General features: G+C 45.5%; 63 protein-coding genes and 3 tRNA genes (1 of these 66 running past the window's edge). 57 read left to right on the top strand and 9 right to left on the bottom strand.

What is annotated here, in order from left to right:
- Together ABD734_RS01350 and ABD734_RS01345 are read left to right on the top strand one after the other, a co-directional pair.
- Positions 1-1,020: the 3' portion of an Nramp family divalent metal transporter gene (locus tag ABD734_RS01350; RefSeq protein ID WP_344700820.1), read on the top strand. Its footprint begins 201 nt before the window's first position; the window shows 1,020 of its 1,221 coding nt (coding positions 202-1,221); its start codon lies off the left edge, out of view; its stop codon occupies positions 1,018-1,020.
- Positions 1,021-1,087: 67 nt separating this feature from the next.
- Positions 1,088-1,504, top strand: coding sequence for an OsmC family protein (locus tag ABD734_RS01345; RefSeq protein WP_344700819.1), 417 nt, complete (start codon positions 1,088-1,090; stop codon positions 1,502-1,504).
- Between the two features lie 29 nt (positions 1,505-1,533).
- Here ABD734_RS01345 and ABD734_RS01340 read toward each other — a convergent pair whose 3' ends face one another.
- Together ABD734_RS01340 and ABD734_RS01335 are read right to left on the bottom strand one after the other, a co-directional pair.
- The gene (locus tag ABD734_RS01340) at positions 1,534-2,154 is read right to left on the bottom strand and encodes a hypothetical protein (protein WP_344700818.1); all 621 of its coding nucleotides are present in this window, start codon (positions 2,152-2,154) and stop codon (positions 1,534-1,536) included.
- Positions 2,155-3,672, bottom strand: coding sequence for a potassium/proton antiporter (locus ABD734_RS01335; protein ID WP_344700817.1), 1,518 nt, complete (start codon positions 3,670-3,672; stop codon positions 2,155-2,157).
- A 79-nt stretch (positions 3,673-3,751) separates the two neighbouring features.
- Here ABD734_RS01335 and ABD734_RS01330 point away from each other — a divergent pair, with 79 nt between their 5' ends.
- Positions 3,752-4,468, top strand: a complete 717-nt coding sequence (locus ABD734_RS01330; RefSeq protein WP_344700816.1) for an ATP-binding cassette domain-containing protein — start codon at positions 3,752-3,754, stop codon at positions 4,466-4,468.
- Here the strand turns inward: ABD734_RS01330 and coaW are convergent.
- Together coaW and ABD734_RS01320 are read right to left on the bottom strand one after the other, a co-directional pair.
- A complete protein-coding gene (coaW, locus tag ABD734_RS01325) occupies positions 4,463-5,260 on the bottom strand; it encodes a type II pantothenate kinase (RefSeq protein WP_344700815.1) in 798 nt (265 codons plus the stop codon). The two genes, ABD734_RS01330 and coaW, sit on opposite strands and share 6 nt — an antisense overlap.
- A gap of 70 nt (positions 5,261-5,330) precedes the next feature.
- Entirely contained in the window at positions 5,331-6,962 is a 1,632-nt protein-coding gene (locus ABD734_RS01320; RefSeq protein WP_344700814.1) for a BCCT family transporter, read from the bottom strand.
- 165 nt (positions 6,963-7,127) lie between these two features.
- On the opposite strand from ABD734_RS01320, the gene ABD734_RS01315 reads away from it, so the two are divergent.
- The 4 genes from ABD734_RS01315 (at position 7,128) to ABD734_RS01300 (ending at position 12,326) form a co-directional block, all read left to right on the top strand.
- Positions 7,128-7,967: a GNAT family N-acetyltransferase gene (locus ABD734_RS01315; RefSeq protein WP_344700813.1), complete on the top strand. Its 840-nt coding sequence runs from the start codon at positions 7,128-7,130 to the stop codon at positions 7,965-7,967.
- 73 nt (positions 7,968-8,040) lie between these two features.
- Complete coding sequence (gene rpoE, locus ABD734_RS01310) at positions 8,041-8,544, top strand: DNA-directed RNA polymerase subunit delta (RefSeq protein WP_344700812.1); 504 nt, start codon at positions 8,041-8,043, stop codon at positions 8,542-8,544.
- 139 nt (positions 8,545-8,683) lie between these two features.
- Positions 8,684-10,279, top strand: coding sequence for a CTP synthase (gene pyrG / locus ABD734_RS01305; protein ID WP_344700811.1), 1,596 nt, complete (start codon positions 8,684-8,686; stop codon positions 10,277-10,279).
- Between the two features lie 172 nt (positions 10,280-10,451).
- Entirely contained in the window at positions 10,452-12,326 is a 1,875-nt protein-coding gene (locus ABD734_RS01300) for a heavy metal translocating P-type ATPase (protein WP_344700810.1), read from the top strand.
- Here ABD734_RS01300 and ABD734_RS01295 read toward each other — a convergent pair.
- Complete coding sequence (locus tag ABD734_RS01295) at positions 12,289-12,801, bottom strand: DUF2529 family protein (protein ID WP_344700809.1); 513 nt, start codon at positions 12,799-12,801, stop codon at positions 12,289-12,291. The genes ABD734_RS01300 and ABD734_RS01295 overlap by 38 nt on opposite strands.
- 121 nt (positions 12,802-12,922) lie before the next feature.
- Between ABD734_RS01295 and ABD734_RS01290 the strand changes: the two genes are divergently transcribed.
- The 27 genes from ABD734_RS01290 (at position 12,923) to fabZ (ending at position 34,577) form a co-directional block, all read left to right on the top strand.
- The gene (locus ABD734_RS01290; protein ID WP_344700808.1) at positions 12,923-13,780 is read left to right on the top strand and encodes a class II fructose-bisphosphate aldolase; all 858 of its coding nucleotides are present in this window, start codon (positions 12,923-12,925) and stop codon (positions 13,778-13,780) included.
- A gap of 150 nt (positions 13,781-13,930) precedes the next feature.
- A complete protein-coding gene (fsa, locus tag ABD734_RS01285) occupies positions 13,931-14,581 on the top strand; it encodes a fructose-6-phosphate aldolase (protein ID WP_344700807.1) in 651 nt (216 codons plus the stop codon).
- Between the two features lie 25 nt (positions 14,582-14,606).
- Positions 14,607-15,875 carry a UDP-N-acetylglucosamine 1-carboxyvinyltransferase gene (locus ABD734_RS01280; RefSeq protein WP_344700806.1) on the top strand — a complete coding sequence of 423 codons (1,269 nt, stop codon included), beginning with the start codon at positions 14,607-14,609 and terminating at the stop codon, positions 15,873-15,875.
- Positions 15,876-16,060: 185 nt separating this feature from the next.
- The gene (gene rho / locus ABD734_RS01275; RefSeq protein WP_344700805.1) at positions 16,061-17,377 is read left to right on the top strand and encodes a transcription termination factor Rho; all 1,317 of its coding nucleotides are present in this window, start codon (positions 16,061-16,063) and stop codon (positions 17,375-17,377) included.
- Between the two features lie 117 nt (positions 17,378-17,494).
- The gene (gene rpmE, locus ABD734_RS01270; protein WP_344700804.1) at positions 17,495-17,710 is read left to right on the top strand and encodes a 50S ribosomal protein L31; all 216 of its coding nucleotides are present in this window, start codon (positions 17,495-17,497) and stop codon (positions 17,708-17,710) included.
- Between the two features lie 98 nt (positions 17,711-17,808).
- A complete protein-coding gene (prfA, locus tag ABD734_RS01265) occupies positions 17,809-18,888 on the top strand; it encodes a peptide chain release factor 1 (RefSeq protein ID WP_344700803.1) in 1,080 nt (359 codons plus the stop codon).
- On the top strand, positions 18,875-19,726 hold the full coding sequence (gene prmC, locus ABD734_RS01260; protein ID WP_344700802.1) for a peptide chain release factor N(5)-glutamine methyltransferase: 852 nt from the start codon (positions 18,875-18,877) through the stop codon (positions 19,724-19,726). The genes prfA and prmC overlap by 14 nt, the downstream gene beginning before the upstream one ends.
- 1 nt (position 19,727) lies before the next feature.
- The gene (locus ABD734_RS01255; protein WP_344700801.1) at positions 19,728-20,774 is read left to right on the top strand and encodes an L-threonylcarbamoyladenylate synthase; all 1,047 of its coding nucleotides are present in this window, start codon (positions 19,728-19,730) and stop codon (positions 20,772-20,774) included.
- A complete protein-coding gene (locus ABD734_RS01250; RefSeq protein ID WP_344700800.1) occupies positions 20,771-21,184 on the top strand; it encodes an arsenate reductase/protein-tyrosine-phosphatase family protein in 414 nt (137 codons plus the stop codon). Before ABD734_RS01255 ends, ABD734_RS01250 begins: the two co-directional genes overlap by 4 nt.
- Positions 21,185-21,247: 63 nt before the next feature.
- Positions 21,248-21,676, top strand: coding sequence for a ribose 5-phosphate isomerase B (gene rpiB, locus ABD734_RS01245; protein WP_344700799.1), 429 nt, complete (start codon positions 21,248-21,250; stop codon positions 21,674-21,676).
- Positions 21,645-22,190, top strand: a complete 546-nt coding sequence (locus tag ABD734_RS01240; RefSeq protein WP_344700798.1) for a TIGR01440 family protein — start codon at positions 21,645-21,647, stop codon at positions 22,188-22,190. The genes rpiB and ABD734_RS01240 overlap by 32 nt, the downstream gene beginning before the upstream one ends.
- Before the next feature lie 23 nt (positions 22,191-22,213).
- Entirely contained in the window at positions 22,214-23,449 is a 1,236-nt protein-coding gene (glyA, locus tag ABD734_RS01235) for a serine hydroxymethyltransferase (RefSeq protein WP_344700797.1), read from the top strand.
- A 59-nt stretch (positions 23,450-23,508) separates the two neighbouring features.
- Positions 23,509-24,138, top strand: a complete 630-nt coding sequence (gene upp, locus ABD734_RS01230) for a uracil phosphoribosyltransferase (protein ID WP_344700796.1) — start codon at positions 23,509-23,511, stop codon at positions 24,136-24,138.
- Positions 24,139-24,165: 27 nt separating this feature from the next.
- Entirely contained in the window at positions 24,166-25,299 is a 1,134-nt protein-coding gene (gene wecB / locus ABD734_RS01225; RefSeq protein ID WP_344700795.1) for a non-hydrolyzing UDP-N-acetylglucosamine 2-epimerase, read from the top strand.
- 150 nt (positions 25,300-25,449) lie between these two features.
- Positions 25,450-25,803, top strand: a complete 354-nt coding sequence (locus tag ABD734_RS01220) for an ATP synthase subunit I (protein WP_344700794.1) — start codon at positions 25,450-25,452, stop codon at positions 25,801-25,803.
- A gap of 13 nt (positions 25,804-25,816) precedes the next feature.
- The gene (gene atpB / locus ABD734_RS01215) at positions 25,817-26,551 is read left to right on the top strand and encodes a F0F1 ATP synthase subunit A (RefSeq protein WP_344700793.1); all 735 of its coding nucleotides are present in this window, start codon (positions 25,817-25,819) and stop codon (positions 26,549-26,551) included.
- 53 nt (positions 26,552-26,604) lie between these two features.
- A complete protein-coding gene (atpE, locus tag ABD734_RS01210) occupies positions 26,605-26,820 on the top strand; it encodes a F0F1 ATP synthase subunit C (RefSeq protein ID WP_031545243.1) in 216 nt (71 codons plus the stop codon).
- A gap of 98 nt (positions 26,821-26,918) precedes the next feature.
- Entirely contained in the window at positions 26,919-27,434 is a 516-nt protein-coding gene (locus ABD734_RS01205) for a F0F1 ATP synthase subunit B (protein ID WP_344700792.1), read from the top strand.
- Positions 27,434-27,976: an ATP synthase F1 subunit delta gene (gene atpH / locus ABD734_RS01200; RefSeq protein WP_344700791.1), complete on the top strand. Its 543-nt coding sequence runs from the start codon at positions 27,434-27,436 to the stop codon at positions 27,974-27,976. Before ABD734_RS01205 ends, atpH begins: the two co-directional genes overlap by 1 nt.
- Positions 27,977-27,993: 17 nt before the next feature.
- Positions 27,994-29,502 carry a F0F1 ATP synthase subunit alpha gene (atpA, locus tag ABD734_RS01195; RefSeq protein WP_344700790.1) on the top strand — a complete coding sequence of 503 codons (1,509 nt, stop codon included), beginning with the start codon at positions 27,994-27,996 and terminating at the stop codon, positions 29,500-29,502.
- Between the two features lie 32 nt (positions 29,503-29,534).
- Complete coding sequence (gene atpG / locus ABD734_RS01190; protein ID WP_344700789.1) at positions 29,535-30,413, top strand: ATP synthase F1 subunit gamma; 879 nt, start codon at positions 29,535-29,537, stop codon at positions 30,411-30,413.
- 22 nt (positions 30,414-30,435) lie between these two features.
- Positions 30,436-31,848, top strand: a complete 1,413-nt coding sequence (gene atpD, locus ABD734_RS01185) for a F0F1 ATP synthase subunit beta (RefSeq protein WP_344700788.1) — start codon at positions 30,436-30,438, stop codon at positions 31,846-31,848.
- Positions 31,849-31,866: 18 nt separating this feature from the next.
- Positions 31,867-32,274 (top strand): F0F1 ATP synthase subunit epsilon, encoded by a 408-nt coding sequence (locus ABD734_RS01180; protein WP_344700787.1) that lies wholly within the window; start codon positions 31,867-31,869, stop codon positions 32,272-32,274.
- 47 nt (positions 32,275-32,321) lie between these two features.
- Positions 32,322-32,549 carry a DUF1146 family protein gene (locus ABD734_RS01175; protein WP_344700786.1) on the top strand — a complete coding sequence of 76 codons (228 nt, stop codon included), beginning with the start codon at positions 32,322-32,324 and terminating at the stop codon, positions 32,547-32,549.
- Between the two features lie 89 nt (positions 32,550-32,638).
- On the top strand, positions 32,639-33,928 hold the full coding sequence (murA, locus tag ABD734_RS01170) for a UDP-N-acetylglucosamine 1-carboxyvinyltransferase (protein ID WP_344700785.1): 1,290 nt from the start codon (positions 32,639-32,641) through the stop codon (positions 33,926-33,928).
- A gap of 12 nt (positions 33,929-33,940) precedes the next feature.
- Entirely contained in the window at positions 33,941-34,129 is a 189-nt protein-coding gene (locus ABD734_RS01165) for a DNA-directed RNA polymerase subunit beta (RefSeq protein ID WP_344700784.1), read from the top strand.
- A gap of 4 nt (positions 34,130-34,133) precedes the next feature.
- Positions 34,134-34,577 (top strand): 3-hydroxyacyl-ACP dehydratase FabZ, encoded by a 444-nt coding sequence (gene fabZ / locus ABD734_RS01160; protein ID WP_344700783.1) that lies wholly within the window; start codon positions 34,134-34,136, stop codon positions 34,575-34,577.
- On the opposite strand, the gene ABD734_RS01155 is transcribed toward fabZ, so the two are convergent.
- On the bottom strand, positions 34,574-34,999 hold the full coding sequence (locus ABD734_RS01155; RefSeq protein WP_344700782.1) for a YwpF family protein: 426 nt from the start codon (positions 34,997-34,999) through the stop codon (positions 34,574-34,576). The two genes, fabZ and ABD734_RS01155, sit on opposite strands and share 4 nt — an antisense overlap.
- Positions 35,000-35,189: 190 nt before the next feature.
- Here ABD734_RS01155 and ABD734_RS01150 point away from each other — a divergent pair, with 190 nt between their 5' ends.
- The 3 genes from ABD734_RS01150 to yidC all read left to right on the top strand — a co-directional run bounded on the left by ABD734_RS01150 (position 35,190) and on the right by yidC (position 38,121).
- Complete coding sequence (locus ABD734_RS01150) at positions 35,190-35,762, top strand: single-stranded DNA-binding protein (RefSeq protein WP_344700781.1); 573 nt, start codon at positions 35,190-35,192, stop codon at positions 35,760-35,762.
- A gap of 434 nt (positions 35,763-36,196) precedes the next feature.
- Positions 36,197-37,069 carry a LysM peptidoglycan-binding domain-containing protein gene (locus tag ABD734_RS01145; RefSeq protein WP_344700780.1) on the top strand — a complete coding sequence of 291 codons (873 nt, stop codon included), beginning with the start codon at positions 36,197-36,199 and terminating at the stop codon, positions 37,067-37,069.
- Between the two features lie 182 nt (positions 37,070-37,251).
- Positions 37,252-38,121: a membrane protein insertase YidC gene (gene yidC, locus ABD734_RS01140; protein WP_344700779.1), complete on the top strand. Its 870-nt coding sequence runs from the start codon at positions 37,252-37,254 to the stop codon at positions 38,119-38,121.
- A gap of 53 nt (positions 38,122-38,174) precedes the next feature.
- Here yidC and cls read toward each other — a convergent pair whose 3' ends face one another.
- Positions 38,175-39,659 (bottom strand): cardiolipin synthase, encoded by a 1,485-nt coding sequence (gene cls / locus ABD734_RS01135; protein ID WP_344700778.1) that lies wholly within the window; start codon positions 39,657-39,659, stop codon positions 38,175-38,177.
- 134 nt (positions 39,660-39,793) lie between these two features.
- Between cls and ABD734_RS01130 the strand changes: the two genes are divergently transcribed.
- Positions 39,794-39,943 carry an Lmo0850 family protein gene (locus tag ABD734_RS01130; protein ID WP_344700777.1) on the top strand — a complete coding sequence of 50 codons (150 nt, stop codon included), beginning with the start codon at positions 39,794-39,796 and terminating at the stop codon, positions 39,941-39,943.
- Between the two features lie 30 nt (positions 39,944-39,973).
- Here ABD734_RS01130 and ABD734_RS01125 read toward each other — a convergent pair whose 3' ends face one another.
- Positions 39,974-41,104, bottom strand: coding sequence for an FtsW/RodA/SpoVE family cell cycle protein (locus ABD734_RS01125; protein WP_425568269.1), 1,131 nt, complete (start codon positions 41,102-41,104; stop codon positions 39,974-39,976).
- Between the two features lie 181 nt (positions 41,105-41,285).
- Between ABD734_RS01125 and ABD734_RS01120 the strand changes: the two genes are divergently transcribed.
- The 15 genes from ABD734_RS01120 (at position 41,286) to ABD734_RS01050 (ending at position 54,476) form a co-directional block, all read left to right on the top strand.
- Positions 41,286-42,650 (top strand): UDP-N-acetylmuramoyl-tripeptide--D-alanyl-D-alanine ligase, encoded by a 1,365-nt coding sequence (locus tag ABD734_RS01120; protein WP_344700775.1) that lies wholly within the window; start codon positions 41,286-41,288, stop codon positions 42,648-42,650.
- On the top strand, positions 42,643-43,344 hold the full coding sequence (locus tag ABD734_RS01115) for an alpha/beta hydrolase (RefSeq protein ID WP_344700893.1): 702 nt from the start codon (positions 42,643-42,645) through the stop codon (positions 43,342-43,344). The genes ABD734_RS01120 and ABD734_RS01115 overlap by 8 nt, the downstream gene beginning before the upstream one ends.
- A gap of 75 nt (positions 43,345-43,419) precedes the next feature.
- Positions 43,420-44,907: a DEAD/DEAH box helicase gene (locus ABD734_RS01110; RefSeq protein WP_344700774.1), complete on the top strand. Its 1,488-nt coding sequence runs from the start codon at positions 43,420-43,422 to the stop codon at positions 44,905-44,907.
- Between the two features lie 114 nt (positions 44,908-45,021).
- Complete coding sequence (locus ABD734_RS01105; RefSeq protein WP_344700773.1) at positions 45,022-45,486, top strand: PH domain-containing protein; 465 nt, start codon at positions 45,022-45,024, stop codon at positions 45,484-45,486.
- Complete coding sequence (locus ABD734_RS01100; protein ID WP_344700772.1) at positions 45,479-47,008, top strand: PH domain-containing protein; 1,530 nt, start codon at positions 45,479-45,481, stop codon at positions 47,006-47,008. Before ABD734_RS01105 ends, ABD734_RS01100 begins: the two co-directional genes overlap by 8 nt.
- Positions 46,962-47,435 carry a PH domain-containing protein gene (locus tag ABD734_RS01095; protein ID WP_344700771.1) on the top strand — a complete coding sequence of 158 codons (474 nt, stop codon included), beginning with the start codon at positions 46,962-46,964 and terminating at the stop codon, positions 47,433-47,435. Before ABD734_RS01100 ends, ABD734_RS01095 begins: the two co-directional genes overlap by 47 nt.
- Positions 47,432-47,794: a holo-ACP synthase gene (gene acpS, locus ABD734_RS01090; RefSeq protein WP_344700770.1), complete on the top strand. Its 363-nt coding sequence runs from the start codon at positions 47,432-47,434 to the stop codon at positions 47,792-47,794. Before ABD734_RS01095 ends, acpS begins: the two co-directional genes overlap by 4 nt.
- A gap of 3 nt (positions 47,795-47,797) precedes the next feature.
- Positions 47,798-48,949, top strand: coding sequence for an alanine racemase (gene alr / locus ABD734_RS01085; RefSeq protein WP_344700769.1), 1,152 nt, complete (start codon positions 47,798-47,800; stop codon positions 48,947-48,949).
- Between the two features lie 69 nt (positions 48,950-49,018).
- A complete protein-coding gene (locus ABD734_RS01080; protein ID WP_344700768.1) occupies positions 49,019-49,183 on the top strand; it encodes a hypothetical protein in 165 nt (54 codons plus the stop codon).
- Positions 49,184-49,558, top strand: a complete 375-nt coding sequence (locus tag ABD734_RS01075; protein WP_344700767.1) for a type II toxin-antitoxin system PemK/MazF family toxin — start codon at positions 49,184-49,186, stop codon at positions 49,556-49,558.
- A gap of 46 nt (positions 49,559-49,604) precedes the next feature.
- Complete coding sequence (locus ABD734_RS01070; protein WP_344700766.1) at positions 49,605-50,621, top strand: PP2C family protein-serine/threonine phosphatase; 1,017 nt, start codon at positions 49,605-49,607, stop codon at positions 50,619-50,621.
- A gap of 79 nt (positions 50,622-50,700) precedes the next feature.
- Positions 50,701-51,027, top strand: a complete 327-nt coding sequence (locus tag ABD734_RS01065; protein WP_344700765.1) for an anti-sigma factor antagonist — start codon at positions 50,701-50,703, stop codon at positions 51,025-51,027.
- Position 51,028: 1 nt separating this feature from the next.
- Entirely contained in the window at positions 51,029-51,505 is a 477-nt protein-coding gene (gene rsbW / locus ABD734_RS01060) for an anti-sigma B factor RsbW (protein WP_344700764.1), read from the top strand.
- Positions 51,480-52,256 carry an RNA polymerase sigma factor SigB gene (sigB, locus tag ABD734_RS01055; protein ID WP_344700763.1) on the top strand — a complete coding sequence of 259 codons (777 nt, stop codon included), beginning with the start codon at positions 51,480-51,482 and terminating at the stop codon, positions 52,254-52,256. Before rsbW ends, sigB begins: the two co-directional genes overlap by 26 nt.
- An 84-nt stretch (positions 52,257-52,340) precedes the next feature.
- On the top strand, positions 52,341-54,476 hold the full coding sequence (locus ABD734_RS01050) for a Tex family protein (RefSeq protein WP_344700762.1): 2,136 nt from the start codon (positions 52,341-52,343) through the stop codon (positions 54,474-54,476).
- A gap of 44 nt (positions 54,477-54,520) precedes the next feature.
- Here ABD734_RS01050 and ABD734_RS01045 read toward each other — a convergent pair whose 3' ends face one another.
- Positions 54,521-56,077 (bottom strand): catalase, encoded by a 1,557-nt coding sequence (locus ABD734_RS01045; RefSeq protein WP_344700761.1) that lies wholly within the window; start codon positions 56,075-56,077, stop codon positions 54,521-54,523.
- A gap of 301 nt (positions 56,078-56,378) precedes the next feature.
- On the opposite strand from ABD734_RS01045, the gene ABD734_RS01040 reads away from it, so the two are divergent.
- The 4 genes from ABD734_RS01040 (at position 56,379) to ABD734_RS01025 (ending at position 57,522) form a co-directional block, all read left to right on the top strand.
- Entirely contained in the window at positions 56,379-56,846 is a 468-nt protein-coding gene (locus tag ABD734_RS01040) for a hypothetical protein (protein ID WP_344700760.1), read from the top strand.
- A 320-nt stretch (positions 56,847-57,166) separates the two neighbouring features.
- Positions 57,167-57,238: transfer RNA gene (locus ABD734_RS01035), tRNA-Glu, on the top strand.
- A 92-nt stretch (positions 57,239-57,330) separates the two neighbouring features.
- Positions 57,331-57,418, top strand: a tRNA-Leu gene (locus tag ABD734_RS01030).
- Positions 57,419-57,448: 30 nt separating this feature from the next.
- Positions 57,449-57,522, top strand: a tRNA-Gly gene (locus ABD734_RS01025).
- The last annotated feature ends 149 nt before the right edge of the window (positions 57,523-57,671 follow it).

Genomic DNA, 57,671 nt, shown 5'->3' with positions numbered 1-57,671 from the left:
ACAGGTGAAGGGCTGGGGGAAAATATACGCGGGTTATTCGATAATGTCATATTGAAATTCGCTGCAGTCTGGCTGGTCATGATTGCAGTGTGCGTAGGATGTGCTGCATACATCAGCGGCGACCTGCTCGGCACTTCCCTCGGTGTCTCCTATTTATTTGGAATACCGGAGAACTACGTGGCGCCGATCATTGGAATCATCATACTCACTCTTGGGCTGAGCGGAAGCTACAAAATCATCGAAAAGGTGATGATTGGGCTAATCGTCCTGATGAGCATTACATTCATAACGACGATGATAGTATCAGCACCTGATGTCGGCGCGATATTCAAAGGGGCTTTCGTTCCCGGCATCCCTGATGGTTCGATTCTGATGATCATTGCGCTGATCGGCACTACGGTGGTACCGTATAATTTTTTCATACATGCCTCGACGGTCAGCGAAAAGTGGGACAGTGCAGATGGCTTGAATGAGTCCAGAATCGATACAATCCTCACCATCACCGTAGGTGGGTTCATCACTGCAGCAATACTTATTACTGCAGGTGCGCTGATTGAAGGTCAAGAAGTGACCAATGTCGTCGAATTGGCAGCGCCACTCGAGCCCTTGATGGGTGACCTTGCACCATTTTTCATAAGTGTCGGGCTATTTTCGGCAGGGTTATCCTCAGCAATCGCCTCACCGATGGGGGCAGCGGTGACGGTGAGCAGCTTCATGCACTGGAAGGGTGGTTTTGACAATAGGAAGTATAAGATTGTCTTTGCTTCTGTGATCAGTCTCGGCATCGTGACTTCAGCCATTGGTTTCGAACCTCTGGAAGTATTACTTTTCGCACAGGCATTGAACGGGCTTATACTTCCAATCATTGCCGTGCTGATTATGATCATCATCAATAAAAAAGCAGTGATGAAAAAGCATGTCAACGCCTTATGGCTGAATGTCGTTGGCTGGGCGGTAACGGCAGTGGTTTCTTTTCTTGGGCTCTACAGTCTGATTGATGCGGTTACTTCTTTGATGTAAGCGCATGGCTGTCACTGGAAGATGAAATTGCTTATAATGATGGTTAACACATTGAAAGGGTGAGAATATGAAAGTTAATGCGAAATGGACAGGCGGAATGGCCTACAATTCTAAAGGTGACAGTTCGGGCTATGATGTGACGATGGACGCCAGCAGCAGTGTCGGCGGTAATGACAGTGGTCCAAGGCCGATGGAAATGGTGCTGCATGGTGTAGCCGGCTGCATGGGCATCGATCTTAATGTCATCATGAGGCATAGCATGGATAAAGTGGAAAGCATTGATATAGATATCGAAGCTGAACGTGCAGACACTGAACCGAAGCGCTTCACCGATGTCGTAATCGTCGTCAGGATCAAAGGGGACGTCACTGAGAAGGTGGCGCAGCGTGCAGTAAAATTATCAGCGGATAAATACTGTTCCGCAATCAACTCATTGAATGCCACAATTTCTACCAAGCTTGAACTGAATGGAGAAATGAAATAAAAAGGAGGAGCGTCCAGACGCTCCTCCTTTTAACTTCCGTAAAACCCAGTATCTTCAAGGTTTTTGTGCTGGAGGATGATTTCTGTAATCTTGTCCTCCTGATCATATTTCAGCATGACATACTGCTCGTTTGAATCATCGGCATCATAGATCATCCAGAAGTCGGAAACCTCGTCACGCGTCGGCCAGCCGAATGTTTCAACGGCCTCCTGCTTTGTGAGGTTTTCCGGAAAGATGATGATGCCGTTGATTTTAAGTTCGCTTAAATCATCGGCCCCCTCCCTTTTTTCAGGGAAGTTGAAGGCGATATGATCATAGTGGTAATAGACACCATCAATGCTTTGACCGTTTCCAACCGGTTCTCCCAGTATGCGCGTCATATATTCGTAACTGGAGCGGAGTGAAATCGTTCTGTACTCATAATTGGCTGAGAACAAGTTTGAGACGAAGGCATCGCGCGTTACATCGATGGGTGTTACTTCTGTGGGTTCTTTTTCGCTGGCGACTTCTGTAGTCTCTTCTGTTGATTCTTCACTAGCAGATTCTCCGGTGTCCTCCGTAGCGCTCTGGTTTGAATCATCTGGAATGAACAAGCCTACACATGACGGGATGAACAGTGGAATGGCGAGTAGGACAATGATGAATTTCATTTAATCCCCCTCTTTTGTCACTTTTTTCTTGGGAAACGGCTTCTGACGTGCCTTTTTGCTCTTAGGTGGTTCTTTTGGTTTACTGAAATATGCTTCTGTACGCTCACGTAGCTTTCTTGGCATCATGACATAGATGAAATCTTCAGAAAGCATCTTCGTTTCTCCGTTAGGTGTAATCAACTCATCATTTCTTATGATGGCGATGACGAGGACATCAGTCGGCAAGTCCAAGTCTTTGATCTGCACGTTCTGATGGGCAGAATGCGAAGGGAGTTCAATCCCGTATATATCGTTCTGCGTCTGGCCTAAAGCCAGCAGTTCGACCGAATAGGCCGGAGCTTCCGCTTCCCCTTCGTCAAATCCCAGCCAGCGGGCTACTGGTGTGATGGTGCTCCCTTGCAGCAAGGCAGAGAACAAGACGATAAAGAAGACTACGTTGAAGACGAGGTATCCGCTCTCGATGTCACTGACTAGTGGATAAGTCGCTAAAACGATCGGCACAGAGCCACGCAGACCAGCCCACGAAATGAATATTTTCTCCTTGAGGTCGTACTTGCTCGCAATCAAAGTGAGGAAGACACCGATTGGCCTGGCGATGAATATGAGGATGAGTGCCATCAGGATCCCCTGGAATGTATAGTTGATCAATTCCCCAGGAAAGGCCAGCAGGCCGAGCATGATGAACATGACAATCTGCATCATCCACGCCAATCCTTCATTGAAGCGCAGTATGGAATGTTTATAGGTAAGGGGCCGATTCCCCATCAGTACCGCCATAACATACACAGAGAGCAATCCACTTGCACCGATGACTTCTGTAACACCGAAAGTCAGCATCGCAAATCCAAGGGAGAGCACCGGATAGAGTCCAGAAGCTTCGAGGTCGATCCGGTTGATGACGAAAACCGCAAGCCGGCCTATAATGATACCGGCTATGATGGCAACACCCATCTGCCAAAAGAAGGTAAGTAAGAGATATAAAACATTGCTCTCTCCTGGCATTTCGATGACCGATATGATGGTGACGGTAAGGAACACAGCCATCGGGTCGTTCGTTCCGGATTCCGCTTCAATCGTTGAAGATAGTTTTTCCTTGATGTTTTTACTGCCGAATACTGCAAATACTGCAGCAGCATCAGTCGAGCCGACGATGGACCCGAGCAGCATCGATGTCATGAAATCAAGGTCCAGGATCAGATAGGCAAACAGACCGAGTATGAAACTTGTCAGCAATACGCCGATGGTCGCAAGAAGTACCGCTGAACCAGCCACCTTTTTGATGGTCATGATATTGGTTTGGAGGCCACCTTCAAAAAGTATGACGACAAGTGCTATCATACCAATCAGTTGGGTGAGTTCCACATTATCGTAGTAGATGACCTGGTTCAGAAGTATACCTATGATTATGAAGAGTACAAGCGAGGGGACACCGAGTCTGGACGAAAAACGTGTCATCACAACGCCCAAGACCAGCAGTATGGCAATCAACAAGATCGGATAGTCTAGCTGGACATCCATCAAAAACCCCCTTTCACCTGATATTTGTATATATAATTATAATTGAGTACCAACTAAAATACTAGCGGAGGAACAGCTTATGCTGAAAATCGATCATCTGGAAACGATGCAGAGGAACTTCAGCCTTGATATTGAAAACGTCACATTTCATAGAGGTGTAAATATCATCCTAGGGCCTAACGGGGGTGGCAAAAGCACGCTTCTGAAGGGGATGCTCGGTTACGGTGGGAGCCATATTCTGAGCCGTGAGATCGCTTATCATGGTTCGGCCTTGGGGGACATCTCAGACATCATATCGTTCCTGCCGCAGGAGAATCCCCGCTTCAGAATACGCGTCGAAGAGTATCTGATCATGACTGCAGCTGCGGGGAAGGTCGCGGAGGAACGGGTGGCTGAAATCATCAGGCGTTTCCACATCGGCCACCTTCTAGGGCGTTCGATAGAGGAACTATCCGGCGGCGAATTCAAAAGGGTGCAATGCGCTCAAATCGCCCTCGAAGATAAGCCGATCATCATGATTGATGAAATAGAACAAGGACTTGATCTATTTCATCAGCACGAAATGATGAAGTGGCTGACGAGGGAAGGACAGAAAAAAATAGTCATCACCACCATGCATGAAGCACAGTTGGCGATGACTTATGGAGACACGATCACACTTCTTCAGGCAGGACGCGCGGAAGGTCCGCTGCCTGCAGCCCAGGTGACGAGCGGACAGCTCTCAAGGTGCTACAACATCAGATTGACTATGGAACGGCATAGAAACGCCGTATCCATCTATCACAGTCCACTATAGAATGGCACCCAATGCCCCTGAGTATTCACCATTGTGAATGATGTGGGCCCTTGCGTCCTTCAGCCCGGCGTAGCGATTGATGATATCTTTCATCACCGTGTTGTCGAGCAGGGTGGAGCCGATGAAGACGATATCATCCGTCTCGAAGCCTTCAGCGAGGCTTATTCCAATGGCTGTTACAGTTTCGGCAACAAGACCAATGACGGCTTGTACTTTATCGGCAGGCTGCAGTTTAGAAACTTCCCCGGAGAGGACATTACCGAAGTTGCTCGCGGTCAGATCACCTGGAATCGGTGTCGGGCGTCCAGCATAGATATGATGGACTTTAAGGTCGATTTCATCCCGGTTGCCTTGGGTGGCCAGATGGATGATTGAATCATAGTCGTGGACGCCGGCAAGCAGGGTGGATAGGCCGATCAGCGTGCCGCCGCCCACTCCAGATCCCGCTACCCTCTGTTGACCGGAGGGGCCGGCATAGTGAAAGCTAGTACCGGTGCCGACATTCAAGTAGATGAAATGTCCAAGGCGGACGTCCTGCTCCTTCATCAGTTTGAGCAGCCCACGGTATGTCGCTTCAAATTCGACCGATATGGCTTCATGATGCTTCAATTTTTCTGCCATATATGCAGACTTGCCGCCTGTCAGGTATATCAGATCATCTGTATGTTCTGCGTTCAATCGATCTATCAAAGCATCCACTTGGGCAGATGGCCACCTTTCGAAACTGCGTCCCTCGTCATCGATGTAGGCGACCTTGATCAGTGTGCCTCCTGCGTCTATTCCAATTTTCATAAAAGCCTCCAAAAAAAGAATGTCATTGGTTGTATTATACCAATGACATTCCAACTTAGTAACATTAAATTCAAGCCCTTGTCCGATCTTTACGCTGACGGCGCTTCATCGAGTCATTTGGTTCTCGTCTGAGTGATTTGGAGACTGCGATGATCATGGCGATAAGGACGAGCCCGAATGGCAGTCCCGCCAATAGCGAAGCGGCCTGTAGGCTTGTCAGACCACCAGCGATGATCAGAGTGACTGTAAGGAAACCAAGTAGTACACCCCAGATGACTTTAAGGCGTGTACTTGGTGCATCAGTATTCCCGGAAGTCATACCTGCCACGATGAACGTTGCAGAGTCTGCTGATGTCACAAGGAATGTAAAGATCAGCAGTATAGCCAGAGCAGAGAATAATTCAGTCAGCGGCAGCTGATCGAACAACGCGAAAAGTGCAGCGGTATCATCCTCCAGAACGAGCGCTCCGATATTCGTGCCATTAAAGAGGTCAGAGTAGATTGCCGTACCACCGAGAGCTCCGATCCAGAGGAAGGAAAGTATAGGTGGAATGATGAGGATCCCCATTACATACTCGCGTATGGAACGTCCCTTGGAGATCCGGGCGACAAAGGAACCGATGAAAGGACTCCAGGCGATGACCCACGCCCAGTAGAATACCGTCCACTCCTGCACCCAGACTTCACCGGTATAGGGTTGCATGCGCAACGAATACCCGACATAGTTGGATAAATAATCACCAAGTCCCACAACGATGCTCTCCATAATGAACGTGAAGGGACCAACGGCCATTATGAAGATGGTGATGACAGCGGCAAGCAGCATATTAAGGTTACTCAACCATTTGATGCCGCGTTTCAGCCCAGTCGTCGTCGATAGTATGAAGAAGCCTGTCATCAGAGCGGTAAGTATGATTTGAGTCAATGGACCCGATGGGATGCCGTAGGCTATGTTCAAGCCGCCATCCATCTGCATGATGCCAAGGCCGACTGATGTGGCCATACCTGTGACAGTCGCGACCACGGCAAGTATATCTATGGACTTTCTCAGCTTCTGATTATAGTCGTTGCCAAGTATCGGCTCGAGTGAGGTCGAAACGAGGCCGTCTTTCTTCTTGCGATATTGGTTGTAGCCAATGGCAAGACCGGCTACACCAAAGATGGACCATTGGGAAATCCCCCAGTGGAAGAACGAATAGCCCATGGCCATGCGCGCCGCCTCGACGGTTTCAGTCTCTCCACCCGGAAAAGGTGAGATCATATAATGACTCATCGGTTCTGCGACACCGAAGAATACGAGCCCTACACCCAGTCCGCCGGAGAACAGCATGCCAATCCATGAGCGGAAGGAAAATTCAGGCTTCGAATTATCTCCTCCGAGCTTGATGCGACCGTATGGCGAGAGTGCCAGGAAAATCAAGAATAAAGCAAAACCAAATACTGCAATCATGAAGAACCAGCTGAACAATCCGGCAATCCAGCCATAGACTGAGCTTGATGCGGCTTCGAACTTGCCAGGTATGATCGTTGCCACCAAGGCAGCAGCGATGATGATTGAAGCGGCGGTCCAGAACACCAACCCTAGGCTTGACCCTTTTTTTGGCTCCAGGTTCTTATCCGGTCGTTTCTCTTTTTCGAATTTGGAACTTTTCTTCGACTTATCCCCCTTTTTGGGATTACTGTCTAAATTGTCATTGTCCAAAATTTCTCCCCCTAAAATATCTTATTATATACCGTTGTACCCCCGTTGTGTCGAGATTAAACACCATTAAAACATTGAATATCAAGCTGACTATTTTTATACTGGAAAGGGTATAATAGTTATCATAACAAAATGACATTACATGTCAAAAAGGGGTTTTGGATTATGGACCAGATAAGTATCCGGCCGTTTCAGGAGAATGATCGTGAGACTCTAGCGGCTTTCAGATTGAGTGAACAGCAACAAGTATATTCCAGCTTGCCGACTGATGTGGTCGATGATGCTGTTGATGACCCTGATCGTGTACCTTGTGTGGTATTGAACGGGGGAGGAACGATCATTGGGTTTTTCGTGCTTCATAAGCATTATCAGCATGAAGGTTACGACACACCACACGAAGTGGTCTATATAAGGTCGCTATCGATTGATGAAAAGCTGCAGGGCCGCGGATATGGAACGCAGGTGGCGATGCGGCTGCCCATCTATATACAGGAGAACTTTTCGAATTTCGATCACCTATACCTTGTTGTGGATGCTGAAAATACAGCAGCCTGGAATCTTTATGAACGAGCCGGGTTTACACATACGGCAACAAAGGAAGATGGTCCGATAGGGAAGGAACGTCTTTATTACCTGGATTTGGATAGCAAGTATGTACATAACATCAAGCTGGGGAGGGATGACGCTGTACAGTTGCCGGCCATCAAAATCGATATAGTCAGGAACCAGAAGGAGACGATCGGGGAGATAAAGGGCAAGGTCGATCGGGCGGAGCTTCGGATTACGCATCTGCATGTCAAGGCTCAGGAACGTGAACGCGGTGTTGCCTCAAGTGCAATGCGTCAGATCGCCACTTTCCTCAGACGCGATATGCCAGAAATCAAGCAGCTGACCATTTTGACCGATGATGCAGCAGGGTGGCATAAGCTGTTTGAAAAGGGTGGATTCGTCATGATGGAAGATGAAGGTGGACAGCAGAAATTCGTGAAGTATGTAAACTATTGAATAAGTGCTTGATTCATGTTCCAATTACATGTAAGATATCCTGTGATATTCGAGACTGGAAAGGATGAATGAGATGAGACTGGATGACTACTCCAAGCAGATGCTGGATGAAAACTCCTTTATCGAAATGGCACATATATACCTTGAAGATGTAGGCAAGGAAGTGAACTTGTATGATATTGTCGACAAGTTCAAGGAGTTGGGCGGATATTCAGATAAGGAGATTGAAAACCGCATTGTGCAATTCTACACCGATTTGAATACAGATGGCCGTTTTCTGAGTACAGGCGAAGGCCTGTGGGGACTCAGGGATTGGTACTCGGTAGATGACATATCCGATAAGATCGCACCAACAATCCATAAGATCGAGCTTGCCGTGGAGGATGAGCCGATTGAAGAAGATATCATCGATCAGGATAAGGAACTTGTGGAAGACGATACAGAAGATCTTGATTCCCCATTGTCAAAAAATGAAATCTCAGGCAAGGAAGAAGTCGATGAGACCATCGATGAAGATATAGAGTACGATGATACGGATGAACTTGAAGACTCCTACGAAGATAAACCCGATCTCTAGAAAAACAACTTCCAGTTGACATTCAGGTTAAAAGTGATATTATTTTTATTGGGCTCCCTGAAAAAGGGATTGTAAAGAACGGCTCCTTTTCACCAAGTGTGGAAGGGAGCTATTTTTATTTTTCACAGGAGGAAGTGCAATGACTAAATATATTTTTGTGACCGGCGGGGTTGTTTCTTCTCTGGGCAAAGGCATTACGGCAGCATCACTTGGAAGGCTTTTGAAAGATCGTGGCTTTTCGATCACAATACAGAAATTCGATCCGTATTTGAACGTAGATCCAGGGACCATGAGCCCATATCAGCACGGTGAAGTCTTCGTCACAGAGGACGGGGCGGAGACGGATTTGGATTTGGGGCACTATGAACGGTTCATCGACATCAATCTCCATAAATATTCAAACGTCACAGCGGGGAAAGTCTACTCTGAAGTAATACGCAAAGAACGTCGTGGGGATTATCTCGGCGGCACAGTCCAGGTGATTCCACACATCACCAATGAAATTAAATCCCGTCTGATCCAAGCCGGCGAGGAATCGAATGCGGACATCGTGATAACTGAAATCGGCGGTACGACCGGAGATATCGAATCACTGCCTTTCCTGGAAGCCATCAGACAGGTGAGGAGCGACCTTGGACGTGAGAATGTCATGTACATCCATTGTACATTGCTGCCATACATTAAAGCGGCCGGTGAAATGAAGACCAAACCGACCCAACACAGCGTCAAGGAACTCAGAGGGCTCGGCATCCAGCCTGACATGATTGTCGTGCGCTCCGAACATGCCATGGGCGAAGATCTGCGTGATAAGATTGCACTCTTCTGTGATATCGATAAAGACAGCGTCATAGAAGCGAGAGACGAGTCAACCATCTACAACATAGTGATCAGGCTGCAGGAACAGAAGATGGATTCACTCGTCATCGATAGACTTAAACTTGGTGAACATAGGGAAGCGGAACTGACAGACTGGAAGCACCTGCTGCAGAACCTTGAAAATATCGATAAGAAGGTGACCATCGGTCTTGTCGGTAAATATGTGACGCTTCAGGATGCATACTTATCGGTGGCGGAGTCATTGAGACATGCTGGCTATGAACGTCAGACCGACATCGACATCAAATGGATCAACTCAGAATTCCTGACACCGGAAAATCACGAAGCTGAGCTCGAAGGCGTCGACGGCATCCTGATACCAGGTGGTTTCGGTGAACGCGGTGTGGAAGGGAAAATATATGCACTCCAATATGCACGTGAGAACAACATCCCGCTTCTTGGCATATGTCTCGGCATGCAACTTGCCACTGTGGAATTTGCACGCAATGTAGCTGGTCTTGAAGGTGCCCATTCAAGTGAACTGGATGAGGACACTGCGCATCCTGTCATCGATCTGATGCCGGACCAAAAAGATGTCGTGGACCTCGGAGGTACATTGAGGCTCGGCAGCTTCCCTTGTGAAATCAAAGAAGGCACTAAAGCGCGCAAGCTCTATGGCGTTTCGCATGTAGATGAGCGTCATCGCCACAGGTATGAGTTCAACAACAAATACAAGACGCAGCTTGAGGAGAAGGGCATGATATTCTCCGGCACTTCTCCAGACGGCAGGCTCGTTGAGATGATCGAACTTAAAGATCATCCATACTTTGTCGCCGTCCAGTTCCATCCTGAATTCCAATCCCGGCCGACACGGCCGCATCCCCTGTTCCAAGGGCTTATCAATGCATGTTTGGATTAACATGTTGAAGAGCCACGCAACCATTAGGGTTGCGTGGCTCTTTTTATATGCGGTAACGATAATCATTGTCATCATCCACATAAAATACAAACAAACATGCTGACAGATCATGAAACCGATCAGGGGGGTGGGTATAATTGAAGTACAAGGATAATACTTAAGGAGTGGTCGAATGAACAAGCTCCAGTTGTACTTCACAGTCATTTCAGGTCTATTGATTGCTGCAGGATTCTACCTGGAACGTTTCACGGAAGTGTCATGGTATCCATTGATCTTTATCTTGGCATTTGTCATCGGGGGATGGTTCCAGGCTAAAGAGGGCGTGCAGCACACAGTGAGGGAGCGGAAGCTGAATGTTGAACTGCTCATGATTATTGCAGCGACCGGCGCATCCATTATAGGGTATTGGTTTGAAGGAGCGATCCTCATATTCATCTTCAGTGTCAGTGGGACACTTGAGGCCTATGCTGAGACCAAGACCCGTGATGCTGTTGGGTCATTGATCAAAATGAAGCCGAACACTGCCAAAAAACTGTCGGCAGACGGAGGATATGAAACAGTGGAAGTGGATTCGCTGGAAATAGGAGATGTAGTAGTCGTCATGCGGGGAGACGTCTTTCCGATAGACGGTATTGTTATAGAGGGCTCGACAGAAGTCGATGAGGCATCTCTGACGGGCGAGTCCATACTGGTTGATAAAAGTGTTGATGACACTGTGTTGACAGGTTCCATCAATGAAGGGGGCGTAGTATCTGTCAGGATGACGGTGGACAATGAGGAAACCATCTTCAATCGGATGATAGAACTGGTGAAGGAAAGCGAAAGTGTACCTTCGAAGCGCGCACAATTCATAGAACGGTTCGAAAACAGGTACGTTTGGATAGTGTTGATCACAACAGGTTTCATGCTATTTATGCCACATTACATTTTTGGATGGGGATGGAATGAGACCTTCTACCGTGCAATGGTGCTTCTGGTCGTCGCTTCGCCATGTGCAGTGGTGGCTTCCATTACGCCAGCTACCCTTTCAGCTATATCGACCAGTGCCAAAAAAGGTGTGCTGATTAAGGGTGGGAGATACATGGAGCAGTTGAATGAAGTGGATTTCGTCCTGTTTGATAAAACAGGCACACTGACTAAGGGAGAACCCGCCATTACACATTTTGAAGTAGTGAAAGAATCCGAACGGTCACGCATAGCGGCGTTCATCTATGAACTTGAACGCTCCAGCAACCATCCGCTCGCAGTCAAGATCAAGAATCACTTTGAAGGCATGAAGCAAGAAGGTGTGACGGCAACAGATGTCCGTGATGTGGTAGGTAAAGGTGTAGAAGGTATGATTGGAGAGAGACATGTCCAAGTGTTCAAAGCACAGGATGATGATTTCATGGAGCCTTATAAATCACAGCTTTTGGATAGTGGGCATACTGTTACGATATATATCGAAGATGGCATAAAAAAAGCGCTCATCGCTCTTAAGGATGTAGAGCGGGAAGAGGCTTCAGATATAATCGGAACACTTAATAAGCTTGGCAAGGAGACGATTATGATCTCTGGTGACAACCAGAAGGCAGCAGAATCAATCGCGCATTCAATTGGTATAACTAAAGCGATAGGGGACCAGAGCCCTGAAGACAAGGTGAAGCACATAAATGCCTATAAGGAAAAAGGGATAGTGGTGATGGTGGGTGACGGCGTCAACGATGCGCCAGGCCTCAAACAAGCCGATATCGGAGTCGCCATGGGTAAAGGTACGGGAATTGCGTTAGAGACGGCAGACATCGTTTTGATGAATGAGCAGTTGAAGCGCATACCCGAGATGATGGCTGCATCAGCTCGATTGAATCGCATAATCGCACAGAACCTGTTATTTTCAGTCGCTGTCATTACCATTCTGATCATTTCGAACTTCTTTCAGGCAATCAATCTGCCCCTAGGTGTCATCGGTCATGAAGGGAGCACCATCTTGGTCATCCTGAACGGCCTGAGGATGCTTTCAGATCAGGAGTTCAGTACGCTTCATTCGTCATTTCGTCCACAAGGATGAACAGGTGATCATACAGGTATAGGAATGCAGAAATATAAGGGTTAACAATTTTGTCGAAATCAGGTGTCGGAACCAGGGGACGCGGGGAGGATAAGTCGATATAATGGTGGAGTGAGTCCAGTATTTCTGCTTCATGCTTATTATAATTCGAGATGAGTACGAATTCCTTGTCCGCTTCTCCAAGCGCATTGACCAACTGTTTGACGGGTTCATCAAACTGGTCTGCTATAACCAGGGTCCGGTCCGGGGCGTCCAAGGATTCGACTGTTTCGAATGGTTTGGCCTTCGGCAGGGAGAGTGCCCCTTCCAGAAGGTATGATTGGATGCCGGTGAAATCGTGGAAAGTGGCCAGCCGGACTTCCCCCTCGCTGCCGACAGCCTGGGCAATCAGGCGTGCTGCCATTTCGATTTCTTCTTCCTGGGCGTTTATATGATTATATATATTCGTCAGTTGAGTCTGTAGAATCTTATCCATAAGATCACTCCATTCATGGTAGTCAGTATTTCAATGGTACCAAATCATTACCCGAAATAAAATGTATTTGCTATAATCACAGTTATGCAATAAAGCAAACAATCTACAGGAGGAAAATTAGATGCCTTTAGTATCAATGACGGAAATGCTTAATAAAGCAAGAAAAGAAGGATATGCAGTTGGCCAGTATAACGTCAATAACCTGGAGTTCGCCCAAGCGATCCTGACAGCTTCACAAGAAGAGAATGCCCCGGTCATCCTGGGCGTTTCAGAAGGTGCGGCGAGATATATGAGCGGCATGACAACTGTCGTTAAAATGATTGAAGGCCTCATGCACGATCTAGACATCACAATACCGGTGGCCATCCATCTGGACCACGGGTCGAGCTATGAGAAATGTGTCGAGGCGATTGGTGCTGGATTTACATCAGTCATGATAGATGCTTCACATGGCCCATTTGAAGACAATGTCGCCACAACAAGGAAGGTTGTTGAGTATGCCCATGAAAGGGGCGTCTCCGTCGAAGCCGAGCTCGGTGTCGTTGGAGGCCAGGAAGATGATGTTATAGCTGACGGTGTGATCTATGCCGATCCTGCAGAGTGCCGCGAACTGGTTGAGAGGACAGGCATCGATTGCCTCGCACCTGCACTCGGTTCGGTGCATGGTCCATATAAGGGAGAACCGAATCTTGGGTTTGCGGAAATGGAGGAAATCGGCAACCAGTCCGATATTCCATTGGTGTTGCACGGTGGTACGGGGATTCCGACTAAAGACATCCAAAGGTCAATCTCTCTTGGAACCGCTAAAATCAATGTCAATACCGACAACCAGATTGCGTCAGCACAGAAGGTCAGAGAAGTCCTGGCCAATGATTCTGAAGTATATGATCCACGTAAATACCTCGGGCCTGCAAGGGAAGCAGTCAAAGAGACTGTACGCGGTAAAATCCGGGAGTTCGGCACTTCAGGTCAAGCGTAACAGTCCATGAAAAGCCATCCACTAAGGATGGCTTTTATTTGATTATTGAAGCAGATATGTATACAGTTTGAGAAGATCTGGCAGCCATTGCCGACTGGGCGTGACTGTTTTATAATGAATGAATAACCTAAATGGAGGTGCCTTAAGTTTATGAAATACTTTATCGATACAGCAAACATGGATGAAATCAAAGAGATACACGAATGGGGCGTATTGCGTGGTGTTACCACCAATCCATCGCTTGTGGCCAAGGAGAAGGATATATCCTTCCATGACCGTCTTGTGGAAATATGCGAGTTGGTTCAAGGGCCGGTAAGCGGCGAAGTGATTGCGCTTGATGCAGCAGGTATGATTGAAGAGGGACGTGAACTCGCGAAGCTTCACGAGCATATCATCGTCAAGATTCCGATGACTGATGAAGGAATGAAAGCAGTGAATGTCCTGTCATCTGAAGGCATAAAGACAAACGTGACGCTCGTATTCAATACTGTCCAGGCGCTCACCGCAGCCCATGCCGGCGCTACTTATGTGTCTCCGTTCATCGGCAGACTGGATGATATCGGCCTCGATGGCATGAATCTCATCGCGGACATCCGACACATCTTCACGGTTCATGGAATAGGTACGGAAATAATCGCTGCCTCAATCAGAAATGAAGGCCACGTCCATGGCGCAGCGGTAGCAGGTGCAGATATTGCTACAATCCCTTATAAAGTATTGAAGAAACTCACAAGTCACCCATTGACTGACAAAGGCATCGACCAGTTCCTGAAAGACTGGAACAGCCAAAAGGGCCAGTAGGCATTCTAAATTAAGGAGAACGACTATGGTTAAAGAAGTGATAAAAGTCAGAGGAGGCAGGAAACTCTCCGGCGAAGTAGAGATCAGCGGGGCGAAAAATAGTGCGGTCGCCCTGATACCTGCATCATTAATGGCGTCAGAAGGGGAAGTGATCCTGGAAGGTTTGCCGGAGATTTCCGATGTAAAGACATTGATGAGTCTTCTTAATGACCTGAACGTCACCACGGAACTCGACGGCACAACATTGCGCATCAATGCTGAAAAAGCAGAAAATATGCCGCTGCCAAATACAAAAGTACAATCCCTAAGAGCATCCTATTATATGATGGGGGCGATGCTTGCACGGTTTAAGAAGTGTGTGATCGGACTCCCGGGAGGATGTCCGCTCGGTCCCAGACCGATCGACCAGCACATTAAAGGATTTGAAAAACTTGGCGCCAAAGTGACGAATGAACATGGTGCCATGTACCTTGTTGCAGAAAAGTTGGAAGGTGCGAGAATATTCTTCGATATGGTTTCGGTAGGGGCGACAATCAACCTTATGATTGCTGCGAGTAGTGCAGAAGGAAAGACGGTCCTTGAAAATGTGGCTAAAGAACCGGAAGTCGTCGATGTAGCTTCGCTGCTCAATAATATGGGGGCTGATATCCGAGGTGCTGGAACAGACACCATCAAGATCCATGGGGTGGAATCACTCCATGGCACCACCCATAATATCATCCCAGACCGCATAGAAGCGGGTACCTATATGATTACAGCGGCGGCGGCAGGAGAGGACTTTACGGTGCAAAACATCATTCCGACCCATATGGAGTCACTTACGGCGAAGCTCGAAGAACTAGGCGTCCAGATTGAAATGGGAGATGATTGGGCGACCATCAGCAAACCTGAAAATTATCGGCCGATTTCAGTTAAGACCCAAGTATACCCAGGATTTGCGACTGATCTGCAACAGCCTCTAACCCCGATACTCTTTATGGCGGACGGGGTAAGCAAGATTACAGAGACGATTTATCCGGCCCGTTTCAGACATGTCGATGAACTGAGCCGTATGGATGCGAAAATAGAACAAAACAGCGGCTCGGCACTGATTTTCCCATCAAAATTAAACGGGGCCGACGTCTATGCAAGTGACCTTCGTGCTGGAGCGAGTCTTCTCATCTCAGGCTTGATCGCTGAAGGTGTGACAACGATCCACAATGTGAACCATATAGATCGCGGCTACACGGATATCGTCAAAAAACTGAAGGATTTAGGCGCTGACATCTGGCGCGAAGAAATAAAAGAAAACTGATTAAAGGCCCGGACAACTGTCCGGGCCTTTAATCGGGAAAGGAGGGTGGCCGTATCGAACCTTTATCTTTAGCACCCTCTAGTGTAGAATATGTAAAGGTAATTCTCCTTGGAAAGCCTCTGTAGCACATCCTCAATTAAAAACACACCTAACCATCTACTTAAAAATGAAAGTGACGTGAATATATGGCTGAGAGAGATGAAAATGGACTTAAATATGAGTCCTTTGATGCCCTATACAAGAAAAATAATACAAAAGAACTGACAGTGCGCGCCAAAGAGCTCGGCCTCTCCAACTACAGCCGGCTGAACAAGAAAGAACTGGTCCTCGCCATCATGGAAGCCCAGATGGAGAAAGACGGCAACTATTATATGGAAGGTGTACTCGATGACATCCAACCGGATGGCTATGGTTTCCTGAGGACGGTCAACCTCTCCAAAGGGGAGAAGGACATATACATTTCTGCTTCACAGATCCGTCGGTTCGAGCTCAAAAAGGGCGATAAAGTCACAGGTAAAGTACGCCGGCCGAAAGAGAACGAGAAATACTACGGATTGCTGCAGGTCGACTTCGTCAATGACCATAATGCAGAGCAGATAAAAAAGCGCCCGCACTTCCAGGCACTTACGCCGCTCTATCCCGATGAGCGCATGCATCTGGAGAATCGACCTGAAGATCTATCGACGCGGATCATGGACCTTGTCACTCCGATCGGTTTTGGTCAGCGGGGGATGATCGTCGCCCCACCTAAGGCAGGTAAGACTTCCCTTCTTAAAGAGATCGCCAATGCGATCACCAAAAACCATCCTGAATCAAAATTATTCATCCTCCTCATCGGCGAACGGCCTGAGGAAGTGACAGATCTCGAGCGGTCTGTTGAAGATGCGGAAGTTGTGCATTCGACCTTCGATGAACCGCCTGAACACCATGTCAAAGTTGCTGAACTGCTTCTTGAACGTTCGAAGCGGCTTGTGGAGATGGGCGAGGATGTCGTGGTGCTGATGGATTCCATCACCCGGCTCGCGAGGGCGTATAATCTTGTGATTCCGCCAAGCGGCCGTACGTTATCCGGTGGACTTGATCCGGCAAGCCTGCATCGACCGAAGCATTTCTTCGGTGCGGCGAGAAATATAGAGGCCGGGGGCAGCCTGACCATCCTGGCGACCGCATTGGTGGACACAGGCAGCCGCATGGATGATGTAATCTATGAAGAGTTCAAAGGGACCGGCAATATGGAACTGCATCTGGACCGCAACATGAGTGAACGGAGGATTTATCCGGCAATCGATATCCGGCGCTCGAGCACCCGTAAAGAAGAACTGCTTCTCGATAAGGGGCAGCTCGAAGTATTATGGCAGCTCCGGAACTTGTTCACGGACTCTCCGGACTTTACCGAGAGGTTCCTGAAGATATTGAAGCAGACCAAAACAAATGAGGAATTTTTCGATGTGCTGCGCCAGCGGATGCTGTCTTCCCATTCGACGGGCCGCCCGGTCATCTGAATTGAACAGAACGGTTGATTCTTTCTATTCCAACGTGTATAATGCAAAAGTATCGAAGTGGGCAACCCACTAATAACTCTGTTCCAGATGGTTCAGGGCAAAGGAGCTGAAAAGGTAATGAAACAAGGAATTCACCCGGAATACCACAGAGTGACTGTAAAGTGCTCATGTGGCAACGATTTTGAAACAGGATCAGTTAACAGCGAGGACATTACAGTAGAGGTTTGTGCTGAATGTCATCCATTCTATACTGGACGTCAAAAATTCGCATCTGCGGATGGCCGTATTGAAAAGTTCAACAAAAAATTCGGTTTCAAAAGCGCAAACGAATAAGAGTATCCAAACTGTATCGGGTTATATTCCGATACAGTTTTTTTATTTCCGAATATGATATAATTAACGAGATTAAAGAGACGAAAAGGTGAAAATATATGTTCGATCAACTTGAAATAATTGAAAATCGTTATGAGATGCTGAATGAACTGTTGAGCGACCCGGAAGTGGTCAGTGATTCAGATAAGCTGAGAGAGTATTCGAAGGAGCAGAGCGATCTGCAGAAAACCGTCGAAGCATTCAGGGAATATAAGCAACATAAGGAGACTATTGAAGAATCGCGGATGATGATGCAGGAGACGGATGACAAGGAAATGCTCGAAATGCTTAAAGAAGAGATTTCGGATTCGGAGAAGAAGATACCTGAACTCGAAGACAGATTGAAGTTGCTCCTTATTCCAAAAGATCCAAATGACGACAAGAACGTCATCATCGAGATAAGGGGTGCAGCAGGAGGAGACGAAGCGCAGATTTTTGCAGGCAACCTATTCAGGATGTATTCGCGCTATGCAGAAGAAAACAACTGGAAGATAGAGGTCGTTGAGGCGAATGCCAGTGATCACGGAGGATACAAGGAGATCAGCTTCATGATCCAGGGAGATGCAGCATTTTCAAAACTCAAGTTCGAAAATGGCGCACATCGTGTCCAGCGGGTGCCTGAGACTGAATCTGGTGGCAGAATCCACACCTCCACCGCGACTGTTGCTGTATTACCGGAAGTGGAGGATGTCGAAATAGATATCCGCAACGAAGATTTGAAAATAGATACTTATCGTTCAAGTGGTGCAGGGGGACAGCACGTCAATACAACCGACTCAGCAGTGCGGATCACCCACCTTCCTACAGGAACGGTAGTGACTTCCCAAGACGAAAAATCACAGATCAAAAACCGTGAACGCGCCATGAAAGTCCTCAAAGCACGTGTATACGACATGATGCAGCGCGAAGCGGAAGCAGAGTATGCTGAAAAACGAAAAAGCGCAGTCGGTACCGGGGACCGTTCTGAAAGGATACGCACATACAACTATCCGCAAAACAGGGTCACAGACCACAGAATAGGACTGACTATCCAGAAGCTTGACCAGATCATAGAAGGTAAGCTGGATGAAATCATTGAAGCGCTGACAATCGAAGAGCAGACGAGCAAACTGGAAGAATTGAACAATGCCTCCCTATAGCTATCGGGATATGGTGAGGGAAGCAGAAGCTTCTCTTATCGCGCATGGGAAAGAACCACGCATAGCCGTTCTCCTGCTGGAAGATTTGCTTGCGATGGACACAACGAGTCGACTTGTGAATGGCCATCTTGAAGTGCCGGATGCAGCGCGGGAATTATATCAGCGAGCGTTGGAGAGGGTGGAGCAAGGGGAACCCTACCAATATGTTTCGGGCGTGGCGTGGTTTTACGGCGAGGCGTTCAAAGTGAATGCCCATACGCTGATACCGCGCAATGAAACCGAAGAGCTTGTGGCACTGGTGCTCGAAAAAGAGAAGGATGATGGGCGCACGATAGTGGACATCGGTTCGGGCACAGGCGCAATCGGAATCACTTTGGGCAAGGTTTGGAAAAAGAATGAAGTGATTTTAACTGATCTATCGGTTGAAGCCCTGCATGTAGCTGCAGAGAATGCCAAAAGGCACGGGGTTAGTCCGCAGATGTTGTCAGGAGACCTCTTTGTTCCACTCATCGAAGGCGATATCAAAGTGGATGCCATCGTCTCAAACCCCCCGTACATCAGTCGATCAGAGCAAAGATATATGGACGACTCAGTAATTCTGCACGAACCGGAACTGGCACTCTATGCAGAGGAGGCCGGACTCGGGCTGTATAAAAAAATGATCAGGCAGCTGGCCAATGTTTTGAAACAGGGCGGGCGCGTCTATTTCGAGATTGGCTGGAAGCAGGCTGAAGCTTTGAGTCGCTATGTAACGGAATGTTGGCCGGGTACGCAACCTGAAATTCTAAAAGATATAAACGGAAACGACAGAATACTTCACTTCAGATGGGAGGGGTAGTATGGACACAAAAATATGGGAAGTTGAAACGGGTCAACTGGATACAATTGAAACTTCTGAAAAGATGGATGAAATAAAGACCGCCTTCGAATATGGGGAAGTGATCGGCATTCCCACAGAAACAGTCTATGGTCTGGCGGGCGATGCACGAAATCCTGAGGCGATACAGAAGATATTTGCAGCCAAAAACCGGCCTGGTGACAATCCTCTTATAGTACATATATATGATGTGGCACAATTATCCGAATTCACTGAGCCGCTCGATGTCAAAGTAGAAACATTGATGGAACATTTTTGGCCAGGGCCGATTTCCTTCATTCTGCCGCTGAAGGGGAATATGCTTGCAAGCAATGCGGTGGCAGAACTGGACTCGGTGGCAGTCAGGATGCCAAGTCATCCGGTCGGTCGCGCACTGCTTCGTGAAGTCGGTTTTCCTTTGGCCGCGCCGAGTGCGAACTTAAGCGGAAAACCTTCCCCTACAGATTACAGTCATGTTATAGACGACTTGAACGGCAAAGTCTACGGAGTAGTCGCAAGTGAACCGGCAACCTATGGATTGGAAAGTACAGTGCTCGATTGCACAAGGTTCCCTTATCGCATCGCGCGGCCGGGGAGCATCACACGGGAAGACTTGGAAGATGTTTTGGAAGAAGTTGTCGGAAGGCATGAATCTGCCGACAACCAACCGATTGCACCAGGCATGAAGTATAAACACTACGCTCCTCACCAGCCGCTTGTGGTCATCGAGGGGGGTCTTCGCAACAATACACATCTACAGGTTGAAGAAGGCCAAAAAATGGGTGTCATTGCGCCAGAAACAACGAGGGAATATGTGCCCGAAGGGGCGCAGTTCATCAGTCTATGTTCCACAGAGCAGGCCTATCGGGAAGCGGCACGCAATTTGTACGCAGCATTAAGGAAGATGGACAAATCCGAGGTGGATATCATATATATTCAAGGATTCCCGAAAAATGCTGAAACAGAAGCGTTGATGAACCGCATTTATAAAGCGACCGGCAATGAAATAATCAAGGGAGAATCGTCATGAGGATAATTTTCGTCTGCACTGGCAACACTTGCAGGAGTCCGCTGGCAGAAAGTTATGCAAAGGCCAGATTCAAGGACAAGGATATTGTTTTTGAATCGAGGGGATTGATGGCTGGTGCTACAGACATCAATGATCGCTCAGCAGCAATCATCGACCGTGAAAACCTGGAGCGGCCATCTGCACCCAGTCAATTGATGGCGGCAGATACTGCCGATTCATTGTTACTTGTTATGACAGCCAGCCATAAAGATATAGTGGAAAAACAATTTCCAGAAGCAGATGTGCGGATGATGAGCGAATATGCTGGGGAAGGGATTGAAGACGTCATGGACCCTTACGGCGGTACGATGGATGATTATGAGGAGACTTTTGTACAACTTAAAAAATTCATTGATGAATTTGACTTGTGATTTGCTTATGAAGCCTTTTCTCTGTAAGCTTTTATTATATAATGTAAACGAGGTGAACCGTATATGAAAGTTATTATTGCTTCAGACCATGGCGGTTTCAATCTGAAACAGTCAATTGTTGCGAAACTTCGTGAAAAAAACGTTGATTTTTCGGATTTCGGTCCCGATTCCGACGCTTCTGTGGACTATCCGGACTTTGCACGACCTGTTGCAGAGAAAGTGGCTGCTGGTGAATATGACCGGGGCATACTGATCTGCGGAACTGGTATCGGCATGAGCATTAGTGCGAACAAAGTCAAAGGTATTCGCTGTGCTCTGGTCCACGACACATTTTCCGCACGTGCCACCCGAGCCCATAACAATTCCAATATTCTGGCGATGGGAGAACGAGTCATCGGTCCCGGCCTTGCAGATGATATTGTAGATGTCTGGCTGGCGACAGAATATGAAGGAGGTAGACATGAACGAAGAGTTTGCAAGATTGAAGAATGACCTGGACGCATTGGTTTCACAACTTGAAGCTGTAGACTTTTTCAGAGCAGGAGAAGATGTGCTGATTGGCTGTTCAACATCAGAAGTGATGGGTCACCGCATCGGAGAAAATAGCTCAGAGGAAGTGGCTGCGTTGATATTTGATGTGTTCAGCGAAAAGGCTGGACAGCACAATGTCAACCTTATGTTCCAGGGCTGCGAACACATCAACCGTGCAATTACGATGGAAAGGCACGTCGCCGAAAATAGACGTTACCCGGCTGTCAGTGTCGTGCCTCACCGCTCGGCAGGAGGCAGTCTGAGTGAATATGCCTACCATCACTTCGACTCCCCAGCGGTTACTGAACATGTGGCAGCAGATCGGGGCATTGATATCGGCCAGACCCTGATTGGAATGCATATCAAGCCTGTAGCCGTTCCACTCAGGGTGGAACAAAAGACGATAGGACAGGCTAACGTCACAATCGCCTACTCAAGACCTAAGCTTATTGGAGGTCCACGCGCGCACTATTAACCTAATTATTAAGGAGAGAGAACATGTCACTTATCGAGTCTCAAGATCTTAAACTTTTTGAAGCAATGGAAGATGAGCATAACCGTCAAAAAAATAATATTGAACTGATTGCCTCTGAGAATTTTGTGTCAGAAGCGGTAATGGAAGCACAAGGTTCAATACTCACCAATAAATATGCAGAAGGCTACCCCCACAAGCGATATTATGGCGGGTGTGAATATGTGGATATCGTAGAAGATCTGGCTCGTGAACGTGCGAAGGAACTGTTTGGTGCCGAGCATGCAAACGTACAGCCCCACTCAGGTTCACAAGCGAACATGGCTGTCTATATGTCTGTTCTAAAACCAGGGGATACTGTGCTTGGCATGAACTTGAATCATGGTGGTCACCTTACGCACGGCAGTCCTGTGAACTTCAGTGGTAAGCTCTTCAACTTTGAGGAGTACGGTGTGGTAAAAGATGGAGAAGTCTTGGATTACGATGAAGTACTGGAAAAAGCCAGAGAACATAAGCCTAAAATGATTGTGGCTGGGGCGAGTGCCTATGCACAAGAGATAGACTTCAAGAAATTCCGTGAGATAGCTGACGAAGTAGGTGCTTATCTGATGGTCGATATGGCACATATCGCCGGGCTTGTCGCAGCTGGACTCCATCAAAACCCGGTACCATATGCTGATTTTGTCACTTCGACGACCCATAAGACATTGAGAGGGCCGCGTGGTGGCCTCATACTCACTACAAGCGAACATGCCAAAAAAGTTGATAAATTGATTTTCCCAGGCATCCAGGGAGGGCCACTCATGCACATCATCGCTGCTAAGGCAGTAGCTTTTGGTGAGGCGTTGAATCCTGGTTTCAAGGAATATCAAGATCAGGTGCTGAAAAACGCAAAAGCTCTGGCTGCCAGACTGGCTGATGGCGGATTGCGCATCGTTGGCGGCAAAACGGATAATCACCTTGTGCTTGTCGATGTCAAAAGCTTTGGTCTTACTGGTAAGCAAGCAGAAGAAGCACTTGATGAGATCGGCATCACATGCAATAAGAACACCATTCCGTTCGATGAGGAGTCCCCGTTCGTTACAAGCGGCATCCGTCTGGGTACACCAGCTATGACGACGCGCGGGTTCAAGGAAGCGGAAATGGAAAAAGTGGCGGATATCATCGTAGAAGCTTTGACAGCGGTCAAAGAAGGTCAGCAGTTCGAGGAACTCAGGGAAAGAGTGACTGGACTTACTGATGGTTTCCCACTGCATAAGTAAATTCGAACTGCCGGAGCAAAACATTGCTCCGGCACAATTGGGAAAAAAGGAGGAAAAATATGTCTAAAGTACAAGTAATGGAACATCCATTAATCCAGCATAAGATGGGATACATCAGAGATAAAAACACATCCACTAAAGAGTTCAGGGAACTGGTGGATGAGGTCGGTATGCTGATGGCATATGAAGTGACCCGGGACCTTTCCCTTCAAGATGTTGAAGTGGAAACGCCTGTCACACGGACTACAGAGAAGCGGTTGAGTGGTAAAAAACTTGGTATTGTACCAATTCTCCGCGCAGGTCTTGGAATGCAGCAGGGGATATTGAAACTGATTCCATCTGCGAGGGTGGGCCATGTTGGCCTATACCGGGATCCGGAGACGTTGGAGGCGATAGAATATTATGCGAAATTCCCTGGTGACATTGAAGAACGTGATATCTTCGTAATCGATCCAATGCTCGCAACAGGGGCTTCTGCAGTTGAAGCGATTACAGCTGTTAAAAAGCGCGGGGCGACTAAAATTCGGTTCATCTGCCTGGTGGCGGCTCCTGAAGGTGTGGACGTTTTGAGAGAAGCACATCCGGATGTGGACATCTACATTGCAGCACTTGATGAAAAGCTCAATGATGCAAGCTACATCGTACCGGGGCTCGGAGATGCCGGTGACCGTTTGTTCGGCACAAAATAGAGAAAATAGATCATGAGGAGAAAGAACATGAAAAAAATTATGACGGTTTTCGGCACGCGGCCGGAAGCAATCAAGATGGCACCTCTTGTATTGGCGCTTAAAGACGATCCCGAACTGGAACCGATAGTCGTCGTTACGGCACAGCACAGGGAAATGCTCGATCAGGTACTGTCGATCTTCGGCATTACACCTGACTATGATTTGAATATCATGAAACAGGGGCAGACACTCTCTGAGGTGACAGGTCGTGTCATTACAGGGCTTGAGTCAATCATTAAAGAAGCGGAACCAGATATGATGCTCATTCATGGGGATACGACGACGACATTCGCAGGAAGTTTGGCTGCGTTCTACAGTAAGGTGGATATTGGGCACGTTGAAGCGGGCCTCAGGACCCACAATAAATATTCGCCTTTCCCGGAAGAAATGAATCGACAGATGACAGGTGCCCTTGCAGACCTGCATTTTTCACCGACAGAAACATCAAGAAACAATCTGCTTGAGGAAAATAAAAAACCAGAAACGATTTCAGTCACTGGCAATACCGCTATAGATGCACTGAGGACGACAGTTGACACCTCATACCAGAGCGACATCATCAGCAAGCACAAAGACAAAAAGGTCATCCTGCTCACTGCGCATAGGAGAGAAAACATCGGTACACCGATGGAGAATATCTTCAGTGCAGTCAGGGACATCGTAGAGACGTTCGCAGATGTTACAGTGGTGTATCCAATGCACAAAAATCCTAAGGTGAGGGCCATAGCAGATAAGCACCTCTCAGGCCATGACCGGATTGAACTGATTGAACCGCTGGACGTGGTCGATTTCCATAACTTTGCAGCAAACAGTCATATTATACTGACGGATTCCGGAGGCGTCCAGGAAGAAGCGCCATCACTACAAAAACCAGTGTTGGTGTTGCGTGATACCACAGAGCGTCCCGAAGGCATAGAAGCAGGGACTCTAAAGCTGGCGGGTACAGAAAAGGAAGACGTCTACAGACTGGTGAATGAGCTTCTCACGGATGAGGAAGTATACAAAAAGATGGCTCAGGCCAACAATCCATATGGGGACGGTCGGGCTTCTTTAAGGATCTGCGAAAACATCAAGTACTACTACGGCATCCTCAATGAAAAACCAGAAAGTTTCAAAGCATGACCAATTATGTCTATAATATGTCAGAATCAAACTGAAATTAAATTAATATGTCCATAATATTGACATAAAAAAAGCACTCCTATATCATTACAAGAGTAATGTAACGGTTTACAACGAAAGCCGTATAATACACTAGGAGACAGTGTTAAATTGCCATTTCTGAGACGATTTTCCCACCACTTTTTAAGGTTTCTGCTTTTCCCCCTTGTCATTAGCTTACTCATCTACCTGTTTACATCATCAACTTTTGCAGCAGGGTTCGCCCTAGGCACCCTTGCGTCCATATTGATGTTGTTCAATTGGTATTACAACCTTGATAGGGCTTATGGGGCAGTAGATGGAAAAATCAGGACTGGGACGGCGGCAAGACTTGCCATTGTAATTGTTACATGCTTATTCTGGGTGCGTTTCCCGGATATATTCAGCATTTTCGGTATAGGGTCGGGGCTCATGCTCAGCTATGTCATGATCCTGTTTCGTACTGTTAAAGAATTGACGGAGTGAAAGAGGTGAAAAAATGGAGCACGGAAATCCAATATGGACTATAGATGTTTTGGGTCTTCCAATTATATTCAACCTGTCTACAGTATTGATGATAGTAATTTCATCGCTCATTGTATTTCTAATCGCTTTCTTTATGACGAGAAATCTGGCAGTGAGACCGACTGGAAAGAGTCAGGTACTTATGGAAGTACTGATGAACTTCGTTAAAGGTATCATCTCGGGCAACATGGCCTGGAAACAAGGAGGAAGATTCCACTTCCTTGCCCTGACATTGATTTTATACATATTTGTATCAAATATGGTTGGGTTGCCTTTTGCCTTTGTTGCGCCGGATGCCGATCAGACACTGTGGTGGAAGTCACCGACTGCGGATCCAGCAGTAACTTTGACTTTGGCTAGTGTGATGATAGTCATGACGCATTACTACGGTATAAAGATGCGTGGCACGAAAGCATACATCAAATCTTACGTAGAACCGGTGTGGTTCATGGCACCGTTTAAATTCATCGAAGAATTCACATACAATCTGACACTTGGCTTGCGTCTTTACGGTAACATCTATGCAGGTGAAATATTGCTTGCACTCCTAGTCATGGTAATGACTTCAGGCGCTATAGGATTCATCGGCGGATTCATTCCAATGATGATCTGGCAAGGATTCTCAATCTACATTGGTGCAATCCAGGCATTTATATTCGTTATGTTATCAATGGTCTATCTTTCCCATAAGGTGAACGAGGATCATTAATATAAAAATTAAATTTTACTTTCAAAATATTTTAGGAGGAACTATTTCTTATGATGAATCTACTCGCAGTAGGTATCGCTGCTGGTCTTGCAGCACTTGGCGCAAGTATCGGTATCGGCCTTATCGTTTCTAAAACAGTTGAAGGGGTCTCCCGCCAGCCGGAAGCCCGTGGCCCACTCATGACAATCATGTTCATCGGTATCGGTGTTGTTGAGGCCGTTCCGATCATCGCAATTGTTATCTCATTCATGCTCATGTTCATGTTCTAAGAACCGTTACATCTGGCGAAGTCTTCTTTTAAGATTTCGCCGTCTTATTATGTAGATTGTAAAATAGATTGAAACTCTCGCGAAAGGAGTGTACATAAGTGGAATTTCTTATTTTAGGGGCTACGGAGACGATCCCATCAGCAATTGGGAGCAGTTTGGTACAGCTTGTAACTTTCCTCGTACTTCTTGGCGCACTTTCATACTTTGTCTGGAAGCCGTTGAAGAAAGTGATGGATGAACGGGAGCAGCTGATCCATTCGGAGATAGATGAGGCTGAACAGCGCAGAATGGATGCTGTCAAACTCAAAGAAGAAAATGAAGCTGTGCTCAGAGAGACACAGACTGAGATTTCAGCAATGATGGATAATGCTAAAAACCAGGCCAAAAAAGAGCAGGAAGCAATTATCCACGATGCGAATACGCGTGCGAATCAGATGATGGAGACAGCTAAGGCGGATATTGAGAGAGAAAAAGAAAAAGCAATCCGCGACATCAATGATCAGGTCGGCGAAATTTCCGTCCTGATTGCAGAGAAGATGATTGCTAAAGAAATCAATCAAGATGATCAAAAAGATCTGGTTGAAAGATACCTTCAGGAAGCAGGGGGTAAATAATGTCCAGCTCAGCACAGAAATACTCTGAGGCGCTGTTCAATGCAGTCGAAGAATCAGGACAGCTTGAAGCAGCCCGCAGAGATTTTGACGAAGTGATGAAAGCTTTCAAGAACACTCCTCTGTTCACGAAGTTCGCGGAAAATCCGCGCATCCCAATGAATAAGAAAAGAGAAGTCCTTAAAGAAGCATTCAATGATATTGTCGAACCTTTGCGCAACGCACTGCTCATTCTGTCAGATCGCAATAAATTAACTGAAGTGACATCGGTCTACAACTCCTTCATCGATAGATATAATCGTCATCATAATCAAGAGAATGTTGTGATCGAGTCCGTCTACGAACTCTCTTCAGAAGAGATAGAAAGCATAGGGAAAGTCTTTGTCAAAAGAACAGGCCTTTCTAAACTGCTGATCGAAAATAAAGTCAATGAAGAGCTGGTCGGCGGAATCCGTGTGTTCATCGGAACAAAAGTATATGATGGCTCATTGAATACTAAACTGTCGGATTTGAGAAGCAAATTAAGAGAAAGTACTAATAGCTAATTAAGGAGTGACAATTGATGGCAATTAAAGCTGATGAAATAAGCGCTCTCCTGAAAAGTCAGATCGAAAACTATGAAGCAGATATGAAAGTAACAGACGTTGGTACAGTCATCCAAGTTGGTGACGGTATCGCACTTGCTCATGGTCTTAACGATGCAATGGCTGGAGAACTGCTTGAATTTCCAAGTGGTGTTCTGGGGCTTGCCCAGAACCTTGAAGAAAACAATATCGGTATCGTAATCCTCGGACCATACGACGATATCAAAGAAGGCGACGAAGTGAAGCGCACAGGTCGCATCATGGAAGTCCCTGTAGGTGAAGAACTTATCGGACGGGTGGTTAATCCACTTGGCCAGGCTATAGATGGAAAAGGACCAATCGGCGCAACTAAGACTAGACCGATTGAAAGTCCAGCTACAGGCGTCATGGCGCGTAAGTCAGTCGACGAACCCCTACAGACGGGAATTAAAGCGATTGATGCACTTGTCCCGATTGGCCGTGGCCAGCGTGAGCTGATTATCGGTGACCGTCAGACAGGTAAAACTACCGTGGCGATCGACACAATCCTGAACCAAAAGGATCAGGACATGATTTGTGTATATGTAGCAATCGGCCAAAAGGAATCTACAGTAAGGTCTACTGTCGAAACGCTCCGTCAAAACGGTGCCCTCGACTATACGATCGTAGTAACGGCTGGTGCCTCCATGCCAGCTCCGCTTCTTTATATTGCGCCATATGCTGGTGTATCCATGGCGGAAGAGTTCATGTTTAACGGCAAGCACGTCCTCATCGTATATGATGATCTGACTAAACAGGCGGCGGCTTACCGTGAACTGTCATTGCTTCTGAAACGTCCACCAGGCCGTGAAGCTTACCCAGGTGACGTATTCTATCTGCACAGTCGTCTGCTCGAACGTGCGGCGAAACTCAACGATGAATTGGGTGGCGGATCGATTACGGCATTGCCGTTCATCGAGACGCAAGCAGGGGATATCAGTGCGTTTGTCCCTACGAACGTTATATCCATTACAGATGGACAGATCTTCCTGCAGTCAGACCTCTTCTTCTCAGGTGTAAGACCAGCTATCAACGCCGGTCTATCAGTGTCCCGTGTTGGTGGTTCTGCACAGATCAAAGCAATGAAGAAGGTAGCGGGTACATTGAGGCTCGACCTCGCTGCATTCCGTGAACTGGAAGCATTTGCTCAATTCGGTTCCGACCTTGACGAAGCGACTGCTGCAAAACTCGAACGTGGTAAACGTACCGTCGAAGTACTCAAACAGGGTGAAAACAATCCATTGCCTGTAGAGCGTCAAGTTGCGATACTATACGCACTTGTCAACGGCCATCTGGATGAGATTCCTGTTGAAGATATTACAAGGTTTGAAGACGAGTTCCTCAACTGGCTCGATTCAAATGAGCCGGAGTTGCTAAAAGGCATAAAAGAGACAAAACAGCTTCCGGATGATGAAGCATATAAAACAGCAATCAACAGCTTCAAAAAGCTGTTCAACTCTTCCAATTAAGAATTGTGAATATAGAATAAGGTGGTGAATTCATGGCTTCACTAAGAGAAATAAAAGGTCGTATAGGATCAACTAAAAAGATGAGCCAGATCACTAGCGCCATGCACATGGTGTCCAACTCGAAATTGAGGCGGGCCGAGGAGAACACGAAGAGGTTCCAGCCTTATATGGATAAGATACAGGATGCTGTCCAGGCCATTGCTTCAGGCGACAATACAAGTTCCCACCCTATGCTCAGGGAGCGTCCGGTCAAGCGTACCGGCTATGTCATCATTACGTCAGACAGTGGTCTTGCGGGTCCATATAATGCGAACATCATGAAAGAAATCACTAGGCTGATCAGCGAGCGTCATAATGACAACCCGGAATCCTATGATCTCTTCGTAATTGGAAGAATGGGCTACGAATTCCTTGAGAATCAGGGCTACAGCATTACAAATCACCGCATTGGGCTTGAGGATCAGCCTGACTTCAGCAGTGTCAAAGAAATTGCGCAACAATCGGTTGCACAATTCGCGAATGAAGACGTTGATGAACTCTATATCATCTATAACAAATTCATTAATGTGCTTGAGCAGAAGGTCAACACAAGACAACTGTTGCCTTTGTCCGAGAGTGCGGTTACCGCGAATGAAACACAGGCTTCCAACCTCTCAACATACGAATTTGAACCGGATAAGGAGTCCATACTGGAGACGATTCTGCCACAATATGCAGAAAGTCTGGTTTACGGCGCACTCCTCGATGCAAAAGCGAGTGAACATGCTGCGCGTATGACAGCGATGAAGGCTGCAACGGATAATGCGAAGGAACTGGTTGACGATCTGTCATTGCAGTATAACCGTGCCAGACAGGCTGCGATCACTCAAGAAATCACAGAAATAGTCGGTGGTGCATCAGCACTTGAATAAAGAAAGACTAGGAGGAAATCGAATGACTTTAGGTCAAGTGGTTCAAGTCATGGGACCTGTGGTTGATGTGCGTTTCAATGAGGGCGAATTGCCGGAATTGAATAACGCATTGTACATCACTCATGAAAAAGGAAATGAAGAAGAAACGATCGCCCTGGAAGTTGCCCTCCATCTCGGAGACAACGTTGTCAGAACGATTGCGATGAGTTCCACAGATGGACTGCAGCGTGGAACTGAAGTTAAAGATACAGGCAGTCCCATCACAGTACCTGTCGGCCAGCTGACACTGGGCAGGGTATTCAACGTGCTTGGGGAGCATATCGACCTTGGAGAAGCTGTACCAGCTTCTGAAAGAAGGGATCCGATACACCGTCAAGCTCCAAAATTTGAGAACCTTTCGACCAATGTCGAAATACTTGAAACAGGCATAAAGGTAGTAGATTTACTGGCTCCTTATACTAAAGGCGGTAAGATTGGACTGTTTGGAGGAGCAGGAGTTGGTAAGACTGTCCTAATCCAGGAACTGATCAACAATATTGCCCAGGAACACGGAGGTATCTCTGTGTTCGCAGGAGTTGGAGAGCGGACACGTGAAGGTAATGACCTTTATTATGAAATGAGCGACTCCGGTGTTATCGCGAAAACTGCGATGGTGTTTGGCCAGATGAACGAACCGCCAGGTGCGCGTATGCGTGTGGCCTTGTCGGGTCTTACCATGGCAGAATACTTCCGTGATGAGGAAGGTCAGGATGTACTGCTCTTCATCGACAACATCTTCCGCTTTACTCAAGCGGGCTCTGAAGTATCTGCTTTGCTCGGACGTATGCCTTCAGCGGTTGGTTATCAGCCAACATTGGCAACTGAAATGGGACAATTGCAGGAACGCATCACTTCTACAAATGTAGGATCGGTTACATCCATCCAAGCAGTATTCGTACCTGCGGATGACTATACTGACCCAGCACCAGCTCAAACATTCGCGCACTTGGATGCGACTACGAACCTTGAGCGTAAGCTTTCTGAGATGGGTATCTATCCGGCGGTTGACCCGCTGGCATCCACTTCCCGTGCGTTGACGCCAGCAGTAGTTGGAGAAGAACACTATGAAGTGGCCCGTGATGTTCAGGCAACCATCCAAAAATACCGCGAACTTCAGGATATCATTGCGATTCTAGGTATGGATGAGCTTTCCGAGGAAGATAAGCTTACTGTTTCCCGTGCACGTCGGATCCAGTTCTTCCTATCCCAGAACTTCCACGTAGCAGAACAGTTTACAGGCCAAAAAGGTTCATACGTGCCTGTAGAACAGACAGTCAACGACTTCAAGGAAATACTTGAAGGAAAATACGACCATATCCCGGAAGATGCATTCCGTCTTGTCGGCGGCATTTCCGATGTGCTGGATAAAGCACGCGAGATGGGTGTAGAAGTCTAAAATCGGGAGGGTTAGCAAATGAGTACAATTGCACTGGATGTAGTTACACCAAACGGCTCGGTTTTCAGTGAAGAAGACTGTGACATCATTATACTCCAGACTAAACAGGGTGAGCTCGGTGTCATGGCCGGCCACGTCCCGACGGTTGCTGCACTCAAGATTGGCAGTCTGCGTGCGAAGATAGGCGGCCAGTATGAATATATGGCTGTAACGGAAGGTTTTGTAGAAATCCGTTCTGAAAAAGTGACGGTTCTTGTGCAGGCGGGTGAGTTTGCTCAAGACATCGATACAGACCGTGCGGTCGCTGCAAGAGATCGTGCCGAAGCACTCCTTCAGCAGTCACAGGATGAAAAAGTCGATAGATATCGTGCTGAACTTGCGTTGAATCGCGCAATCAATCGATTGGATGTATCAAAACATAAGTAAGGATTCTGCCCGGGCTCTGGCCCGGGCTTTTTTTAAGGGTGATTATAATGTTGTTTTCCCAGTTAGCATTCATGCATATCATATTGCACTTGTTGTGCGTAATCTTTGCCTTTTGGGTACTTGGCGCTCTGAACATAGATGGGTGGTTCAAAAAAGCGGAGACAGGCCGAATAAGATTGTTCTTTATATTATTGGCAGTTCTTTTAGGAAGTGGCTTGAGCAACTTTATAATGGACTTCTTCAGACTGATCCAAGAAGCAGCGCTGTTGTTTTGACATTTAATTTGCAAACGTGTTTATACATCTCTAAAATAGTGAATAGTATACGAAGTATTAAATGGTAAGTAAAATATGGAGTGAATAAAATGGATTCTATAATAGTAAAAGGTGGGAAAAAACTTTCAGGTTCTGTTGAAATTGAAGGTTCCAAAAATGCTGTACTGCCGGTCTTGACTGCTTCTTTATTAGCAGAAGAAGGCGTATCGAGGCTACATAATGTTCCGGATTTATCCGATGTCGGAACTTTAGCCGCCTTGCTTCGCCACTTGGGGGCTGAAGTGGAAATGGAAGAAGGGACCGTTTCGGTGGATGCCAGCGCAGAGCTTTCATGCGATGCACCTTTCGACCTCGTAAGCAGAATGCGCGCGAGCATGCTTGTTATGGGTCCCCTACTTGCACGTTACGGGTATTGTAATGTAGCAATGCCAGGAGGGTGTGCCATTGGTTCAAGACCAGTGGAGCAGCATATCAAAGGTCTCGAGAAGATGGGGACCACTTTCCGCACTGTAGATGGTAGTTTCGAAGGACATGTCGATGGCCGTCTGAAAGGTGCCAAAATTCACTTGGATTTTCCAAGCGTCGGTGCAACCCAGAACCTTATAATGGCTGCAAGCCTGGCTGAGGGGACTACTGAGCTTGAAAATGCGGCCCAAGAACCTGAAATTGAAGATTTGGCCAATTATATCAATGAAATGGGTGGTAATGTAAAAGGTGCAGGCACTGCCCACATTAAAATTGAAGGTGTCGAATCACTAAAGGGAGTAGATCACACCGTCATACCTGACAGGATTGAAGCAGGCACTTTTATGATTGCAGGTGCAATAACACGCAGTGAGATCACACTGAAAAACGTTGTACCCGAACATTTGAGTGCATTGATTTCCAAGCTTGAAGAAATAGGTGTACGTATAGAGGCTACGGGGGATGGTGTCAAAGTCATCCCAGCCGAGAACCTCAAGCCCATCCGGGTTAAGACGATGCCCCATCCTGGTTTTCCAACAGACATGCAAAGCCAGATGATGGCATTGCTTACGACCATCAACGGCACAAGCGTCATAACTGAGACGATATTCGAGAATCGTTTCATGCACGTCAATGAGTTCAGAAAAATGGATGCAGATATAGAAGTAGAAGAAAATCATGCATTCATCAAAGGTGGCGGCAAACTTACCGGGGGTCGTGTAAAAGCGACTGATCTCAGGGCTGCAGCTGCATTGATTCTTGCAGGTTTAGTAGCAGAAGGGTATACTGAAGTTACTGAATTGAATCATCTGGACCGTGGCTACGTAGATTTCCATGGCAAGTTACAGAAACTTGGAGCCGATATAGAGCGAACAGATGAGCAACACACAAAAAGTGTGATAACTTCTAAATAAAGAGGTAGTGTTATGGCCGAAGAATCAAGAAAACTGGTCCATCGCAGATTTCCGTTGATTGTCAGAATACTGCTTTATGTATATGTGGCAATTATCGTGTTCTTTGTGGGCCTTATGATCGGATATGGTATATTGAATAATCCGATGGAAGTATTTCGTCTGGAAACATGGGAACACATCATCAATATGACTAAGGAATGATACAATGTTGAGTTATGACCAGATAAAGGCGATAATTCCGCACCGCCCACCTTTTCTGCTGATAGATAAAGTCACTGAAGTAGAACCAGGTGCAAAGTGTACGGGCATCAAACAAGTGTCCGGTAATGAGCCATTCTTTCAAGGGCATTTTCCTGAGTACGCTGTGATGCCGGGTGTCCTGATTGTTGAATCATTGGCTCAAGTAGGTGCAGTCGCGCTCCTACAGGAGGAACAGTTCCAAGGAAAGCTTGCCTTTTTTGCAGGCATAGATAAATGTAGGTTCAAAAAACAGGTCAGGCCTGGGGATACTCTGGAACTGACAGTTGAAATAACAAAAATAAAGGGTCCTATCGGCAAAGGGGAAGCAGTGGCTACAGTTGACGGGGAGATTGCCTGTAAATGTGAAATTACCTTTGCCATACAAGACAAAAAAACATCCGATGATTAATCATCGGATGTTTTTATTTCTTTTTTAGACTCCATGATGGATTTAAACTCATGGAGCAACGTCTCCTCTTCATACCCTTCACTCAACAGATGGGTGAGTACATCTTCAGCATATGTTGGTCCTTGTACGATTATCTTGCCATTGAATATTAAGGATAGTGCCTGATTCAACTCATTCATTTCATTGAACGTTCCTCTGAATCTGGCCGGTTCGTTGGAATGTCTCGTAATCGTAACAAGAATTTCAACTTCCGTTCCAATCATCTCTTGAAGAATATCCTTAAAATCGGGAGAAGTGGAAATCTCGATCAACCAAGGAGCTTCTCCCTTTTCCTTATTGATTATGATGCCATCGATGATATCCAGTATTATATAATTCTCCTCATGCTCCAGCTTCAATTCAACTACTTTAAAAGACTTCATCCCAGTCCTTCCCTTCATATATGAATCGTGGATGCAATTTTTTTGAAATCGCATCATCATGCGCTTCAATATTTATTTATCATTATCATATTCATTCTAATTGTAAAGGAAATGGTTGTAAAATCAAATTGCAGCCTTTTGCAGAATATTTACTTTAAGTTTATCTTTGGAACAGGAAGGAGGTGAACTAATGATGAACAAAGTCTTGCTGGTGGGGGAGTTGGTGCGTAATGTGACGTTGCAGAAAACGGTGAATGGCAGCATCAATTCATTCATCATTGCAACCGTCAGAGTGCCCAAAGATGAAAGAAAATCCAAGGAAGTACATTTCATCTACTGCAAAGCCTTTGGAAAAGCACTACCTAAGGTACTCACAGAAGCTGCTGAAGGCGATATCCTGTGCGTCAGTGGTCAGGTCGCCACCACGGTCCATACAACTCAAGAAGGTGAAAAAGAATATCGAATGGAAATATGGGCTGAAAGCATCAAACATATTCCAGATAAGATGAGCCGACAAAAAGACATCATGAATCCTTCACGTATGATAAGGGAGGCAGTAAAGCATTATGACCAGTGGGACTACATCGGTGAAAGGACAGTCCATACATTAGAAAGCTCCGATGATTCAGGTAAGGCACTTTTGAAGGACCGCCACCTGGAGTCTTTGGAAAAAGTTTTGAACGAACATAAGAATGAGAGTAATACATTGCAGCCTGTGCCAAACGAAGATTCAGATGAAAAGAAGGAAAAAGCCTTTATCTGAACAGGTCCAATCGATTCACACTATCTACACTCACACTACTCACCGTACCCTGCTCAAGGCCGACTACTGCGATCGGACTTAGACAGGGTATTTTATATGAAAACTTTTAGAGGATAAATGAATTTTATTACTGATGACAGATTAATCAGACATCCATAAAAAATATAATCCATTGATAATTTAATGGTAATAACGTCATATTTTACAAAAGAATTTACCTATTCGGTCAATAAGCTGTGAACCCAAGGGAGTTATAAATACACTATTTGTAGAAAAAGATCTTTTAACAAGAAATAATATTGTAATCTAACTGTAATGAAAAATGCTTTTCTTTATATTCTTGTAACCTAAGAAATGTTTAAATCTGATATAGTACTATTCAGCTAATAAGAAAACATTATTCCGCTTAAGGGAATACGGAGGGTATACTAATTATGAAGAAAGTACTATCTATCGGTGCAGCAGTTGCTGTATCCGGCACACTCGCTTACAGTGCAGAAGCAGCAACTCATACAGTAGATAAAGGAGATACTCTTTCCGAAATCGCGCATCAGAGCAGTACAACGGTCGATGCGATTAAATCAACCAATAATTTGACTTCCAACCTTATCTTCCCAGGCCAAGAGCTTGAAATTGCAAAAGCAAATGATTCAGGAGATAAAGAAGCAGGAGTTTATAAAATAAAATCAGGAGATACTCTTTTTGAGATTGCGCAAAAATTTGATGTTTCCGTTTCAGACTTGAAGACATGGAACAACCTGTCATCAGACCTCATCATTGCTGGTAAAACATTATCAGTCTCTGGAGAGACTATATCTCAAGCGCCTGCACAAGCACCAGCAGTTGAAGAAACACCTGCTCAAGTTCAGCCGGTTGAAGAAGTTCAGCCGAATGTTTCAGCCGAAGAGCGTGCGGCAGAACAAGCAGCAGCCGAAGAGCGTGCAGCAGAACAGGCAGCAGCTGAAGAGCGTGCAGCAGAGCAAGCAGCAGCTGAAGAGCGTGCGGCAGCACAAGCAACAGCCGAAGAGCGTCAACAAGCTAAAACACAAAATGTGTCTACTTCCAATAATTCAAGTTCACAGAACTGGGGAGCATTAGCGCAGTGTGAATCTGGCGGCGCTCCAGGCATCGTAAGCGCAAATGGCCTTTATCATGGTCTTTACCAATTCGATGTCCGCACTTGGCAGTCTGTAGGCGGAAGCGGTCTGCCATCCAATGCATCGGCAGCAGAACAAACCAAAAGAGCTCAAATCCTATATGATCAAAGAGGATCCCAGCCTTGGCCTGTATGTGGCTCAAGACTCTAGGAATGAACCTTCCTAACCAGACCTAGCAATTGCTAGGTCTGTTTTTCATTGGAAACTCAGAATATAGATAGAAGTATCATTAAATTGTCACTAATGGATGTGTAAGATTTTATAATATGTTTTTTTAGACATTCTTTTATGTTACAATTTCTTTTATGTGAGACAAATTATGAGGTGAAGAAATGAGTAAAAAATGGCTCTTCCCGCTAATGATCGGTCTGGTGCTTGTGCTCTCCGGCTGTGACTATTCCCAGGAAGAAAATAGAAATGGTTTTTTCTTTAATACTTTCGTCCGTCCGATGGATAGTCTTGTTCATTGGCTCGGTGAAAACCTGAACAATAACTATGGATTGGCTATTATAGCCGTTACCCTAATCGTCCGCTTAGCAATTTTCCCATTCATGATGCGTACATATAAAAATCAGATGATGATGCGCGAGAAGATGAAAATCGTTAAACCTGAAATGGAAGAGATTCAAAAGAAAGTCAAAGTTGCAACAACTCAGGAAGAGAAGATGGAAGCGCAGCAGGAGATGATGGGACTTTACAAGAAACACGGCATCAACCCGCTCAACATGGGTTGCTTACCTATGTTGATCCAGATGCCTATCGTCATGGCGCTATATTTCTCCCTCAAATTCCCTTCTGAAGGTGGAATTACTGAGTACCCGTCCTTCCTTTGGATGAATTTGACTGAGCAGGATTTGTTCATGGTGGCCATTGCCGGAATCGTCTATGCAGGACAGGCATTCGTTTCCATGCAGTTTGTATCTCCAGAACAGCGCAAGCAGATGCAGCTATTCATGTACATCTCTCCAATTATGATCATCTGGATTTCCTTGATTTCACCTTCAGCCCTTCCACTCTACTGGGCAGTCGGCGGTCTTTTCCTGATATTCCAGACTTGGGCAGGTAATACCTTCTATAAAAAGAAAGTGGCTGAAGAAATGGCACCTATCATAGAAGCACATGAACGGGAACAGGCAGAAAAAGAGCAACGCTTGAAGAGTGCTAAAGTAATGCCGAAGAAAAAACGTAAAAAGAAAAAATAATGCAGTGAAAAAGGCATGATATCCAAGAGATATCATGCCTTTTTATTTGGATATTAAAGGATGGGCGAAATGAGGTTCGCAATACCTTCCTTTATACGGATCCATTTATTTCTGGAGTCGTATCTTTCAACGGTAAGCAGAGAACAGGCCTCAATATCCGCTTCATAGATGAGACGGTATTTGGTTGCTTCATTTTTATCGTATATGAAAGCATTGACTTCGAAGTTCAAAAAGAAGCTTCTGGAGTCGACGTTTGTCGTCCCGACACTCAACACTTCATCATCGACCATCATCACTTTTTGATGGAGGAAACCTTTCTCGTAGATATGGACGTGGGCCCCCATCCGTGCTATCGCACCTGCATTGGAGTAGGTGCCCCAGTACACGAAAGGATGATCCGGCTTGTTGGGAATCATCAGATGTACCTCGACTCCGCTCAATATAGCGATTTTGACTGCCTCCAAGAAGGATTGGTCTGGGATGAAATAAGGCGTCTGGATATAGATGGACTTCTTTGCGCTGTAGATCATTTTCATATAGCCATATTTGATCTGCTGCCATCTCTCATCAGGACCACTTGAAGCCACTTGCATAGGCGTGTTGCCATAGTAGTGGTTCACTTCAGGGAAGTAGCGATTTTCCCTGAACATATTATTGCGTTTATCATGTGAATTCCAGTCCAACATAAAGCGCAACTGGAGGGATTTAACGGCGTTCCCTTCAATCCTCAGGTGGGTATCGCGCCAATAGCCGAATTTTTTATTCAAACCAATGTATTCATCGCCTACGTTGAAGCCGCCTACATATCCGAGGGTGCCATCTATTACCACAATTTTACGATGGTTACGGTTATTCATCCTTGGATTTATGAGGCGGAGCATGCTTGGGAAGAAGGCTTCGACCAGACCACCGGCTGCTTTCAATTCTTTAAAGTTGCTCAACCGGAGTGTTCTGGAACCTATATCGTCGTAGAGAATTCTGACAGAGACTCCCTCTCGTTGCTTTGCAAGCAATGCCTTATGTAATCTTTGGCCGATGCCATCCAATTTCAAAATGTAGTATTGGAAATGGATGTGGTCTCGAGCGTTGTAGATATCTTCGAGCAGCTTCTCGAATTTTTCATTACCGTCTGTGAAAATATCTATCTTGTTGTTGATGGTCATAAAAGATTGATTATTATCGAGCAGCATATGGATTATTTTCCTATGACGGTTCGTGACGTCGTTTGCGAAAGACATACGGTTGTTCTGTAGATCACTGAGCTGCTCATCAACCAGGTGCTCAAGACCCACTTTGTCTGCTTCATTGATCTGGAATAACTTCTGGTTGTATATTTGGCGGCCGAAAAGGATATAAAATATGAAGCCGATGATCGGCAGAAAGAAAAGGACCATAAGCCAAGCCCATATGCTCTGCGCGCTGCGCCGTTCCAAAAATATCAGCCCTATGGCAAAAAGGAGGTTGATTCCAATTATGATAAGGGTGATGGTACTCAACACTTTTGCGCTGGATAGGAATTCAAATATAGCTAATTCCATATTTTCACCTCACTTGTATTCTATTATAAACCAAGATTATTTAAAATTCTGTAACATTTATTTTTTGATTTGTATGGCAAAAATATAAATTTCACGTTAAAATAAGAGTAAGTTGAAAAACGGGGAGTGTCATTATGTACAAAAACGACCGTTCTAAAGTGAAGCAAGTTGTCACGATGTTGAGTGAACTTGGTGTTAAAGTAAAGGTTTCAAGATCTAGACTTGAAATCATGAACGGTATTGCACATAAGGAACAATTACGGTTGAAAGAACAGAACATCTAAAATAACCGCAGCTACTAAGCTGCGGTTATTTTATGCTTTCTTGTCATATTGATGGAAATAGATGCTCATTATGATTCCAATCGCCAACATGTTAGCCCAGAGCCCACTTCCTCCATAACTGATGAAAGGCAAAGGGAGTCCGGTAATCGGCAATAGTTGTACAGTCATGCCGATATTTTGGAAAACATGAAACATCAGCATGGAAAGGTAGCCGATGATGAAATAAGATGAGAAACTATCATCAACGACTGTTGCAATCCTGAAGAGATGGAGCATAAGCATAAATATAAGTACGATGACGGCAGTGGCACCGATGAATCCGAATTCTTCACCGATGATCGTAAAGATGAAGTCCGTATGGTTTTCCGGAATGTAGATGATGCCATCACCAAAGCCTTTGCCATCAATGCCACCAGAACCGATCGCCTTCAATGAGTTGCTGAGTTGGAAGCCACCTTCAGCCACGTATTCCTCCGGCCGCAGCCAAGAATATATTCGTTCGAACTGATAAGGATAAATGCCTAGGTAACGCTCAAGTATATCCGGCCTGTAGATGATGCCAAGAATCAAGGATCCTCCTATTGTAACTGCTGCAATCAAGGTCGGAACAATAAGCCACCAGCTGATGCCTGAGACGATAATCATTCCGAATAGTATCGCCAACATGACTAAAGTGGTGCCCAAATCATTTTGAAATAGTATGAGCAGCATCGGCAGAATGGAAGTTGCGGCGATTTTTATAAGCAGTTTAATATCTGCACTCAGATCATTAGTCATCTTATATTTATTATGCTGATTGATGACATAGGCCAAAGTCAATATGTAGATGATCTTGACGATCTCAGACGGCTGGATACTGAAGAATCCGAATTGATACCAGCTTTTGGCACCATTTATAATCGGTGTAATCGGAGAAACAGGAGCGATGAAAAGAATGACAAGCGATAGGACGCCAGTGGTGTATATGAGCCAGATATACTGCTTCAGCCATTTGACGGGGATAAAAGTCAGTACAAAAACCATCAGAAAACCAAGCAGATAAAATAAAGTCTGTCTAAGGGCGAAATCGGTATTGTACTGTCCGCTGGTCATTGCAGAACGAATCATGAAGACGCTGATGGTCGCAAGGACTGCAATAAGCAGTATCAGCAACCAGTCCATCCTGAAGAATATATTGGCATTTTGCCTTTTATAATTATTATTATTTTCCAAAGAATTCACCTAACCCATTATGGAATCATGACATTTAGTATACACTATTTTATGATAAAATTAAGCGTATTAATCCAATATGAATTTGATGAACACAAAAATAAAACGATGATGGAGTTGTACAGTAGTTATGATTGAGACAACAATAGGGACAATCGCCAACTTCTGTGGTGGACAAATGAATGCTGCTGCAGAATCACAAAAAGATAGAATCATAAAAGGGGTATCTATAGATACAAGGACGCTGCAAAAAGGCAATCTGTTCGTTCCCTTCAAAGGAGAGAATACGGATGGGCACCGTTTTATGGAGCAGGCTTTCGATAAAGGGGCGGCGCTCAGCCTGACGGAACAAGCGCCATCACAGTCTGATTCATCCTTGCCACTCATCCATGTTCCAGACGGATTGCTTGCCCTGCAGACCATTGCACAAAAGTACCTTGAAGAGGTGTCTCCCAAAGTCATTGCGATTACGGGATCGAACGGAAAGACAACCACTAAGGATATGATCGAATGTCTGCTTTCTCCACACTTCAAAGTGAAGAAGACGATCGGCAACTACAATAATGAGATCGGTCTACCGCTGACGCTGCTTCAACTTGATGCCGACACTGAAATTTCCATATTGGAGATGGGGATGGACAAAGCAGGCGACATCAATCTGCTGAGTACAATGACGCAGCCTGATATCGCAATCTTGACCAATGTGGGGGAGTCCCACATCGAAAAATTAGGTTCGAGGGAAAATATCGCCCATGCAAAGTATGAAATTGTAGATGGCTTGAAACCAAACGGCACCTTCATCTACTCAAGGGATTATCCTTTGCTTGAGGCATTGGTGCAGCGTGATGTCCCCTATAATCTAAAGACAGCAGGGGAGCAGCCGAGTAATGATATTAGGATAATAGATGTTTCAGAAACCCGAGAAGGCACCCATTTTGAATTAGGCCCAGGGAATATAGATGTCCAGATACCACAGCTTGGTGTGCATAACGCCGCCAATGCTTCGATGGCTTTACTTGCAGCAGAAGCTGTGGGCCTTTCCATGAAGGACGTCAAAGACCAATTCCAGACACTGGTCGTAACAGATATGCGCATGGAGCGCATGATTCATCAGAATGGAGCGGTCATCATAAATGATGCCTATAATGCAAGTCCATCCAGCACCAAAAGTGCGATTGATACTATAGGGCGCATGGATGCTGACAACCGCATCCTTGTCCTTGGGGATATTTTGGAACTTGGTGAGTATTCGACACCGCTTCATCTGTCGATAGCAGAACATATAAACAGCTCTGATCATCATTTTGATCACATCCTGACTTATGGGGAAGCAATGAAGGTTGTGCATGATACTGTCGATATCAATAACCGGTCACACCATGATGATATAAAATCGCTAGCCACCGAACTTAAATCAGTGATGACGCCTGAAAGTGTCATTTTATTGAAGGCGTCCAGAGGAATGGCGTTGGAAAGGGTGAACGACTATATCTAGATCCATCGGTCTGCTCTTTCTCCACGGCTACACTGGAGGACGGTATGAATTGGAGCCTCTGTTCGATTATTTGAAATCAAGGTATGAATTCGATTACGAATTTCCAGTCTACCCGGGGCATGGAACAGTGCTCAATCTCACTGAACCAGATGGAGATTTATGGTATGAGGAAGCACTGCATTCATACAAAAACCTTAAACAACGTGTAGATTCAGTCTACATCATCGGCTTTTCGATGGGAGGCGTCTTCGCCAGTTATATTGCACAACATGAATCTATAGACAAACTCGTGCTCATCGCTCCGGCTTTCGAGCATATCAGGCTCTCAAGGTTAGGGCGGTTGAACCTAACTCCAGCACATTTCAGCGAACATATGAAGATGCACCTCTACCAGAAGATCAGGAAGCGACTCAAAGATATTCCATTTAAAGCGTATCAGGAGTTCAAGCGGATTGTAGAGACGAAGTCCGGGAACTTGGAAGAGATCAAGGCGGAGACATTAATCATCCATGGTACCCTGGATCTTCTTGTGCCTTCGATATCAAGCATTGAAGTGAGCGGGCAGATACCATCGGCTACACTCGAACTGATAGAGGGTGCGCCGCATCTTTTTGCATTTACAGAAGCGCATCAGCTTAAGTTGAATATATTCACTGAGCGCTTCCTGTTCCCGGAAGAGATAAGACTTGTATAATGACAATAAAAATGTTAATATTGAGTAGTTATGCGTAACGAAAATGAGAAACGATAAGTCAAAGGAGACTCTAATTTGAAGTTTTTTAAACAATTAGGTGTCAGTGATGAAACCTTGAAATCACTGGAAGACATAGGGTTCGAAACACCAACCCCAATTCAGGAGGAAAGTATTCCTCTCGCGCTCGAAAGAAGAGATATTCTCGGGCAGGCAAAAACAGGTACTGGGAAAACAGGTGCTTTCGGCATTCCGATTATTGAAAATACCGAGAAGCAGGGCGGCACTCAAGTGCTGATCCTTACACCGACACGTGAGTTGGCCGCACAGGTAAGCGACCAGCTCAAGAAATTTGCCAAGTACAAAAAACTCGGTGTATCCACTATATTTGGCGGAATGAGCATTGAACGCCAGATTAAGGATTTGAAGAGAAAACCAGAAATCATCGTGGGTACACCTGGCCGTATCATCGACCACATCAAGAGAAGGACATTGAAACTCGATAGCATTCATACACTTGTCCTCGATGAAGCGGATGAAATGATGAACATGGGATTCATAGATGATGTCAAGTTCATCATGTCCGAGATGCCTGCCGATGACAGGCATACGTTGCTGTTCTCGGCTACAATGCCACCAGCAATCCAAGAGTTGGTCAAACGGTTCATGAAAGACGCAAAAATCATCAAAACCATGAATCAGGGTGGCGCGAGCGATCCGCAGATTACTGAGCATTACACCATCGTAAAAGAGCTCGAAAAGCTTGAAGTCTTTACTGACTTCCTAGACGTCCATCAGCCGGAATTGGCAATCGTCTTCGGACGTACAAAACGCCGTGTTGATGAGCTGACGAGTGCGTTGGTCGCTAAAGGCTACCGCGCTGAAGGATTGCATGGTGACATCACGCAATCGAAACGTCTTGAAGTCCTGAAGAAATTCAGGAACAATGCCTTGGATATATTGGTTGCCACAGATGTTGCAGCTAGAGGTCTCGATATTTCAGGCGTATCCCACGTCTACAACTTCGATATCCCTCAAGATTCCGAGAGTTATACGCACAGAATCGGCCGTACAGGACGTGCGGGTAAAGAAGGTGTGGCACTCACATTCGTCAATCCAGTAGAAATGGATTATTTGAGAATGATTGAAAATGCCAAAAAGAAAACGATCTCTGCGCTCAGACCGCCTCTTAAAAAAGAAGTGCTTAAAGCACGTGAAAAAGAGATCTATGAGAAGATGGATCAATGGAAGGCCAACAACAACAATGCGCATACGCTTGAAGTGGCCGAACGTCTGCTCGAGCAAGGTGAAGCGAAGGAAATCGTTGCAGCACTGCTCAATGAATTCCTATTCAATGCATCAGATGACAATATCCAACTGTCATTTGAAAAACCACTTACACGAAAAGGTGGAAATCGACGCGGAGGCAAGCCTTCAGGTGGCAAGAAGCCATTCAAGAAAGGCCGTAATCATGATAACCGCTCAGGCAACAAGCGCCAGGGCAACAGACCACCACAGAACAACAAGCGCCAAGGCGGTCGCACATTTAAAGATCACATCAAATAATTCCCTACCCCTGTCCAATGGACAGGGGTGTTTTTTTTATATTCTACGTAGTATATTTAAAGGATAAGGCTGATCGTTATAATGTATAATCGATATATATAAGTGGAGGCAAACATGAAAAAAGTGCATGATGAAGTAGTTCTATATATGCAAAAACGTTATTTGGCATCTTTCACCCTATGGTTGCTCATAGGGATTGCGGCCAGTGTCCTCACCTTTTATCTTGAATGGAGCCATTGGGTATACTTTGGAACGGGCGGGGTACTTATCATTTTATTGATAATGGGCATCTTCATAAGACCGTTTATCTATAGAAAAGTGACCCGCTATGAAATCGATGAAGGGCGCCTCGTAGTCAAAAAGGGGTTTTTCCGCATCGCAACAAAAATGGTGCCCATCCAGAGAGTGCAGGGTGCCAAATTGGCGACAGGTCCAATCTCCAGAAAGCATGATTTCGCCATACTGGAAGTATCAACGGCCAGCTCAAGCATGGTGATGCCTCCTTTAAAATTGCACGAGGCACGTGAGATGAAAGCAACCATCATACAACAGGTGAAGGAGGCATATACAGATGTATAGCCCGCAGAAACTCCACCCGGTCGCTTATCTTGGCAGTATCGTCAATGGCGTCAGAAATCTCTGGATTCCATTGATCATAATCCTTTTTAATTCACGTGACGTCATATTCTCAGGTGAGATCTCGCTCAAGTATATTCTCATATTTATCAGTATACTGATTCTTGTCATCGTGCTGTTCGGAGGGATGGATTTCCTGAATAAATATCGGACACGGTTTTGGATAGAAGCGGGCAAATTCATCTACAAGGACGGGGTCATTACCAACCGGGAGAAAGAACTTGATATAGGGAGGATACAATCGATTGATTTCAGCGAACCCATATTCCACCGTATGTTCGGTGCTGTGAAATTGGAGATCATCACTCCGGGGGACGCCATTCGTATTGATACAATGAAGAAAACCCAAGCCGAATCACTGCAGAGAATACTCTACGATGAGAAGTCACAGGCAGAAGGTGAGGCGATTATCGGTGCTTCGAGCGGCTGGCCTCGGCAAGAAGCGGAGGAGGAACCCCAGGAGTTCACGACACTTTATCTTATGAGCAACCGCTCGCTCCTTCTGATGAGCATGACCAGCGGCGCTTTAGGTACTTTTCTTGCACTGGCATTCGGTTTCATCAACATCATCGGAGCGGACTTTTTGCTGGAGCGCTATTTCGACTATTTTGAAGGGGCATTCCAAAGCGTCTTGTGGGCTTATATGCTTGCAGTAGGTTCCTTCATTCTTGTGGGGTATGCAATAGGCATACTCATCCTTATGATCAAATATTATAAATACACGCTTAAGATGAAAGACGATGATCTTGTTGTCGAATATGGGTTGATTGAAAAGAAACATCAAAGCATCAACATCAACCGGGTCCAGAACATCATTATAAGGGACTCGATCCTCCGTAGGATGATCGGCTATTATTCATTAGCCGCAACGATTACGAGTGACTCCCTGGAAGGGGATGATGTCGAAGGCAAGGTTGAAATCCTACCTTTCATAAAAAGGGATGACCTATATAGGATTACAAAAGAGATTTTCCCGAATTATCATATAGAAGTCCCTCCACGTATTGTGCCGGTCAGGGGGTACAGAAGATACTTCCAAGTGATGGCTTTAGGCATCTTCACGGTCAGTGCCATCATCCAATATTTCTGGTTTGATTATATGTGGGCCATTGGCTTGGCATTACTCACAATTGTCGCCCTCTCTGGTTTTTACAGTGCCTATAACAGTGGCTATACAATCCGGGATGAAGAGATCAATCTGATGACCACATCGTTTTTCAAGCGTTCGCACTATATCATCAAGTCAGAGAAGTTGATAGAAGCGGAATGGGCGTATAACCCGTTTCTTAAGCGGTCTGAACTCGGAATTATAACGCTGGTCACGGCCGCGGGGATGATGGGATCCCGGGCGACCTTGAAGTTCATTGACCAAAAAGACGTGGATACTATCTGGCAGTGGGCTGAAAGGAGTGCTTCCAATGAAAAAGATATCACCGAAATCGATCACGGTGTGGCGGATTCGTGAAGGGATTGCCGCGTTGATTGCATTGCTGGTGGCAGTTGCCGCAACGATACTGCATTTCTATGTATGGAAATGGCTACCGTGGTGGGTGCCGCTCATACTTTTTGTGATTTTCATCTACATCAGCCTGATCAATGTATGGTTGATGCCGAAATTGAAATATAAATATTTCCGTTATGATGTTTCTCGCGACGAAATACGTATCCATAAAGGAATCATATTCAAAGAAGAACTTGCTGTACCGCTGTTCAGGGTTCAGAATATTGATACGACAGTTGGTCCGTTGATGAAACGGTACGCTCTCAAAGGGGTCACCCTGAGAACGTCTGCAGCACCTGTCCACATCCCTGAACTCGAGTCGGATGAAGCTGATCGTCTGCGCAATGATATCAGGACATTAATCAATGAAAAGACAGGGAGAACCATATGATCAGAGGCCTAGGCACCGATATAATTGAAATCGAACGGATCAAAGCCGCGGAAGATAAAGGTGGACGGTTGTCGAAGCGGATTTTATCTGAGGAGGAAATGGAAGTCTACAGGACATTAAGCAGCGAAAAAAGAAGGATGGAGTATCTGGCTGGGCGCTTTGCGGTCAAGGAAGCATATAGTAAGGCTCTAGGCAGTGGCATAGGGGAACGTATCACTTTTTCAGACATCACTTGTCTGAATGATGAGGCGGGAAAACCCTTCATAAGCGGGGAGGAGTGCGCACATGTATCAATTTCTCACTCCAATCATTATGCCACTGCCACAGTGATACTTGAAAATAAGGGACGAGGAGATTGAGATATGTCGGAAAAGTACTATAGGGATACAATTGTCGATGTCGATCTGGCAGCTATCGGACACAACTATAAAGCTGTCAGTGGAATGCACCCTGATAAGACTTTCATCGCAGTCATAAAGGCGAATGCATATGGGTTGGGCAGCACTGCTGTTGCAGAGTACTTATCCCATATTGGTGTGGGTTTCTTTGCAGTCGGTACGCTGGATGAAGCGGTCGAGTTGAGGATGCATGGCATCAGGGAGAAGATACTCATTCTTGGACCGATCAGGCCGGAAGATATGAACAAAGCCATAAAGCACCGCATCGCCGTCACCGCACCGAGTTATGAATGGCTCAAAAGGGCAGAGGAAGCTATCGAGGATGATGACGGAAAAGGTGTCTGGGTCCATATCAAAGTGAACAGCGGCATGAACCGGCTGGGCGTGTCCAGTGTTGAAGAAGTCAAACAGATGATCACGCTGATAGAACAATCCCCCTACCTTACCTATGAAGGACTGTTCAGTCACCTCAGCTCAGCGGAAGTAGATACGGAGCGGCCCTTCAAGGAGTATGAAACATTCAAATCCATCATTTCCCATGTGAAAAGACCCCAATTTGTGCACCTCCAAAATTCGGCCGGAGCTTTTCATCTTGAAGCAGATGAATGCACTGCCATGCGAATCGGCATCTCCCTATATGGATATTATCCATCTGACTTCATAGCGGGGAAATCACCTGTAGAGTTGAAGCCATCCGTTGGACTGGTGACCCATGTAGTGGATACGCATATCCTGCAGGAAGGGGACGGAGTCAGTTACGGACTGAAATATATCGCAGATGAAAAAGTGACCATAGCCACACTGCCGATTGGTTATGCGGATGGCTTCCTCCGTTCACGTACAGGCTATGAAGTGGCCCTGGAGGACGGCACCTCCTGTCCGGTCGTTGGAACCGTATGTATGGACTACATCATGATTCGTGTGCCGGATTACATTGAATTGGGTGATAAAGTGCATATCATCGCACCGGACCGGCAATCCGCACAATCCATGGAGGCCTACAGTGACTATGTGGATACGATACCTTATGAATCGATTTGCAAACTCGGCCGCAGGCTACCGCGCCTTTATCATGGAGCTGAAGGGGTCCGTGTCAGCAATGAAGTTTTAAAATAAACTAGTAATGATTTTTTATACATGTTATCATTATTATGAATAACGATGTAATAGAGGAGTGGTCTGATAATGATGAATACGACATTGTGCAGCAGCACAGTACTTTCTCTTGAACATGGGTATACAGAGATGAGCGAGATCAACCTTTCCATTGCGTCGGAAAGTCATGAGCTTGAATGCGAAGCACAAAAATGCAACGAAGATTTCCTCGTTTACAGTAAAGATGGTGAATAGATGAAGAGAGGCGAAGTATATCTTGCTGATCTTTCACCTGTGCAGGGTTCTGAACAGGGAGGCAAACGTCCAGTAGTGATCATCCAGAATAATGTCGGCAACTATCACAGCCCCACCGTCATAGTTGCCGCAATTACTGGTCGGATCGACAAAGCGAAGATACCTACACATGTGGAGATTTCAAAGGATACATATAATCTGGATAAGAATTCGGTCATACTGCTTGAACAAGTCCGGACAATCGATAAGAAACGGCTCAGGGAAAAACTTACATATTTGAACGAAGAAAAGATGAAAGAAGTGGACAAGGCGTTGATGATAAGCCTTGATCTCCTGCCGAAGAAACCCAGGAAATCCAAGAAAATGAAAAGCTGATGGACTTTTGTGTGCAAAAGTCTTTTTTTCAGTATGAGGTGAAATCATGACGTATATTGATAATATTGTAAATAAGTACAGAGAAATCATCCAGCTCTACCTTTATGGTGGAGATGCAGACAAAGCTATGGATCTGTGCCAATCATTCAGTGAAGAAGTCATTGAAATGGACACCTCCCCTGAGGAGATCGTTTCGCTTCATATGGAACTCCTTGACGATATGGCGATAGAAGATGGTGCCCTTATAAAACAATCTTTAGATATTCTGCAGGAAGTGATCATCTCGTTCGGATTTACATACCGGGATTATAGATCCATGATGAACAAGCTCAAAATCCACGATAAGGAAATGGACGTCGCAGCCAGCCTTCAGGAAACGATGCTGAAGACCGAAATCCCAACATTCGATACGATGGAGATCGGCGCCATTAGCGTGCCCGCCAGGAAAGTCAGTGGGGACTATTTCAACATCATCGACCACAATGACGGCATGCTCAGTTTTGCGATTGCCGATGTCATCGGCAAAGGGATACCGGCTGCAATCGCGATGAGCATGATAAAATTCGGCATGGACTCGTATGGGTATTCCCAACTGCCGAGCGACAGTCTGAGGAAGCTCAACAGGGTAGTCGAGAAGAACGTCAATCAAAATATGTTCGTCACAATGTTCTATGGCTTGTACGACCATAATACGGATCGTTTCTATTACTCTTCGGCGGGACATGAACCTGCGCTGCTCTACAGGCATGATACGGATGAATTCGAAGAAATCGATGCCAAGGGGATCGTTCTTGGAGTAAAGCGGCATGCACGCTATGAACAGAAGGAAGCACGCCTTGGGCCTAAGGACATGATTATCGTATTTACCGATGGTGTGACGGAACTGAGGAAGCATGACGATACATTCATCGAGCTCGACTATGTAAAAGATATGATCAAACAAGTTAAGGATCATCATCCACAGGACATTGTCCAGTATATTTACGAATCGCTCATGCGTGTTCAGAACCCGCATAAAAAAGATGATTTGACGTTGTTCATATTAAAAAACAATAAAAATTAGACTTTATGTGTTTAGAATTTTCATATACGGGTATAGCTTGAAGTGTTTATGTATTTAAGTTGAATGGGAGTGGAACTTAATGAATCTCAATATCGATACAACAGAGAGAGAACAAGAATATGTGATTGTGCTTCAAGGGGAGTTAGATGTCTATACTGCACCTGAGTTGCAGAAGATCTTGGAACCCATCCGCCAGTCTGGCAGTCATGATATTAGAATAGATTTGACGGATGTCGAATATATGGATTCTACGGGTCTCGGCATTTTCGTCGGTACTTTAAAGGAATTGAATCAACACGATAGAGAACTTTATGTCACCGGAGTGACAAAGCGGATATTAAGGCTGTTTGAAATTACAGGTTTGAGAGACCTTATGCATATCAACGAAGCGTCGGGGGTTGAATAGTATGACAGAGAAGTACGATTATATAGAAATGAAATTTCCTTCGAGCGCCGAGTATGTAGGATTGATACGATTGACTTTGTCCGGCGTTCTCTCAAGAGTAGGAGCCACCTATGATCAGATAGAAGACTCCAAAATTGCTGTGTCAGAAGCTGTCACCAATGCAGTAAAACACGCCTATGGTGAAGAAAAGGGTGGAGAAGTGCTGATTGGTTTTGCGATATACACTGAAAAAGTGGAGATTATCGTTGCAGATCACGGGCAGAGTTTCAATTATGAAGCAGTAAAAGAAGAACTGGGTCCTTATACTGAAGATGACAATGTCAACTACCTCAGAGAGGGAGGCTTGGGACTATTCCTGATTGAAACATTAATGGATGAAGTCTATATTAAAAAAGATCCTGGCGTCACAATCAGCATGACGAAGTTTATTAATGAAAGTCAGGTGCATTCGAATGGAGAAACAATCGTCAATCGATAGAAAATTAATACCGGAAGATATTAATGAACTGATTCGCAGCCATCAGGAGAATGGGGATGATGCGGCTCAAGCGAGATTGGCAGAGCACTACAAGAAACTCATCGAATCTCTCGCCTATCGCTATTCAAAGGGTCAAAGCCATCATGAAGATCTTGTGCAGGTCGGCATGGTTGGGCTTCTTGGCGCAATCAAAAGGTTTGATGTATCTTTTGATCGACGTTTCGAAGCATTCCTCGTCCCGACAGTCGTTGGTGAAATCAAAAGGTATCTGAGGGATAAGACATGGAGCGTACATGTCCCGAGGAGAATCAAGGAAATCGGCCCCAAGATCAAAAATGCGAATGACGAACTCACCAATCGATTGGAACGATCTCCAAAGATAAGTGAAATTGCAGATCATCTGCAAGTTTCAGAAGAAGACGTGCTGGAAGCGATGGAAATGGGACAAAGCTACAATGCATTGAGTGTCGATCATTCCATTGAGGCAGATAAAGACGGATCGACAGTAACGTTGCTCGATGTCATGGGACAGTCTGATGACAACTATGATCTATCAGAAAAAAGACTGATTCTGGAAAAGGTGATTCCGATACTTTCAGACAGAGAACGGGAGATCATCCAGTTCACCTTCATGGAAGGTTTGAGTCAGAAAGAAACGGGAGAGCGCATCGGACTTAGTCAAATGCATGTATCACGACTTCAGCGCACCGCAATCAATAAGTTGCGCCAGGCAGTGAGCGAGAAAGAGTAGAATATCTACCCCCGTCCTTAAGGATGGGGGTTTTCAGTGTTATAATATATAAGGATCAACCAGATTTAAAACAGGAGAGATAAGATGAACGAAACGCTGATTAAAGAACTTGAAAAAACAACAGGAAAACGAGCAAAGGATATAGGGAATGTGCTCGGGCTTCTACAAGAGGGGAATACCGTGCCGTTCATAGCACGCTACCGAAAAGAAATGACCGGTGGTATGGATGAACAAGAAATTAAAGCAATTTCAGACCGCTTTTCATATCTCGAAAATCTGGAGAAGCGTAAGCAGGAAGTGCTTAGACGCATTGATGAGCAGGGTCTCCTTACTGCGGAACTGGCACAGGACATAAAAAAGCAGACTGTATTGAACAGGGTAGAAGATCTCTACAGGCCATTTAAGCAGAAGAAAAAAACACGGGCAACCGAGGCAAAGCGTAAGGGACTGAAGAACCTGGCCGAATTCATCAAGGGACAGACTTCAGAAAATGTTGAAGCGGAAGCAACCCGCTACTTGAGTGAAGAAGTGACTTCTGAAGAAGATGCCATCAAAGGCGCCCTTGATATCATTGCTGAAGATATATCAGACAATCCCAAATATAGAGCGTATATATTGAAAGTGTTCAAGGAAAGCGCGGATTTGATGACCAAAAGGAAGAAGAATGCTGAAGATGAACAAAAAACCTTCGAAATGTACTATGCCTACAGTGAGCCAATCGGTAAAATCGTACCGCACAGGGTATTGGCGATCAACCGTGGTGAAGAATTGGGTGTGCTTACTGTAAAATTCGATTACGATATAGAACGTTTCAAGAGATATATCGGCAAACAGACCATAAAAGAAGGGTCAACCACCAGACGATATATACAGGAGGCTATTGAAGACGCCTTAAAACGTCTTATCATCCCTTCCATCGAACGGGAAACCAGACAAGAATTGACTGAAAAGAGTGAGCGGCATGCTGTGCATATATTTGAAGAGAATTTGAAGCGGCTTCTGCTCCAGCCACCCCTAAAAGGCCATGTCATTCTTGGTGTGGATCCGGCCTTCAGGACAGGGTGTAAACTTGCGGTAATCGATGCCGCCGGTCAATTCCTTGATAAGGATGTAATTTATCCGCATCCGCCACAGTCTAAGCAAGATGCAGCCAAAAATAAGCTGCTTAAGATGATAGATGAGCATGAAGTTACGCTTCTGGCAATCGGTAACGGTACAGCCTCGCGCGAAACCGAACTGTTCATCAGTGAGCTGGTGCAATCTGAGGATTTAGATGTCAAATTCATCATCGTCAACGAAGCGGGGGCCAGCGTCTATTCAGCTTCTGAAGTGGCGCGTGAAGAATTCCCGCATTTCAATGTCGAAGAACGGAGTGCTGTATCCATAGCCAGAAGGGTCCAGGATCCGCTCAGTGAACTGGTCAAGATTGACCCTAAGGCAATTGGAGTCGGGCAATATCAGCATGACGTCAACCAGAAGTTTTTGAATGAATCGCTTAATTTTGTCGTTGAAACTTCAGTGAACCAAGTGGGAGTCGATGTAAACACGGCTTCGCATGTTTTGCTTCAACATGTAGCGGGATTGTCTCCAGCCATCAGTATGAATATCGTAAAATACCGCGAAGAAAATGAAGGCTTCAAGTCGCGCAATGAAATCAAAAAGGTGCCCCGCCTTGGAGCAAAGACTTTCGAGCAATGTGTCGGCTTTCTGCGTGTGGCAGAAGGAAAAGAACCGCTCGACCAGACGCCTATCCACCCCGAACGCTATAAAGAAACTTATAGACTGATTTCCCTCATCGGCATGACCGAGTCTGACATCGGTACAAAAGAACTGGCGGAAGCGCTGGATCAGGTGAACTTGGAAGAGGTGGCCGAAGACCTTGGAATCGGTCTTCCGACACTGCTTGATATCGTAGATAGCCTGAAAGCGCCAACGCGTGATATCAGGGATGAGTACGAAGTGCCTCTATTGAAATCTGATGTGCTGAAGATGGAAGACTTGAAAAAAGGTATGAAACTATCTGGAACAGTCCGCAATGTCACCGATTTTGGCGCGTTTGTCGATATTGGTGTAAAACAGGACGGACTCGTTCACATTTCAAAACTGACGAAAAAATTCATCAAACATCCAATGGAGGCAGTCAGTGTCGGAGACATAGTAGATGTCACAGTAATCGATATAGATGAAGGAAAAGGCAGAATCTCATTGAGCATGAAATAAAAATATCCCGATCGAAATGACTCGATCGGGATATTTCTCATTTATTATTCATTACTATCCATGTCTACATCTTCAATGTTGATGCCCATTGCTTTTGCGACACCTTCACCATAAGCTGGATCGGCTTTATAGCAGTTTCTGATATGGCGGTGTTTCACTTTGTCGGAAACGCCACTCATCTCATTTGCTGTGTTAGTGAATATGCGTTGCTTCATTTCATCAGATTGGAGGTTGAAGAGTTTGCCTGGCTGCTCATAATAGTGGTCGTCATCTTCACGGAAATCATGCTCGTAGACCAAACCATCCATTTCGAGAGGTGGCTGTTTAACGCTCGGATCGTCTTCATATTGACCATAACTGTTAGGATAGTAGTTTGTGTGTGAACCTAAGTTGCCATCAACCCTCATTGCACCATCACGGCTGAATGGGCAGACACCTGTTGCACCTTTAGGGGAGTTTACAGGAATCTGGTGGTGGTTTACACCAAGACGGTAACGCTGAGTATCTCCATAGGAGAAGAGGCGTCCTTGAAGCATTTTATCTGGTGAGAAGCCGATGCCCGGAACGATATTGGTCGGGGCGAATGCTGCTTGCTCAACTTCTGCGAAATAGTTTTCAGGGTTGCGATTGAGTTCGAATTCACCAACCGGGATAAGTGGATACTCATCTTTATACCATACTTTAGTCAAATCGAATGGGTTATGGTAGTGGTTTTTAGCCTGTTCTTCCGTCATGACCTGGATGTACATCTTCCATTTAGGGAAATTGCCATCTTCAATTGCGTTGAAGAGATCCCTTTGGGATGACTCGCGGTCTTTCGCAATTACTTCTTCAGCTTCTTCGGCTGTCAGGTTTTCGATACCCTGTTCTGTACGGAAGTGGAATTTCACCCAGACGCGTTCGTTGTCTGCATTCACCATGCTGTAAGTGTGGGAACCGAATCCATGCATGTTTCTGAACCCTTTAGGGATGCCGCGATCTGTCATCAATATTGTGACTTGATGCAGTGCTTCAGGAAGTAATGTCCAGAAATCCCAGTTGCTCTCAGCATTATGCATATTTGTTTTAGGATCGCGTTTAACGACGTGGTTTAAACTTGCGAAAAGTTTAGGGTCACGGAAGAAGAATACTGGCGTATTGTTTCCGACCAGATCCCAGTTACCTTCTTCAGTATAGAACTTAAGTGCGAAGCCACGAATGTCACGTTCAGCATCAGCAGCACCACGTTCTCCGGCTACCGTAGAGAAGCGCGCGAACATTTCTGTCTGTTTGCCAACCTCGCTGAATATTTTAGCTTTTGTATATTGTGTAATGTCATGTGTTACAGTGAAAGTGCCAAATGCCCCAGAACCTTTCGCGTGCATCCGTCTTTCAGGAATTACTTCACGGTCAAAATGCGCCATCTGTTCAAGGAAATAAGGATCTTGCATAACTACTGGGCCACGCGGTCCTGCAGTCATTGTATTTTCCCTGTCACCTACTGGAGCTCCAAAGAGAGTAGTCAGACGATCTTCGGATGCACCTTTGCCTTGCTTCCTAGGTTGAGTGCCACCACCACTGCGGGCAGTACCAGGCTTGTTGCCGTTATTTTCAAAATCCATAGATGTAGTCCCTCCAAGAAAATATTATAATCTTGTTTAGAATGATTATAAATAAATAATAACATAGTGAGAAAAAAAAACAATCTTTATGCACGAAAATTACTACTAAAGAAGTATCTTCGAAATTGATAATCAATCGTCTGCTGAAACTCGAAAATCATATATACAATTGAACATTGCGCTGTAACTAATTACTCTAGACAAACGATAAAAATATAACTCATTTCTTTTTTTCTGAATATTCATGATAAGATTATAGATGCGGGTTCAGTATATGCACTTCTATAAGGAGAGAACGATCATGAAAAATTTGATAATGATATGCAGCTTTGCTCTTTTAATTCTAGTAGGGTGTAGTGACGGCGAGTCAGAGTTGGCAGGTAAGAAATTGGGATTGATCAATTATAATCCGACCATCACTGAGGAAGAGGGAGAAGATAAGGAAGTCATCTTCGATTCGCACATGGCAGTGTTCGATTTTGAAACAGACGATGAAGTAGTACTTGAATATCTGGGAAATGAGTATCAAGGACATTATACGCTAGATGAAGACCGATTGGACATTGAACTAAAAGATGATGGAGCAAGCTTAGCCATGACATTTGTCCAGTTTGAAAAGAATGATGCTGATTATTATAGTTACAGTGGTGAAAGTGATGAAGTTAAATTAGACGAGGGTGGGGAAGTGTCCCAATTAAAGAATGTCTATGAAAGTTATATGGGGGTTAATGAATCCTACATATTCATTGAAGAATCTGAAACGGATTGATACTGGGAGTAAATGAGTAGAATGCACCAGAAGATATGTATAATGTAACATAGGCAACCGTTCCAAAACCTTGCCTTATGACTGAAGTTAGTTTCCGCATGTTAGAAAGGTCTTATCAATATGATGTATGTGAGTAATGGTGAGGAAGTCCAATTCCAAATCGGACATTTATATAGTAGAAACACGGTTATTATGAAGAAAAGACGACCAGTGATTTAGCGACATCCAAAGCTTTTTAAAAGAAATATAATAAAATCAATAAAAAGCGTTGACTTCCAAAACAAAACCCGTTATTATAAATATCGTTGCAATATTCCTTTGGCCCGTTGGTCAAGCGGTTAAGACACCGCCCTTTCACGGCGGTAACACGGGTTCGAGTCCCGTACGGGTCATTCTCTTAAAAAAAGTTTTAAAAGGTTGTTGACTTTTTAAAACGGTTGATATACAATAGAGTATGTCGCTAAAAACAAAAGATATTATAAATGCGGTTGTGGCGGAATCGGCAGACGCGCTAGGTTGAGGGCCTAGTGGGAGTTAATCCCGTGGAGGTTCAAGTCCTCTCAGCCGCACCATTTATTTTTTGGAATAAGCAACTTTATAATGCGGGTGTAGTTAAATGGTATAACCCCAGCCTTCCAAGCTGATGTCGTCGGTTCGATTCCGATCACCCGCTCCATTAATTTTTAATAGTCAATACTAGAACATTGAAAACTGAATGACAATATGTCAACGTTAATTCCAATAAAACTGGATGGTTTTACCATTCAACTTGGGCGACAAGTAAAACCGCAACGAGTCAGAGCACTCCAATTATGGAGAGTTTGA

This window comes from Salinicoccus jeotgali, assembly GCF_039538805.1.
Taxonomy (GTDB): domain Bacteria; phylum Bacillota; class Bacilli; order Staphylococcales; family Salinicoccaceae; genus Salinicoccus; species Salinicoccus jeotgali.
Note: the sequence above shows the minus strand (reverse complement) of the source record. Positions and strands in the feature narration are given on the sequence as shown.

Coding starts and splice junctions, on each gene's coding strand:
- ABD734_RS01345 (WP_344700819.1), top strand. CDS start 1,088: ATGAAAGTTAATGCGAAATGGACAGGCGGAATGGCCTACAATTCTAAA.
- ABD734_RS01340 (WP_344700818.1), bottom strand. CDS start 2,154: ATGAAATTCATCATTGTCCTACTCGCCATTCCACTGTTCATCCCGTCA.
- ABD734_RS01335 (WP_344700817.1), bottom strand. CDS start 3,672: ATGGATGTCCAGCTAGACTATCCGATCTTGTTGATTGCCATACTGCTG.
- ABD734_RS01330 (WP_344700816.1), top strand. CDS start 3,752: ATGCTGAAAATCGATCATCTGGAAACGATGCAGAGGAACTTCAGCCTT.
- coaW (WP_344700815.1), bottom strand. CDS start 5,260: ATGAAAATTGGAATAGACGCAGGAGGCACACTGATCAAGGTCGCCTAC.
- ABD734_RS01315 (WP_344700813.1), top strand. CDS start 7,128: ATGGACCAGATAAGTATCCGGCCGTTTCAGGAGAATGATCGTGAGACT.
- rpoE (WP_344700812.1), top strand. CDS start 8,041: ATGAGACTGGATGACTACTCCAAGCAGATGCTGGATGAAAACTCCTTT.
- pyrG (WP_344700811.1), top strand. CDS start 8,684: ATGACTAAATATATTTTTGTGACCGGCGGGGTTGTTTCTTCTCTGGGC.
- ABD734_RS01300 (WP_344700810.1), top strand. CDS start 10,452: ATGAACAAGCTCCAGTTGTACTTCACAGTCATTTCAGGTCTATTGATT.
- ABD734_RS01295 (WP_344700809.1), bottom strand. CDS start 12,801: ATGGATAAGATTCTACAGACTCAACTGACGAATATATATAATCATATA.
- ABD734_RS01290 (WP_344700808.1), top strand. CDS start 12,923: ATGCCTTTAGTATCAATGACGGAAATGCTTAATAAAGCAAGAAAAGAA.
- fsa (WP_344700807.1), top strand. CDS start 13,931: ATGAAATACTTTATCGATACAGCAAACATGGATGAAATCAAAGAGATA.
- ABD734_RS01280 (WP_344700806.1), top strand. CDS start 14,607: ATGGTTAAAGAAGTGATAAAAGTCAGAGGAGGCAGGAAACTCTCCGGC.
- rho (WP_344700805.1), top strand. CDS start 16,061: ATGGCTGAGAGAGATGAAAATGGACTTAAATATGAGTCCTTTGATGCC.
- rpmE (WP_344700804.1), top strand. CDS start 17,495: ATGAAACAAGGAATTCACCCGGAATACCACAGAGTGACTGTAAAGTGC.
- prfA (WP_344700803.1), top strand. CDS start 17,809: ATGTTCGATCAACTTGAAATAATTGAAAATCGTTATGAGATGCTGAAT.
- prmC (WP_344700802.1), top strand. CDS start 18,875: ATGCCTCCCTATAGCTATCGGGATATGGTGAGGGAAGCAGAAGCTTCT.
- ABD734_RS01255 (WP_344700801.1), top strand. CDS start 19,728: ATGGACACAAAAATATGGGAAGTTGAAACGGGTCAACTGGATACAATT.
- ABD734_RS01250 (WP_344700800.1), top strand. CDS start 20,771: ATGAGGATAATTTTCGTCTGCACTGGCAACACTTGCAGGAGTCCGCTG.
- rpiB (WP_344700799.1), top strand. CDS start 21,248: ATGAAAGTTATTATTGCTTCAGACCATGGCGGTTTCAATCTGAAACAG.
- ABD734_RS01240 (WP_344700798.1), top strand. CDS start 21,645: ATGAACGAAGAGTTTGCAAGATTGAAGAATGACCTGGACGCATTGGTT.
- glyA (WP_344700797.1), top strand. CDS start 22,214: ATGTCACTTATCGAGTCTCAAGATCTTAAACTTTTTGAAGCAATGGAA.
- upp (WP_344700796.1), top strand. CDS start 23,509: ATGTCTAAAGTACAAGTAATGGAACATCCATTAATCCAGCATAAGATG.
- wecB (WP_344700795.1), top strand. CDS start 24,166: ATGAAAAAAATTATGACGGTTTTCGGCACGCGGCCGGAAGCAATCAAG.
- atpB (WP_344700793.1), top strand. CDS start 25,817: ATGGAGCACGGAAATCCAATATGGACTATAGATGTTTTGGGTCTTCCA.
- atpE (WP_031545243.1), top strand. CDS start 26,605: ATGAATCTACTCGCAGTAGGTATCGCTGCTGGTCTTGCAGCACTTGGC.
- atpH (WP_344700791.1), top strand. CDS start 27,434: ATGTCCAGCTCAGCACAGAAATACTCTGAGGCGCTGTTCAATGCAGTC.
- atpA (WP_344700790.1), top strand. CDS start 27,994: ATGGCAATTAAAGCTGATGAAATAAGCGCTCTCCTGAAAAGTCAGATC.
- atpG (WP_344700789.1), top strand. CDS start 29,535: ATGGCTTCACTAAGAGAAATAAAAGGTCGTATAGGATCAACTAAAAAG.
- atpD (WP_344700788.1), top strand. CDS start 30,436: ATGACTTTAGGTCAAGTGGTTCAAGTCATGGGACCTGTGGTTGATGTG.
- ABD734_RS01180 (WP_344700787.1), top strand. CDS start 31,867: ATGAGTACAATTGCACTGGATGTAGTTACACCAAACGGCTCGGTTTTC.
- ABD734_RS01175 (WP_344700786.1), top strand. CDS start 32,322: ATGTTGTTTTCCCAGTTAGCATTCATGCATATCATATTGCACTTGTTG.
- murA (WP_344700785.1), top strand. CDS start 32,639: ATGGATTCTATAATAGTAAAAGGTGGGAAAAAACTTTCAGGTTCTGTT.
- ABD734_RS01165 (WP_344700784.1), top strand. CDS start 33,941: ATGGCCGAAGAATCAAGAAAACTGGTCCATCGCAGATTTCCGTTGATT.
- fabZ (WP_344700783.1), top strand. CDS start 34,134: ATGTTGAGTTATGACCAGATAAAGGCGATAATTCCGCACCGCCCACCT.
- ABD734_RS01155 (WP_344700782.1), bottom strand. CDS start 34,999: ATGAAGTCTTTTAAAGTAGTTGAATTGAAGCTGGAGCATGAGGAGAAT.
- ABD734_RS01150 (WP_344700781.1), top strand. CDS start 35,190: ATGATGAACAAAGTCTTGCTGGTGGGGGAGTTGGTGCGTAATGTGACG.
- ABD734_RS01145 (WP_344700780.1), top strand. CDS start 36,197: ATGAAGAAAGTACTATCTATCGGTGCAGCAGTTGCTGTATCCGGCACA.
- yidC (WP_344700779.1), top strand. CDS start 37,252: ATGAGTAAAAAATGGCTCTTCCCGCTAATGATCGGTCTGGTGCTTGTG.
- cls (WP_344700778.1), bottom strand. CDS start 39,659: ATGGAATTAGCTATATTTGAATTCCTATCCAGCGCAAAAGTGTTGAGT.
- ABD734_RS01130 (WP_344700777.1), top strand. CDS start 39,794: ATGTACAAAAACGACCGTTCTAAAGTGAAGCAAGTTGTCACGATGTTG.
- ABD734_RS01125 (WP_425568269.1), bottom strand. CDS start 41,104: ATGGACTGGTTGCTGATACTGCTTATTGCAGTCCTTGCGACCATCAGC.
- ABD734_RS01120 (WP_344700775.1), top strand. CDS start 41,286: ATGATTGAGACAACAATAGGGACAATCGCCAACTTCTGTGGTGGACAA.
- ABD734_RS01105 (WP_344700773.1), top strand. CDS start 45,022: ATGAAAAAAGTGCATGATGAAGTAGTTCTATATATGCAAAAACGTTAT.
- ABD734_RS01100 (WP_344700772.1), top strand. CDS start 45,479: ATGTATAGCCCGCAGAAACTCCACCCGGTCGCTTATCTTGGCAGTATC.
- ABD734_RS01095 (WP_344700771.1), top strand. CDS start 46,962: ATGAAAAAGATATCACCGAAATCGATCACGGTGTGGCGGATTCGTGAA.
- acpS (WP_344700770.1), top strand. CDS start 47,432: ATGATCAGAGGCCTAGGCACCGATATAATTGAAATCGAACGGATCAAA.
- alr (WP_344700769.1), top strand. CDS start 47,798: ATGTCGGAAAAGTACTATAGGGATACAATTGTCGATGTCGATCTGGCA.
- ABD734_RS01080 (WP_344700768.1), top strand. CDS start 49,019: ATGATGAATACGACATTGTGCAGCAGCACAGTACTTTCTCTTGAACAT.
- ABD734_RS01075 (WP_344700767.1), top strand. CDS start 49,184: ATGAAGAGAGGCGAAGTATATCTTGCTGATCTTTCACCTGTGCAGGGT.
- ABD734_RS01070 (WP_344700766.1), top strand. CDS start 49,605: ATGACGTATATTGATAATATTGTAAATAAGTACAGAGAAATCATCCAG.
- ABD734_RS01065 (WP_344700765.1), top strand. CDS start 50,701: ATGAATCTCAATATCGATACAACAGAGAGAGAACAAGAATATGTGATT.
- rsbW (WP_344700764.1), top strand. CDS start 51,029: ATGACAGAGAAGTACGATTATATAGAAATGAAATTTCCTTCGAGCGCC.
- sigB (WP_344700763.1), top strand. CDS start 51,480: ATGGAGAAACAATCGTCAATCGATAGAAAATTAATACCGGAAGATATT.
- ABD734_RS01050 (WP_344700762.1), top strand. CDS start 52,341: ATGAACGAAACGCTGATTAAAGAACTTGAAAAAACAACAGGAAAACGA.
- ABD734_RS01045 (WP_344700761.1), bottom strand. CDS start 56,077: ATGGATTTTGAAAATAACGGCAACAAGCCTGGTACTGCCCGCAGTGGT.
- ABD734_RS01040 (WP_344700760.1), top strand. CDS start 56,379: ATGAAAAATTTGATAATGATATGCAGCTTTGCTCTTTTAATTCTAGTA.